This window comes from Streptomyces sp. NPDC102514, from assembly GCF_055584525.1.
The window spans coordinates 273286-330956 of sequence record NZ_JBVJLW010000014.1 but is presented as its reverse complement, the minus strand read 5'-3'; the positions used below and the strand labels follow the sequence as shown (position 1 = coordinate 330956).

The following is a 57671-nucleotide window of genomic DNA, read 5'->3' as shown; positions in this document are numbered from 1 at the left end:
CGCCCGCGGAGTGCCGATCGCCGACAACGAGACCCGGCTCGTGGTCTCCGCGTCCCGCACCGACCTGATGAAGATGAAGGACGACGGCGACGCCGTCCTCACCAAGCTCGCGGACGTCCTCGGCATGAAGGCCGCGGACATACTGGACAAGGTCCGGCTGTGCGACGCGAAGACGCCCCAGCCGTGCTGGAACGGCTCGCCCTACCAGCCGATCCCCATCACCGACGAGGCCACGCCCAAGCAGGCCCTGCAGATCCGCGAGCGCGCCGAGGACTTCCCCGGCATCACCGCGGAACCGCAGGCCGTACGCCGCTACGCAGCCCCCGGCAAGGCCAACACCGCCCAGGTCCTCGGCTATCTCTCGCCCGTCACCGACGAGGAGATCACCAAGGCCGAGGACAGCGACTCGCCGTATCTGCGCTCCGACCAGGTCGGCCGCTCCGGCCTGGAGCGCCAGTACGACAAGCAGCTGCGCGGCAAGGCCGGCGTCACCCGCTACGAGGTCGACAACCTCGGCCGGGTCATCGGCCAGGCCGAGAGCGACGAGGCCCAGCCCGGCGCGAACGTCGTCACCAGCATCGACTCCCGCGTCCAGCGCGTCGCCGAGTACGAACTGAACGAGGCGATGAAGGTCGCCCGTACGGAGTTCGACAAGAACACCGGTGAGAACTACAAGGCAGACTCCGGGGCGGTCGTCGTCATGGAGGCCAAGACCGGCCGGGTCGTGTCCATGGCGTCCAACCCGTCCTACGACCCGAACGCCTGGGTCGGCGGGATCTCCGGCAAGGACTACACGCAGCTCACCGGCAAGGACTCCAACTACCCGCTCCTGAACCGCGCGATCCAGGGCCAGTCGGCGCCCGGCTCGATCTTCAAGGTCGTCCCGACCGCCGCCGCCATAAACGCCGGCTACTCCTTCGACGGCCCCTACCAGTGCGGCGCCTCGTACTCCATCGGCGGCCAGGTCTTCAAGAACTTCGAGTCCAAGGGGTACGGCCCGATCAGCCTCGGCCGCGCCCTGGAGGTGTCCTGCGACACCGTCTTCTACAGCCTGTCCCACGAGGAGTGGAAGAAGGACGGCGGCATCAAGCCGAAGAAGAACGCCAAGGACTGGTTCTACAAGACGGCCCACCAGTTCGGCCTCGGCAAGGAGACCGGCATCGACCTGCCGAACGAGGTCACCGGCCGCGTCCCCGACCGCAAGTGGAAGTCGGACTACTGGAAGGCCAACAAGGACGCCTGGTGCAAGTACGGCAAGAAGGGCGGCTCGTACGCGCAGCAGATCGCGTACGAGAACTGCCTCGAAGGCAACCGGATGCGCGCCGGTGACTCCGTCAACTACTCGATCGGCCAGGGCGACACCCTTGTCACGCCGATACAGATGGCGGCGATCTACGGGGCCATCTCCAACGGCGGCACGCTGTACGACCCGACCGTCGGCAAGGCGATCGTCAGCCCGGACGGCAAGACCGTCCAGGAGATCGAGCCGAAGTCGCACGGCAAGCTGCCGATGACGCAGAAGACCCGTGACGAGATAGACGGTGCCCTCGCGGGAGTCGCGACCCGCGGTACGGCTGCCTGGCGGTTCGGCGGCTGGCCGCAGGACGAGATCCCGATGCACGCCAAGACGGGTACGGCCGAGGTCTACGGCAAGCAGACGACCTCGTGGTTCGCCACGTACACCAAGGACTACACGGTCATCATGACCATCTCCCAGGGTGGTACGGGTTCCGGCGCCTCGGGCCCCGCCGTGCGCAAGATCTACAACGCGCTGTACGGGGTCTCCGAGGAAGGCAAGATCGACAAGAAGAAGGCGCTGCTCTACCAGCCGCAGAAGAACCTGCCGAAGGTCGAGAAGGACGGGTCGATCGACTCCCCGAAGGCCGAGGTCTACCCGCCGAAGGCGGAGGAGCAGGCCACCGGGGAAGGGCAGCAGCAGGTGGCGGGCGACAACCCGGCCGCGACCGTGCCGAACCAGAACACCGGTACCAACCGGGACACCCGCAGGCGCTCCGCGCGCCGCTCGAAGAAGAGGCGGAGGTCGCTCGTATGACCGGCGGGAACGGTTTCTCCGTCTCCGGATACGGGCCGGAGCGAGCCAGCTGGACGCGGGTGTTCGCCCGTGACTCGCTGGCCCGCAGGCTCGACTGGCCGATACTGTTCGCGGCCATCGCGCTCTCCTTCATCGGCGCGGCCCTCGTCTACTCGGCGACCCGCAACCGCACCGAGCTGAACCAGGGCGACCCGTACTACTTCCTGTTCCGGCATCTGCTCAACACGGGCATCGGGTTCGCCCTGATGATCGGCACGGTCTGGCTCGGCCACCGCACCCTGCGCACGGCCGTACCGGTCCTCTACGGGCTCTCGCTCCTCCTGGTCCTGCTGGTGCTGACGCCGCTCGGCGCGACCATCAACGGCGCCCACGCGTGGATCGTCATCGGCGGCGGCTTCTCGCTCCAGCCCTCCGAGTTCGTGAAGATCACGATCATCCTGGGCATGGCCATGCTGCTCGCGGCCCGGGTCGACGCGGGCGACAAACCGCACCCCGACCACCGCACGGTCGTGCAGGCGCTCGGCCTGGCCCTCGTCCCGATACTGATCGTCCTGCTCATGCCCGACCTCGGTTCGGTCATGGTCATGGTGATCATCGTGCTCGGTGTGCTGCTCGCGTCTGGCGCCTCCAACCGCTGGATCTTCGGCCTCATCGGCGCCGGTGCGCTCGGGGCGATCGCGGTCTGGCAGCTCAAGATCCTCGACGACTACCAGATCGCCCGCTTCGCCGCCTTCGCCAACCCCGCGCTGGACCCGGCGGGCGTCGGCTACAACACCAACCAGGCGCGTATCGCGATCGGCTCCGGCGGGCTGTTCGGCACCGGGCTCGGCAAGGGCTCGCAGACCACCGGGCAGTTCGTGCCCGAGCAGCAGACCGACTTCGTCTTCACGGTCGCGGGCGAGGAACTCGGCTTCGTCGGGGCCGGGCTCATCCTGGTCCTGCTGGGCGTCGTGCTGTGGCGGGCCTGCCGGATCGCCCGCGAGACGACGGAGCTGTACGGGACGATCGTGGCCGCGGGGATCATCGCGTGGTTCGCGTTCCAGGCGTTCGAGAACGTCGGGATGACACTCGGGATCATGCCGGTGGCGGGGCTGCCGTTGCCCTTCGTCTCGTACGGAGGGTCGTCGATGTTCGCCGTGTGGGTGGCGGTGGGGCTGTTGCAGTCGATCAGGGTGCAGCGGCCCATGTCGGCGTAGCCGTTCCACGGGTGCGTTCCACTGGGTTTGGCGTTGCCCGGAAGGGTGCGGTTGTTCTTCGGGTGCCGGTTCGTCGTGGCCGGCCGCGCAGTTCCCCGCGCCCCTTACGGGGTCGGCCCTTACGGGGCACCCGCCCCTTACGGGGAATGGGGTGCTGCAACTAAATTCAGGTCATGGCGGACACCAAGCGTGAGATCGAGCGTAAGTACGAAGCCGATGAGAATGCCGGACTGTCGGATCTGCCGGATCTGACGCGGGTGCCGGGTGTCTCGGCCGTCATCGACAAGGGCGTCGCCGAACTCGACGCCACCTACTACGACACGGCCGACCAGCGCCTCGCCGCCGCGTCCCTCACCCTGCGCCGCCGCACCGGCGGCGACGACGCGGGCTGGCACCTGAAACTCCCCGTCTCCGACGGCGTACGGGACGAGATCCACGCCCCGCTGTCCGACACCCTGCCCCGCGCCCTCGCCGGACTGGTCCGCTCCCGGGTGCGCGACGCCGAACTGGTCCCCGTCGTACGGCTGCTGTCCGCCCGGGACGTCCGCCACCTCGTCGACGAGTCCGGGGGCCTGCTCGCCGAGGTCAGCGTCGACCGCGTACGGGCCGAACGGCTCAGCGGCGGCGACGGCACCGCCCGGTGGACCGAGATCGAGGTCGAGCTGGCGGACGACGGCGACCCCGCCTTCCTGGACAAGGTCGAGAAGAAACTGCGCAAGGCCGGCGTCTCCCGCTCCACGTCGGCGTCCAAGCTGGTCAGGGCGCTGGGGGAGACCGGCCGCAAGGCGCGCAAGGAACCCGTCGTGGCGGCGGCACCCGTCACCGCCGGCGACCACGTCCTCGCGTACGTCCGTGCCCAGCGCGACGCGATCGTCGAACTGGACCCCGCCGTCCGCCGGGACGTCTTCGACGCCGTGCACAGCATGCGGGTCGCCACCCGCAGGCTCCGCAGCACGTTCCGCTCGTACGGCAACGTCCTGGACCGGGGCGTCACCGACCCGATCCGCGACGAACTGAAGTGGCTGGCGGGGGAACTGGGCGTCGACCGCGACCAGGAGGTCCTGACCGAGCGGCTGACGACGGCCCTCGGCGCCCTGCCGCGCACCCTGCTCGCCGGGCCCGTCCGCGGCCGGCTGCGCACCTGGGCGCACGCCCGCCGGTCCGGTTCCCGGCGCCGCCTGATCGCCGTGCTCGACGGCGGCCGGTATCTGAACCTCCTCGTCTCCCTCGACGCGCTGCTCGCCACCCCGCCGCTGCGGGCCGCCGCCGCGGACACCACGGGCAAGGCCGTCACGAAGGCCGTGCGCAAGGACTTCGACAAGCTGTCCGGCCTGGTCGGGCAGGCCGTCGACCTGCCGTCGGGGGAGAGCCGCGACCTCGCGATCCACGAGGCCCGCAAGAAGACCAAACGCACGCGTTACGCGGCCGAACTCGCCGCCCCCGTCCTCGGAAAGCCCGCGAAGAGCCTGGTGAGCGACATGAAGTCCCTCCAGGGCCTGCTCGGCGAACACCAGGACAGCGTGATGGCGAGGCTGGCCCTGCGGGACCTGGCGACCCAGGCCCACGCTGCAGCCGAGAACGCCTTCACGTACGGGGTCCTGTACGGCCACGAGGAACGCGTCGCCGAGTCGGTGGAGACGGCTCTGCCGGAGGCGTGGGAGGCGATCAGGAACGGGACGACGATCTAGGCGACGATCTTTTCGGGGCGCCCTCCAGGGCGCCCCGAAGGGGCGCGGGGAACTGCGCGACCAGCCACGACGGATCCGCGGTCGCGCGACGGCGGCAGGCGCCCACGGACCCGGCGGAGCGCGAACGCGGACGGGGCGTGCGCCCAGGCACGTTACGCTGGAAAGTCATCCCCTGTCGGCTCGCAAAGGTTCGTGAGATGTCTGCCGAAACCGCTGTGTCGGTCTTTCCACAGCTCGAAGCTCTGCTCCCGCATGTGCAGAAGCCGATCCAGTACGTCGGCGGAGAGCTCAACTCCACGGTCAAGCCCTGGGAGGACTGCGACGTCCGCTGGGCGCTCATGTACCCGGACGCGTACGAGGTCGGACTGCCCAACCAGGGCGTCATGATCCTCTACGAGGTCCTGAACGAGCGCGCTGGCGTCCTCGCCGAGCGCACGTACAGCGTCTGGCCGGACCTTGAGGAGCTGATGCGCGAGCATGGCGTCCCGCAGTTCACGGTGGACGGCCACCGGCCCGTGAAGGCCTTCGACGTGTTCGGGCTGAGCTTCTCCACGGAGCTGGGCTACACGAACATGCTGACCGCGCTCGACCTCGCGGGCATCCCGCTGGAGTCGAAGGACCGCGGTCTCGACGACCCGATCGTGCTGGCTGGCGGTCACGCCGCGTTCAACCCCGAGCCGATCGCCGACTTCATCGACGCGGCGATCATCGGCGACGGCGAGCAGGCCGTGCTGGACATGACCGAGATCATCCGTGCCTGGAAGGCCGAGGGCCGGCCCGGTGGCCGCGAGGAGGTCCTGTTCCGCCTCGCGAGGACGGGCGGGGTGTACATCCCGGCGTTCTACGACGTCGAGTACCTCCCCGACGGCCGTATCGGCCGCATGGTCCCCAACAAGTCGGGCGTCCCGTGGCGCGTGTCCAAGCACACGGTCATGGACCTGGACGAGTGGCCGTACCCGAAGCAGCCCCTCGTGCCGCTCGCCGAGACCGTCCACGAGCGCATGTCGGTGGAGATCTTCCGCGGCTGCACCCGCGGCTGCCGCTTCTGCCAGGCGGGCATGATCACCCGCCCCGTCCGTGAGCGTTCCATCACGGGCATCGGCGAGATGGTCGACAAGGGCCTCAAGGCGACGGGCTTCGAGGAGGTGGGCCTGCTCTCCCTGTCCTCGGCGGACCACTCGGAGATCGGCGACATCGCCAAGGGCCTCGCGGACCGGTACGAGGAGGACAAGGTCGGGCTCTCCCTGCCCTCCACCCGGGTCGACGCGTTCAACGTCGACCTGGCGAACGAGCTGACCCGCAACGGCCGCCGCTCCGGGCTGACCTTCGCCCCCGAGGGCGGCTCCGAGCGCATGCGCAAGGTCATCAACAAGATGGTCTCGGAGGAGGACCTGATCCGGACCGTCTCGACGGCGTACGGCAACGGCTGGCGCCAGGTCAAGCTGTACTTCATGTGCGGCCTGCCCACCGAGACCGACGAGGACGTCCTCCAGATCGCGGACATGGCGATGAACGTGATCGCCGAGGGCCGCAAGGTCTCCGGCCAGAACGACATCCGCTGCACGGTCTCCATCGGCGGCTTCGTCCCCAAGCCGCACACGCCGTTCCAGTGGGCCCCGCAGCTGTCGGCACAGGAGACGGACGCCCGGCTCGGCAAGCTCCGTGACCGGATCCGCGGCGACAAGAAGTACGGCCGCTCCATCGGTTTCCGCTACCACGACGGCAAGCCCGGCATCGTCGAGGGCCTGCTCTCCCGCGGCGACCGCCGCATCGGCTCGGTCATCCGCGCCGTCTACGAGGACGGCGGACGCTTCGACGGCTGGCGCGAGTACTTCTCGTACGACCGCTGGATGCGGTGCGCCGACAAGACGCTCCCCGCCTTCGGTGTGGACGTCGACTGGTACACCACCCGCGAGCGCACCTACGAGGAGGTCCTGCCCTGGGACCACCTCGACTCGGGCCTCGACAAGGAATGGCTCTGGCAGGACTGGCAGGACGCGCTCGACGAGACCGAGGTCGACGACTGCCGCTGGACGCCGTGCTTCGACTGCGGGGTGTGCCCGCAGCTGGACCTCGACATCCAGGTCGGGCCGACCGGCAAGAAGCTGCTGCCGCTGACGGTGAAGAACGCCGCGCCCGCCGCGGCCGGCGGTCACAGCCACTGACACGGGTTTTACGGCGGGGACGGTGCGATCCGGGGCGAGCGCGGAGGAAAGTGCCGTTCCCGGACCGTTCGTGCATCCATCCGGACGGTTGACGCGTCCGTGTGGGTATGGACCTGGAGAAGTCGCCGCAGCCCGCGCCGCCCGTGATGCCCGCGCGGCAGCGGGACGCCGCTCCTGAGGGATGTCTCGCCGTCGCCATCCGCATCCCGGTGCGGATCGTGGTGTTCGTGCTGATCGTGCCCGTGCGGATGGCCTGGGACGCGCTCGTCGTCTGCGGCCGGCTCCTCGACGACACACTGCTGCGGCCGCTCGGCCGCGCGCTCATGTGGGTGCTCGCGCCGGTCGGCCGGGCCCTCGTGCGGCTGCTGGACGGCGTCGCGATCGTCCTCGCCCGGCTGTTCACCGGCATCGGGTACGCGCTGAAGTGGCTGTGCCTACTGGTGTTCGTCTGGCCGTGGGTGGGCCTGTGGCGTTACGTGGCCGTGCCGGTGGGCCGGGCGCTCGCGTGGCTCGGGCACGTGCTGCTGGTCGTCCCCGCCCGGTGGCTGTACGAGCGGCTGCTGACGCCTCTGGGGCACGGCATCGTGTGGACGCTGCGGGGCTTCGGGGCCGGCTGCGCCTGGTTGTGGCGGACGGCGGTGCTCACTCCGACGGGCTGGCTGTACCGGGCCCTGCTCGCGCCGACCGGGCGCGGTGTCGCGTGGGTCGTCGCGGGGCTGTGGTCCGGGGTGGTGTGGGTCTCGCGGGGACTGTGGGCGGGAGTTGTATGGGTCTCCCGCGGTGTGTGGGCGGGCATCACATGGGTCGGCGGGGGACTGTGGGCCGCCATGACATGGGTGGGCCGAGGGCTGTGGGCCGCCATGACATGGGTCGGCCGAGGGCTGTGGGCCGTGGTGGTCTGGCTCGGCAAGGTCGTCGGGACCCTCCTGCGGTGGACCCTCGTCGTACCCGCCGTCGCCCTGTGGCGCTGGGTCCTCGCACCGGTCGGACGAGGCATCGCCGTCATCGCGCGGGAGATCGGCGAGGCCCTGGGACACGCCTGGCGCGTCGCCGGATACGTGTCCCTCGCCGTCGGCCGCTTCCTCGGACGACTCTTCCGGTGGATCTTCGTCGAGCCGGTGCGGTGGGCGTACCGGAGCGTGTTCACTCCGATGGGGCACTTCGTACGGGACGTCTTCTGGAAGCCCGCGGCGGAGGCCGCGCGGAGCGTGGGCCGCGTCACCCGGCAGGCCCTGGCGAGCGCCCGGGAGACGGCACGGCAGACCAGGGCCGCCGACATCAGGCGCGCACTGTTCGGCGCACCGCGCGAGTCCGAGCCCGTACCCCTGGCCGGACCCCGCGCGGAGCCGGAGCAGGTACGCCTGGTCAAGCCCGGCGGGCCCCTGTGGAGCACGCCCGGCCCCTCCCGAAGGGAACGCACGGGCGCCGACACACGTACTCTAGGTAGTAGTACGACCGCACTCACGAAGGACTGAACGACACTGGGCAAGCGACAGCCCGAAGGCCCGCCGCCCGCACCCGCGGTGCAGCGCATCCGACTGCGCTACACCAAGCGCGGCCGCCTCCGGTTCACCAGCCACCGTGACTTCCAGCGTGCCTTCGAGCGCGCGTTGCGCCGAGCCGAGGTGCCCATGGCGTACTCGGCGGGGTTCACGCCGCACCCGAAGGTGTCGTACGCCAATGCCGCACCCACCGGCACGGGCAGTGAGGCGGAATATCTGGAGATCGCGCTCACCGACGCGCGCGATCCCGAAAAGCTGCGCGCACTCCTCGACGAGTCGATGCCCGCGGGGCTCGACATCATCGACGCCGTGGAGGCCCGTACGTCGGGTCTCGCCGACCGGCTCACCGCGTCCGTGTGGGAGATGCGCCTCGACGGCGTGTCCCACGAGGACGCGCTGCGCGCGGTCGACGCCTTCACCGCGGCCGAGACCGTCGAGGTGCAGCGCAAGGCGAAGAACGGCATGCGCACCTTCGACGCCCGCGGCGCCGTCGCGAGTCTGGAGGCGCACAGTGCACAGCCGACGGCACACGGTCCACAGGCTGATAGGCCGACCGACCAGGCCTGTGCGATACTGCGGCTGGTTGTTCGGCACGTGACGCCTGCCGTTCGACCTGACGACGTCCTGTCCGGTCTCCGAGCTGTGGCCGACCTGGCGCCGCCGGTCCCCGCAGCGGTGACCAGGCTGGCGCAGGGGCTTTTCGATGAAGAGACCGGCACGGTGACCGACCCGCTCGCGCCCGACCGCGAGGCAGCAGCACCTTCTCCGGGAATCTCCGGGGACAGCGCGACTGCCGCCGCGAAGGCGCTGGCGTAAGGAAGGTCCCGCGCAGGGACGTACGTCGAAGCGCCGCCCTCGTATCCGGGAGCCACCTGGTTCGGGCAGCGCACCGACCAGAAGACTTTCGCCAGGCCGTACGCACTCATGGCATACGGAACCGGCGAGACAGGACACAGAGAGCTCCCGTGCGGCGCCCGCGCCCCGGACGGCGGCACCGCGCAACGCGCGAGCCGCGGACGTCACCGGATCCGCGGCGCCCGGGAGCCTGACGGGAGATCCACCCGCATGCTTGAGCCGACCGACCCCACCGAGCCTTCCACGGGCTCCGACAACAGCACCCCGAGCGACACGCTGCCGCCACGCCGGCGCCGTCGTGCCGCTTCGCGCCCCGCCGGCCCGCCGTCGGCGGACGCCGAGAGCACGGCCGTGGCGGAGACCACGGCGCCGGCCATACCGGCTGTGACCTCCGCGGACCTCGCGACGGAGGAGGCGGCCACGACCGCCGCTCCCAGGAAGCGGGCCGCGGCGAAGACACCCGCGGCCGCCGCGGACGAACCGACGGAGGCACCGGCCGACGAGGCCGCCCCCGCTCCCCGTGCGCGCCGTCGTGCCACCCGAGGCGCATCCGCCCCGGCGGGAGCCCCGCAGGCCGCCGAGGCCACGACTGCCGAGACCGCCGCGCCGGCCGTGACGGCGGAGCCCGAGGCGCCCGCCGGGACCGAGGCCGACGCAGCGCCCGCCCCGCGTGCGCGCCGTCGTGCCACGCGCCGGGCCACCGCGCCCACGGGTGCGCCGCAGGCTGCTGAGGCCGCCGAGACGGCCGTAACCGTCGAGGTACCGGCTGCTGCTCCGGTTGCCGAGGAGACACCGGCTGCCGAGGCCGAGGCGGCGCCCGCCCCGCGTGCGCGCCGTCGTGCCACGCGCCGGGCCACTGCTCCCACGGGTGCGCCGCAGGTGGCTGAGGCCGCCGAGACGGCCGTAACCGCCGAGGTACCTGCTGCTGCCCCAGCCGTCGAAGAGACGCCGGTCGTCGAGGAGACACCGGCTGTCGAGGCCGAGGCAGAAGCGGCGCCCGCGCCGCGTGCGCGCCGTCGTGCGACCCGCCGCGCCACCGCGCCCGCCGGTGCGCCGCAGGCGGAGAGCGTGACGCCCGAGCAGGCGCCCGCCGAGGCCGCCGCCGAGCCCACTCGTCGCGTCGCCCGGCAGAAGGCCGAGCGCGCCGAGACCCCCACCGCGACCGAGCCCACCGAGGCCGTTGCTCGCGACGAGCGCAGGGAGGCCCCCGTGGCCGCTGCCAAGAACGACCGGTCCGCCGAGACCGAGACCCCCGACGACGCCGACGACGCCACCCCGCGCCGCGCCCGTCGCCGGGCCACCCGCAAGGCGGCCGGAGGCTTCTCCGCGCCCGCGCCCCGCAGGACCGCCGAGGAGGGTTCGGCCCGGCGCCCCGCGCGCCCCGCCGTCGCCGTCTTCCAGGCGCCTGTCTTCACCGAGCCGATGTTCCAGACGCCGGAGCGTGCCGCAGCCGCCGCCGCGGCCGAGGCCGCCGAAGAGGTGGAGGAGGTCGCGGAGCCGGTCCAGCAGCAGGCCGCCCCCGTGGCCGCCGCCGAGGAGGAGACGGGCGGTTCGCGCCGTCGCCGCCGCCGTGGCAAGGCCGAGGAGCCCGCCGCCCCCGCCGAGCGTGCCCCGGTGGAGCGTGCCCCCGAGGCCGAGGAGCCGGCCGACGAGGAGCCCGTCGAGGAGGAGTCCGCCGAGGACGCCGCCGACGGTGACGACAGCGAGGAGACCGGTTCGCGCCGCCGTCGCCGCCGCGGTGGCCGTCGCCGCCGCCGGGGCGAGTCCGCCGACGCGGACGACGACTTCGCTGCCGAGCAGAACGAGCGGGGTGAGCGCGGCGAGCAGGCCGCCCGGACCTCCGACGACACCGAGGACAGCGCCGAGCAGGGCGAAGAGGACTCCGCCGACGCGGACGACGACCACGACGACGGCGGCGGCTCCAGCAGCAGCCGTCGCCGCCGGCGCCGTCGCCGTCGCGCCGGTGACTCCTCCGGCGAGGCCGAGTCCGGCGAGAGCGACCCCGAGCGCACGGTCGTCAAGGTCCGCGAGCCCCGCAAGAAGGACGAGCACCCCAGCGACGAGGTCCAGTCCATCAAGGGCTCGACCCGCCTGGAGGCCAAGAAGCAGCGCCGCCGTGAAGGGCGCGAGCAGGGCCGCCGCCGCGTCCCGATCATCACCGAGGCCGAGTTCCTGGCCCGCCGCGAGGCCGTCGAGCGCGTGATGGTCGTCCGCCAGAGCGGCGAGCGCACGCAGATCGGTGTCCTTGAGGACGACGTGCTCGTGGAGCACTACGTCAACAAGGAGCAGTCGACGTCGTACGTCGGCAACGTCTACCTGGGCAAGGTCCAGAACGTGCTGCCGTCGATGGAGGCCGCCTTCATCGACATCGGCAAGGGCCGCAACGCGGTCCTGTACGCCGGTGAGGTCAACTTCGAGGCGCTGGGCATGGCCAACGGCCCCCGCCGCATCGAGAGCGCCCTGAAGTCCGGTCAGTCGGTCCTCGTGCAGGTCACCAAGGACCCGATCGGCCACAAGGGCGCCCGCCTCACCAGCCAGGTCTCGCTGCCCGGCCGCTACCTGGTCTACGTGCCCGAGGGCTCCATGACCGGTATCAGCCGCAAGCTGCCCGACACCGAGCGCGCCCGGCTGAAGACCATCCTCAAGAAGATCGTCCCCGAGGACGCGGGCGTCATCGTGCGCACCGCCGCCGAGGGCGCGAGCGAGGACGAGCTGCGCCGTGACGTCGAGCGGCTGCAGGCGCAGTGGGAGGACATCGAGAAGAAGGCGAAGAGCGGCAACGCCCCGACCCTGCTCTACGGCGAGCCGGACATGACCGTCCGGGTCGTCCGCGACATCTTCAACGAGGACTTCTCCAAGGTCATCGTCAGCGGCGACGAGGCGTGGGACACCATCCACGGTTACGTGGCCCATGTGGCGCCCGACCTGGCGAACCGCCTGTCGCGGTGGACCTCCGAGGTCGACGTCTTCGCGACGTACCGGATCGACGAGCAGCTCGCCAAGGCCCTGGACCGCAAGGTCTGGCTGCCCAGCGGTGGTTCGCTGGTCATCGACAAGACCGAGGCGATGATCGTCATCGACGTCAACACCGGCAAGTTCACCGGTCAGGGCGGCAACCTCGAAGAGACGGTCACCAGGAACAACCTGGAGGCGGCCGAGGAGATCGTGCGCCAGCTGCGGCTGCGCGACCTCGGCGGCATCGTCGTCATCGACTTCATCGACATGGTCCTTGAGTCCAACCGGGACCTGGTGCTCAGGCGCCTCCTGGAGTGCCTGGGCCGCGACCGTACGAAGCACCAGGTGGCCGAGGTCACCTCGCTGGGCCTCGTCCAGATGACCCGCAAGCGGGTCGGGCAGGGCCTGCTGGAGTCGTTCTCGGAGACCTGCGTCCACTGCAACGGCCGCGGCGTGATCGTGCACATGGAGCAGCCGACCTCCGCCGGAGGCGGCGGCAAGCGCAAGAAGCGCGGTCGTGGCGGTGCCGAGCAGACCCACGAGCACGAGCACACGTACGAGACGGAGACGGCCGAGGCCGCCGAGCCGGACGAGACGGTTGCCGAGGTCGCCGCGGAGGCTGCCGAGCCCGTCGCGCTTCCCGAGCCCGAGTTCGTACCGGACGAGGACCTCTACAGCAGTGCCGCCGAGGCGGAGGCCGCGGCGACCCGTGGTGGGCGTTCGCGTCGCCGGTCGGGCCGTCGTGCGTCGGCCCCGGCGGGTGCGCCGAGGTCCGAGTCCCGCAGGTCCGAGCGGGCCGAGCGGGCGGAACGTGCCGAGCAGGCCGAGCGCCGGGACGAGGTTCCGACCGCGCAGTCCGTGACGCCGGAGGAAGAGGCCGAGCGTCCGGTCCGGCAGGAGCCGGCCGAGGTCGCGCAGACGGCGCCCGTCGCCGCCGAGGACCCGGTGGTCGAGGCTCCGGCCGCCGCCGAGGCCCCGGCCGTCGACGACGCGGCTCCCAAGGGCCGTACGCGCCGTCGGGCGACCCGCAAGGTGTCCGCGCCCGCCGGTTCGCCCACGGCGGCCGAGGAGACCGTGGTGACGGTCTCCGAGCCGGTGGCCGCGCCCGTCGCGCCCGCCGAGCCCGTGGAGCAGGCCGCCGAGGCCGTCTCCGCGGAGGAGCAGCCCGTCGCGGACAGTGCCGCCCCGGCCCGTCCGAGGCGTCGTGCGGTCCGCAAGGCCACCGCGCCGACCTCGTCCGCCGAGACCGCCGTCACGGTCGTCCCGGCGGCGCAGCCGGACGCCGCGGCGCAGGCCGTCGAGGCGCCGGTCGAGGCCCCCGCGGAACCGTCCGCCGAGGACGGCGACGACGCCGTGGCGCCGGCCAAGAAGACGGCCCGCAAGGCGGCCAAGAAGGCGCCCGCGAAGAAGGCCGCCGCGAAGAAGACGACGACGGCGGCCAAGAAGACGGTCGCCAAGAAGACCACGGCCAAGAAGGCGACGAAGACCGCCAAGACGGCCGCGAAGTCGACGTCCAAGAAGACCGCGGCGGCGGAGCAGCAGACTCCGTCCACCGTCACGGCCTCCACCGACGAGGACTGACGAGGGCACAGGACGGCGGAGGCGCGAGCCTCGGCACGACGCCCCCCGACCGGCGCTCACCGCGCCGGCCGGGGGGCGTCGTCGTGTCCGGCGCGAGTGCGGCCGTGGTCGGCGTGGGCGCCGACGCCGTCACTCGTACGACCCGCGCGGTTACCCGAACTGTCGTCCCGGGCGCCCGGTTTGACGTACCGTGGCGCGTTTTGGGGAGCATCACGGACATCACATTCACCCCCCGCCCCTTGGCTGGTGACCCCTCACCTGTAAAACTCGGGCGGTCATTGATTACACATACACGGGTGTACGTCGGGGAGGACGTTCACACGTGTCAGGGGGAGGGGATCCCATGGTGTGCGTGCGCCTGCAGGGCACGGGGCGGCACCGCGCTGTGAAGCCGGTCAAGGGAAGCCGTCAGGCGCTCGCGCTGGCGACCGTGCTGTCCGCGGCGGGTGTCCAGGCCGGTATGACGGCGGGTACGGCGCAGGCCGTCGACAACCCGGCGTGGACCGAGGGGCCGGTCTTCAACGACCCGCTCGGCACCACCGACCAGCAGTACGCGATCCGCACCCGGCTCGTCGAGCTGACGAACTCCGCGCTGCCCGGCTCCACGATCAAGGTCGCGGTCTACCACGTCTGGGAGGCCGGCGTCGTCGACGCGCTCGTCGCCGCCAAGAACCGCGGTGTGCACGTACAGGTGCTGCTCGACGAGTCCAGCATCAGCGACCGCCCGACGAACACCGCCTACGGGACGCTCGCCTCGGGTCTCGGCACGGACCGTACGCAGGTCTCGTACGTCTCGACGTGTCCGGAGAACAAGTCGTGCCTCGGCGACCCGAAGTTCGGGCAGTCGATCATGCACAACAAGTTCTGGCTGTTCTCGGCGGTCGAGGGCGCCACGAACGTGGTCGTCGAGACCACCTCGAACTCCACGCCGTCCGCGCACACGCGCTTCTTCAACGACGCGCTGCTGCTGCCGAACAACCCGACGATGTACGACGCGTACGCGGACTACTTCGACACGATGGTCGCGCAGGACTGGGAGTCCTGGAACTACCGCACGGTGAGCAACGGCCTCTACAAGGCGTACTTCTTCCCGCGGGCGGGCAACACACGGGCCACCGACTCGGTGTACTCGATCCTCAACAACGTCACCTGCAAGTACAAGGACACCGCGGGCGTCACGCAGTCGACCAAGGTCCGGGTGGCGATCTTCAAGATCACGCGGCTGGCCATCGCGGAGAAGCTGGTCGACCTGAAGAAGGCGGGCTGCTCCGTGAGCATCGTCTACGCGGAGTCGGACAGCGCCAAGAGCAGCGGCGGCACCAAGGGCACCTGGGAGAAGCTGCACACCACCGGGGGCCCGACCGTACGCTGCTACAACGACGACCGTGACCCGCTGAACCCCGGCAAGAAGCTGGTCACGCCGTACATCATCCACTCCAAGTACATCCTGGTGGACGGGATGTACGACGGCGTGAAGAACAAGGTCAGCTTCACCGGCTCAGGCAACTACACGGGCCCCGCGCTGCGCGAGAACGACGAGTCGATCGTGAAGGTCGACGACGACGCCGTGCACGACATGTACAAGATCCACTTCGACCGGGTGACCAAGGTTGCCTACCCGGGCACCGCGGACACCACGGATCTGTGCAAGGGCGTGAAGCCGCTGCCCGCGGACGGCGAGCCCACGTAGGTTGCCTGGTCAGGGGGTGGTCCGGACCCGGTTTGACCCCCAGGTCGGGGCCCCGTAACCTTGACCCTCGGTGTGTTTATTGATGCACCGCATTCCCGTAAACCTCTTCCTCCTGGTGGCTCGCGCCCCGGGAGAGGCTGCCTGCTTCGCTTTTTTCGGTGGCTGGACTGCGGGGATTCCGATTTCGAGTGAGAGAGAGATCCGCGTGTACGCCATCGTGCGCAGCGGTGGTCGCCAGCACAAGGTTGCTGTCGGCGACATCGTTGAGGTTGACAAGATTTCCACTGCCAAGGTCGGCGACACGGTCGAGCTCTCGACCCTGCTCGTTGTCGACGGCGACGCTGTCACCAGCGACCCGTGGGTCCTGGCCGGCATCAAGGTCCAGGCCGAGATCGTGGATCACCACAAGGGTGTGAAGATCGACATCCTTCGCTACAAGAACAAGACCGGCTACCGCCGTCGTCAGGGCCACCGCCAGCAGTACACGGCGATCAAGGTCACTGAGATCCCCGCGGCTGCGAAGTAAGGGACTGAGGAGAGATGGCACACAAGAAGGGCGCATCGTCCACCCGGAACGGTCGCGACTCAAACGCTCAGCGGCTCGGTGTGAAGCGCTTCGGCGGTCAGACCGTCAACGCCGGTGAGATCCTGGTCCGCCAGCGTGGCACCCACTTCCACCCCGGCGTGAAGGTCGGCCGTGGCAAGGACGACACGCTGTTCGCGCTGGCCGCCGGTGCGGTCGAGTTCGGCACGCACCGCGGCCGCAAGGTCGTGAACATCGTTCCGGTCGCCTGACCGGATCTTTCGCGAGGCGGACCTCACTTCCCGTACGGGAAGCGGGTCCGCCTTTCGCGTGTTTTAACTGGTGGAGAGGTGTCCGTCGGACGGACACCGCCATCGAGTAGTGATCATCGGGCGGCGACGACCGCGCGGTGCTCATCGATGAGAGATTTTCCGTACGTAACTGGAGGCACATCCCATGACCACCTTCGTGGACCGCGTCGAGCTGCACGTCGCCGCGGGTAGCGGAGGCCACGGCTGTGCCTCCGTGCACCGGGAGAAGTTCAAGCCCCTCGGTGGCCCGGACGGCGGCAACGGCGGCCGTGGCGGTGACGTGATCCTGGTCGTCGACCAGTCCGTCACCACGCTCCTCGACTACCACCACTCCCCGCACCGCAAGGCCACCAGCGGCCGGCCCGGTGAGGGCGGCAACCGCTCCGGCAAGGACGGCCAGGACCTGATCCTGCCGGTGCCGGACGGCACGGTCATCCAGGACAAGGACGGCAACGTCCTCGCGGACCTGGTGGGCCACGGCACGACCTACGTGGCCGCCGAGGGCGGCAGGGGCGGCCTCGGCAACGCGGCACTGTCCTCGGCCCGCCGCAAGGCGCCCGGCTTCGCCCTGCTGGGTGTTCCCGGCGACCTCCAGGACATCGTCCTGGAGCTGAAGACGGTCGCCGACGTGGCGCTCGTCGGCTACCCGAGCGCGGGCAAGTCCTCGCTGATCTCGGTGCTGTCGGCGGCCAAGCCCAAGATCGCCGACTACCCCTTCACGACCCTCGTCCCCAACCTCGGTGTGGTGACGGCCGGCTCGATGGTCTACACGATCGCCGACGTGCCCGGACTCATCCCCGGAGCCAGCCAGGGCAAGGGCCTGGGGCTTGAGTTCCTGCGGCACGTGGAGCGCTGCGAGGTACTGGTCCACGTGCTGGACACGGCGACCCTGGAGTCGGACCGCGACCCCGTCTCCGACCTCGACATCATCGAGGAGGAGCTGAACCAGTACGGCGGGCTGGGCAACCGGCCGCGCCTCGTCGTCCTCAACAAGATCGACGTGCCCGACGGCAAGGACCTGGCCGAGATGGTGCGCCCCGACCTGGAGGCCCGCGGCTACCAGGTCTTCGCGATCTCCGCCGTCGCCCACATGGGCCTCAAGGAGCTTTCCTTCGCGCTCGCCGAGCTGGTCGGGAAGGCGCGTGCGGCGAAGCCCAAGGAAGAGGCGACGCGGATCGTCATCCGGCCGAAGGCCGTCGACGACGCCGGCTTCACCGTGGTCCGCGAGGACGACGGCCTCTACCGCGTGCGCGGCGAGAAGCCCGAGCGGTGGATCCGCCAGACCGACTTCAGCAACGACGAGGCCGTCGGGTACCTCGCCGACCGGCTCAGCCGCCTCGGCGTCGAGGCGTCGCTGATGAAGGCGGGAGCCAACTCGGGTGACGGCGTTGCCATCGGTCCCGAGGAGAACGCCGTCGTCTTCGACTGGGAGCCGTCGGTGCTGGCCGGTGCGGAGATGCTCGGGCGCCGTGGTGAGGACCACCGCTTCGAGCCGCCGCGGCCGGCTGCGCAGCGGCGTCGGGACAAGCAGGCGGAGCGGGACGAGTCGGACCGGGAATTCGACGACTTCAACCCGTTCTAACGGGTCTGCCCTCCGGGCCGGGGGTGCGCGGATACACCTGCGGCCCGGTGGGGGTGATCCGCGCCGTTCCTCGCGCCCCTTGGGTGGGTGGGGGTTGAGGTTTGTGTGTTCGCCTTGGGCCGGTGGGGGCTGGTCGCGCCGTTCCCCGCGCCCCTTGGGTGGGTGGGGGCTGGGGTTTGTGTGTTTGCCTCGGGACGGTGGGGGTGGCCCGCGCCGTTCCTCGCGCCCCTTAGGTGGGTGGGGGTGCTGTGGTGTTTTGGCTGCGGGGGGTTCGGTTGAGCGTGGTGTGCCCCGGGCGCCTGTTTTTAGGGGCGCGGGGAACTGCGCGAGTCACCCCCACCGGCCTCAGCTTTTTAAGGGGCGCGAGGAACGGCGCGGGTCACCCCCACCGGGCCCGCGGTGGAGGCAGCCACCTCAGCTGTCCAAGGGGCGCGGGGAACGGCGCGACAAGCCCCCACCGGGCCGCAGGTGACAGCGTGGCCGTGTGGGCAGCGCAAAGGCGTGGGGCCCGGAGACTTCTCCGGGCCCCACGCCTTTGTCGAGCCGCTACGCGTTGACCGCGTCCTCCGCCTCGCTCGCGTCCTGCGCCCCCTCCTCCGCCGCGTCCTCGGACGCGGACCGCGGGGAAGGGATCTCGGCCGCGAGGCGCGACTCCATGCGTACCCGCCGCTCGTCGGCCTTCGTGCACAGGTCGTCGATCGCCCCGTTGAAGCGGGCCATCGACGGCGGGTCGGACGGGCCGAGCAGGTGCTCCTTCAGTGCGGCACGGGCCGCCGTGAACTGGTCCTTCTCGGGACGGCGTACCGACTCCAGGAGCGCCGCCACACCCTCCGCGCCCGGCGCCAGCACCACACCCGCCGACACCGTCGGGAACCCCGTGCGGAACGCCGCCTCGGTCATCCCCGACGTGTTCGCCACCGCGTACGGCTTCTCGCTCGACAGCCAGTCGGAGACGACCGACGAGACGTCGCTGACCAGCAGGTCCGCCTGGTTGAAGCACGCGAAGATACCCGGCCGCGCGTCCGTGATGATCTGGTGCTCCCACTCCGGGAAGGACGCCCAGTACGCCTTCTCCCAGGCCAGCGTGGCCTCGGCGATGGCGGCCTCACGGTCGCCCCGGGGCGCGCCCTGGAGCAGCATGCGCTCCATTTCGTCGGCGCTGTTGCGGAAGTCGGTGGACGTCAGCTTGTCCAACTCGGCCGTGCGGCGCGTCAGTTCGGCCGCGGCACCGGCGTCGGGACGGGCGCCGGAGCGCAGCGCGGCGGCCTCGCGGATCATCGCCTTGATGCGTTCGTTCGCGGCGCCCGCGCGCAGGTCGACGGAGCCGGTCATCGGGTGCGGCTTGTAGAGGAGCCGTACCCCGTCGTCGGCCAGGAGCTGCCGGACGATGTTCTCGCCGGCCAGGACCACGGACGTGTTGCCGGGGTTGCCGTCCCAGCCCTCCCACGTGGGGGCGTACAGCACGGTCGTGAACGCGCCCGTCGGCGCCCCCGAGTAGGGGCGGATCGGCGCGAGCTGCGGCCGGCCGACCTCCACGATGTCCTTGTCCTCGACGCCGACCTCGGCCAGCGCGTACCGCTCGCGGGCCGCGGGCCCGGCCACCCACACCTCGTCGTACGCCTTCGCGTACGGGTTGCAGGAGGAGAGCTTGTCGCTCTCGCCGTGGTTGATGAAGGCGTGCTTGACCGTGGGGATGCGCAGGACCTGCGAGGTCTTCGCGGCGTTCGCCGGGTGCAGCATCATCTTCAGCGTCGAGTTCTCCAGCGAGAACATCGTCGAGACCTTCGGGAAGCAGATCACCGGCACGTCGGTGGCGTCGATCTTCTGCACCATGAACCGCTCGCGCAGCACGATCAACGGCTTCGCGTCGACCGCGGAGACCGTGGAGAGCCACATGTTCGCCTGGTACGCGGAGGTCGTGCCGCCGGAGAAGTACATGGCGACCGTCGGCCGGTAGTCGGCCAGCCACGCGTCCAGCCACTCCATGACCTTCTGCTCGCTCAGGGCGCGCTTCTTCGGCAGCAGCCAGGTGGCCAGCCACGCCGTGCCGCCGCCGATCAGCACGAGGGCGACGCCGAGGCCGATGGCGCCCCACAGGGCGTCCTCGGTGGCCGCGGTGACCATCAGGCCGATCGTGGTCGGGACGGAGAAGGTGAGCAGCCGGTGACCGGGGCGCCGGGCCAGGATGCGCGGCGGCGCGGTGGTCAGGCGCAGCGCGGACGCGTCGATGTTCCGGGTGACGATCGGCAGCGTACGGGTGCGGCGGACCATGACGGCGGCGGCCTGGCAGGCGAAGTGCAGGGCGTAGAAGGCGCACAGCCCGACCATCAGCGGCGCCTGCTCGTGCGTCGGGCTGATGCCGTCGATCCGCAGGAGCCCCACCAGGATGATCATGTCGCGCAGCAGCTGCCGGACCGTGGCGTCGAAGCGGACCTTGCCGAGCAGCGAGAGCAGCCCGGGATCCCGGTACTGCAGGAACACGTCGAGGGCGAGGCCGGCGGCGCTCGCGGCGACGAACACCGGGACGTTCGGCAGCAGAGCGGAGACGATCTGAGCCGTGAAGAGCGCGAACATCGAGAGCAGCGCGGAGAGCTGCACGATGCGGCGGGTGGCGAGTCCGGCGGAGGGCACGGAATGGGCTCCTGCGAGGGGTGCGGCGGATGGGGGAGGCGTGGAGGTCGGGCCTCGCCGTACCTCCCTGAAGCTCGTACGGGAGAGGCCGATCCCTGACCGTATGACCTCTGCGGGTCGCCTAGCAATCTTGCGTGAGAACTATCACCGGATTTGGGTTTAAAACGACGAGAAGCTGTGACGCTCCCTTCCCGCCCTCAGCGCGCGCCCCCGCCGGCCCGCCTCCCCGCGTCCGCCCCTCGAAACGCGGGGGCGTCGGCCACCCCCCGTCCCGTAGATTGCACGAACCGGACAGGTCGCGGGTCGGGCCATGGGAACGTTGGGAACATCGGGGTGCAGCGTGTCAGCGGCTAGGCGGGCGGCAAGCAGGCAGGGCGTCGTGGACGCCCGCAGGATCGTCGTCAAGGTGGGTTCCTCGTCCCTGACCACCGCGGCCGGAGGCCTCGACGCCGACCGCGTGGACGCCCTCGTCGACGTACTCGCCAAGAGCCGCGGCGGCGGCGAGCACGAGGTCGTCCTCGTCTCGTCCGGCGCCATCGCCGCCGGTCTCGCCCCGCTGGGCCTGCGCCGCCGCCCCAAGGACCTGGCCCGCCAGCAGGCCGCCGCCAGCGTCGGCCAGGGCCTCCTGGTCGCCCGCTACACCGCCTCCTTCGCCCGGTACGGCGTCCGGGTCGGCCAGGTGCTGCTCACCTCGGACGACATGAGCCGCCGCGCCCACCACCGCAACGCCTCCCGTACCCTCGACAAGCTCCTCGCGATGGGCGCCCTGCCGGTCGTCAACGAGAACGACACCGTCGCCACGGACGAGATCCGCTTCGGCGACAACGACCGCCTCGCGGCCCTCGTCGCCCATCTCGTCCGCGCGGACCTGCTCGTCCTGCTCTCCGACGTGGACGGCGTGTACGACGGCGACCCCAGCCGACCCGGTACGTCGCGGATAGCGGAGGTACGCACTCCGGCCGACCTCGCCCACGTCGACATCGGCAGTACGGGCAAGGCGGGCGTCGGTACCGGAGGCATGGTCACCAAGGTCGAGGCGGCCCGGATCGCCGCCGCGGCCGGCATCCCGGTGGTGCTGACGAGCGCGGTGCACGCCGCCGACGCCCTCGCCGGACGGGACACCGGCACGTACTTCCACGCCACCGGCCGCCGCTCCGCCGACCGGCTGCTGTGGCTCCAGCACGCGTCGACCCCGCAGGGCGCCCTCGTCCTGGACGACGGTGCCGTGCGCGCGGTCGTCGAGCGGCGCACGTCCCTGCTGCCCGCGGGCATCGCGGCCGTCGAGGGCGACTTCACCGCCGGTGACCCCGTCGAACTGCGCGACGGCACGGGGCGGGCGGTCGCCCGGGGCCTGGTCAACTTCGACGCCAAGGAGATCCCGCAGCTGATCGGGCGCTCCACGCACGACCTGGCCCGCGAGCTGGGCCCCGCGTACGAGCGCGAGGTCGTGCACCGGGACGACCTGGTGCTGCTGAATCCGTGAACGGGACGCCCTGAAGGGGTCCGCGGGGGCCCGGAGGGGCCCGGAGCGGTGTCCACCGGACGTCCACCGGCGTACGCCCGGCGCTCCGCCCGTCAACAGGGCCCCGGCCGAAAAGGGTGGGGAACGGTGGACAAAGCCCCTGCCCGGAGGTGGACCTTCGGTAAAAGTGCCACGCGGCGCCTTCCCACCTGCTCAACTTTGTCTCAGGGAGACCCCCTCAGTCCGATCAGTCGACAGTCCGAGCGGACCCACTGCGTGAAGGAGGCCGTCGTGAGACGAGTGCGCCCTGGGGCGGCGGCGTCCCGCAGTCTTGGCGGCTCGCGCGCGGCCGGCGAGGAGCGTGCGCTCACCAGCGTCGCCGCCGGTGAGATGTACGAGGCGGAGGAGCCGCAGGACCTGCCGAGGCTGTGGCACGTCACGCTCAGCGTCTCGGGCGGCGAGGCCCCGCTCAAAGAGGTCAGGCGCGGCCTGGAACAGCTCGCCCACGACCACCCCTTTCTGCTGACCAGCCGGTACGCCAACGACCATGCGGAGATCCGCTACTGGGAGGAGGCCCGCGACCTGCACGACGCGGCCGCGGTCGCGCTGCGGCTGTGGGGCGAGCACCGCCAGACCGCGAAGCTGCCTCCGTGGGAGATCGTCGGCCTGGAGGTCATCGACCGCGAGACCTACCACCAGCGGATCGCGGAGGGCTACGGGCCGCTGCCGGCCACCCCGGTGGGCGTCCACCCGTTCTGACCGCGGTGGCCCCTGCCCCCGAGGCCGCTGCCTCCGTGGTCCTTGGGGCACACGCTTTCTACGGCCATTTCAGGACCTGTCTCGCGGTGTGGGACAACGGCTGAACAGCTCTCGCGGGCGCACTACCCTGCGGGTTATGACCACGCTCTCGCCGTACGACTCGATGTCCCCGGTCACCCAGGCCGCCTACCGGGCCAAGAACGCTGCCGCCGACCTCGCCCCGCTGCCGCGCGCCGAGAAGGACGACGCGCTGCTCGCGATCGCGGACGCCCTTGAGGTCCGTACGAGCGAGATCGTCGAGGCCAACGCCAAGGACGTCGAGCGCGCCCGCGAGGCCGGCACCAGCGAGACCGTCATCGACCGGCTGACGCTCACCCCCGAGCGGATCCGCGCGATCGCCTCCGACGTACGCGACGTGGTGGCGCTGCCCGACCCGGTCGGCGAGGTCGTCCGCGGCTCGACCCTGCCGAACGGCATCGACCTGCGCCAGGTCCGTGTCCCGCTCGGCGTCGTCGGCATCATCTACGAGGCCCGCCCGAACGTGACGGTCGACGCCGCCGCCCTGTGCCTGAAGTCCGGCAACGCGGTGCTGCTGCGCGGCTCGTCCTCGGCGTACGAGTCCAACTCCGCCCTCGTCCGCGTCCTGCGCGACGCCGTCGGCGGCTCGGGCCTGCCCGCCGACGCCGTCCAGCTCGTACCGGGCGACAACCGCGAGTCCGTACGGGAGTTGATGCGCGCCCGGGGCCTCGTCGACGTACTCATCCCGCGCGGCGGCGCCTCGTTGATCCGCACGGTCGTCCAGGAGTCCACCGTCCCGGTCATCGAGACCGGCACCGGCAACTGTCATGTCTACGTCGACGCGCACGCCGACCTCGACATGGCGATCGACATCCTGATCAACTCCAAGGCGCAGCGGCCCAGCGTCTGCAACGCCGCCGAGACGCTCCTCGTCCACCAGGACATCGCGCCCAGGTTCCTGCCGCTCGCCCTCGACGCCCTCGCGGAGGCCGGCGTCACCGTGCACGGTGACGAGCGCGTCCTCGCGTACGGCGAGGACTCCAAGGCCACCGTCGTCGAGGCGACGACCGAGGACTGGGAGACCGAGTACTTGTCGTACGACATCGCGGCGGCCGTCGTCGACTCGCTGGAGCGGGCCGTCGACCACATCCGGCTGTGGACCTCCGGGCACACCGAGGCGATCGTCACCACCTCGCAGCAGGCGGCCCGCCGCTTCACCCAGCTGGTCGATTCGACGACGGTGGCCGTGAACGCGTCCACGCGCTTCACCGACGGCGGCCAGTTCGGCTTCGGCGCCGAGATCGGCATCTCCACGCAGAAGCTGCACGCGCGGGGGCCCATGGGGCTGCCGGAACTGACGAGCACCAAGTACATCGTCACGGGCGACGGGCACATCCGGCGCTGACCGCGTCCGGCGCCGGGCACCCCGGGCCGCCCCGGCGCCGGCCGTCTCGCCAGGCGGGAGAATTTCCTTACGGTCTGCCCAAATTGACCACCCCGGTCTACTCTGGATCCGTGCCGGAGGACGTGGGGGGCACGCCGTTCCCTGACGGCTGGGAGCCCGACGACGACCGCGACCGCGGGGGTGCGGACGAAGAGTTCGCCTCCGTGGTCTTCGACGAGGCCTTCGTGCGGGCGGCGACCGTGCACGAGCCGACCGCCGTGGAGCGCCTCCTGGCCGCCGCGCAGGCGAGAGCGGAGGCCTCCGAGGCCGAGGCCCGCCGGGCGCGCACCCGGGGCCTGCGAGGGGACGACGAGCTCTACGAGGACGGGTTCGGCCCCGACGGACCGGGCGATTTCGGCCACGACCCCGATCTGGACGACCTCGACGACCGTGACGTCCTGCACGGCCGCTACGGCCACCCCGGCACCTACGGCAAGCAGGCCCGCTGGCACCGCCCCGTGGCCTGGATGCTCGCCCTCGTCATGGGCATCGGCATGGTCGCGCTGGCGTTCGCGGCGGTCTACCGGGGCGCCTCGTCGAGCAGCGGGGACCAGGTCCCGCCGCCCGCCTCCACCGGCCTCGAACAGGGCGGCGGTGTGGGCCCCTCGGCCTCCGCCGACTACTCGCCGCCGGCCGCCTCGGCGGTGCCTCGCACGCCCTGACGGTTCTGGCCGGGACAAGGGCCGGAACAGGTTTGAAACGGCTCTCCCGCAGCGTGCCGGGCTGCTCCGGGAGCTGATGGCGAATGTGGTGAGAACCTGTCAGAACTTGTCGTGTAGCAGGGCGTTTACCTGAGGTCCAGGAGACCTACTCTGAAAGTATGGGCAGTCCTGGAGACCCACCGGAGGGGACATCCGAGGGTGTACCCGGCGGTGGCGAGGAGGAGTACCGGTCCGTCGTCTTCGACGAATCGTTCGTCCGCGCTGCCCGCCTCCAGGAGTTCTCCGCGCAGGAGCGGATCGGCGACCACACCCCGGCCGTCCGCCGCCGCCCCCCGATGCGACGGGGTCTCTCCCGGCAGGCCCTGGTCCTCGTCGTCCTGATCGCCGTGGCGTTCGGCACGGCGATCTACATGGGCGTACGCCATCCGTACCAGACCCCCGTCGCGAAGCATCCCGAACCACTGCGCATGACGGTGATCCCGCTCGCGCCCCAGAGCCGCGTGCCCGGTTCGGCCGATGTCGAGGACCTGTACGCGCACAGCCCCGCCGACCAGTTCCGCATAGGCGCCGACGGCATCACGCTGCCCGCCTCGCGGCGCACCGCGCACTTCTCCGACAGCCAGATCGTCACCGCGCTGACCACGGCGAAGGACTACCTCGTCGAGTCCGCGCTCGACCCGGACGTCCTCACCGGCGGCGCCAGCCGGTCGGTGCGGATCCTGCTCGACCCGCAGCAGCTCGACCAGTTCGACCAGAGCTTCCGCAGCCCCACCGCGGACGGGCGGCACGCGCCCACCGGGTGGCTGGTGCGCTTCGACCCGGCGCAGGCCGAGCTGGCCGACACGAAGATCCGGGTGCAGGGCACGCTGGCCGCGGCGGAGACGGACTCCGACACGCTTGAGGTCAGCGCCGACCACACGTTCGTGTACGCGCTGCGGCCCACCGGGTCCGACGAGAAGGCCGCGGCCTCGCTGTTCACCGTCCGGCGTGAGCTGCACTTCCGGTTCGACCGGGACGATCTGCGGATGCACCAGGCCGAACTGCTCGTCTCCTACGTCCAGGCCGGGCCGCTGGCCTGTGCGGAGGACGCGACGAACCAGTTGCATCCGCTGCTGGCGGGGGAGACGGCCAAGGCCGGTGGGCCCGCCGGGACGGATCCGTTCGCCACGGGGAGTGCCACGTCGTTGTGCGGGTCGTTGGCGGCCAGCGCACAACCCAAGCTGTGAGCTCCGCTGATCGGGGTGCGTGGTGATCCGCGGGCCCGGTGGGGGCTTGTCGCGCCGTTCCTCGCGCCCCTCAGGGGGTGGGGGCGCGGCGGTGTTGTGACCTGTCGGCCCGGTGGGGGCTTGTCGCGCCGTTCCCCGCGCCCCTGACGGGCGGGGCGGCGGGGTGGCGTTTTGACCTGCGGGTTCGGTGGGGGCTTGGCGCGCCGTTCCTCGCGCCCCTGAGGGGGCAGCCCTCAAGGCTGCCCCCTCAGGGGCGCCGGGTCGTCAGGGGGTGTCGGTCGGCGGGGTGTCCTCCGGGTCGTCCGTGCGTGGGCGGTCCTTCGTGGTGCTGCTCGTGCTGCTGCCGGTCGCGAAGCCGCCGAAGCCGCGTCGTACCCGGCCGCCGAGGTCGCCCGCGCCGCCCGCGATGTCGCTGACCAGCTTCATCAGCGGGTCCTTGGAGTTCTTCACGTCCGTGGCGTAGCTGGCCGCCGACTGGCGGAAGGAGTCCGTGACCGACGTGTCGCCGTCCTCGTCGCGCCGCGGGTAGTGGCCGTCCATGATCCGCTGGTGGTCGCGGGACTCCGCCCACTTCTTCAGCTCGGCCGCCCGGACCGTGGTGAAGGGGTGGGAGCGGGGCATCACGTTCAGGATCTTCAGCACGGAGTCGCGGAGGTCGCCGCCGGCCTCGTACTCCTCGGCCTGGGCGAGGAACGCGTCCACGTTCATCTCGTGCAGGTGGTTGCCGCCCGCGATCTTCATCAGGCCGCGCATCGAGGCCTGCAGGTCCTGGCCGACCAGCAGTCCCGCCCGGTCGGCGGACAGCTCGGACTTGCGGAACCACTCGCGCAGGGCGGTCACGATCGCCATGATCGCGAGGTTGCCGAGGGGGATCCACGCCACGCGCAGGGCGAGGCTGGTGAGGAAGAGCAGGATCGTGCGGTAGACGGAGTGGCCGGACAGCGCGTGGCCCACCTCGTGGCCGATGACCGCCCGCATCTCCTCCTCGTCGAGCAGCTCGACGAGTCCGGTGGTGACGACGATGATCGGCTCGTCCAGGCCGATGCACATCGCGTTCGGCTGGGGGTCCTGGTTCACGTACATCGGCGGGACCTTGTCGAGGTCCAGGATGTAGCACGCGTCGCGCAGCATCACGTTCAGGTGGGCGAACTGGGCGTCCGAGACACGCACCGAGTCCGACAGGAACAGCAGCCGCAGGCTGCGCTCCGGGAGCAGGCCGCTGAGCGCCTTGAAGACCGTGTCGAAGCCGGTGAGCTTGCGCAGGGCGACCAGGGCCGAGCGGTCCGCGGGGTGCTCGTACGCCCGGGAGGAGATCCCCTCGAAGCGCCTGCGCTGCCTGCTCGGTACGTTCTCGTGGCTTTCTTCTGGCATGTGGTCCCCCATGCGTTTGGTTGCCTTCTGTGCCCCCAAGGCGGGGACCAGCCTAGGCGGAGATACCTTGGACGGGCAGTACAGCGAAGGAGCAGTACGTCAAGGAGTAGTACGTCATGGAGCATTCCCCCGGATCGTGGCTCGTCGAGGCCGCGAGTGCCGCCCAGGAGCAAGGGGCGGGCAATCTCCTCCGCATCGTGCTGATCGTGATGGTCGTCGGATGTGGGCTGGCCGCCTGGTTCCTTTTGCGCGGCTACAAACGGGACGACTGAGACCCCGCGGAAGGTTCCCGGCCCGCCGGAGCCGAACTCCCCAACGGCGGAGTCGGAGTGATGGCGCGGAGGCCCGCCGCTTACGATGTGCGGAAGTCTTTATCCCGCTCTCCCCCACTCTCGACTGCGCTCGGGCGGGGGGACCCCCATGGATAGGTCCTGCTGAAGATGAGCTTCCACAGCACCGCTGCCCAGTTGGTCACACTTGCCGCCGAGGGCGAGGAGCACGGCGGCAACCACGAGAGCCTGAACCCCCTGTTCGTCGGCGGTGGAGCCTTTCTCGCCCTCCTGCTACTGCTGTGGATCACCACCCGCTTCAACCGGGACCGCTGACGGCCGCGCGACAGAGCCCGTCGTCCGGGCCGGTAGGGTCTGCACGCATGGGAGAGCAGGACATGCCTACCGGTCCGGCGGGCGTCGTGGCACACGACGCACGGCGTGGCACGGGTAACGGACCGTCGAACCCGGGCAAGCGCCGCCTCGGTGTCATGGGCGGAACGTTCGACCCGATCCACCACGGACACCTCGTGGCCGCCAGTGAGGTCGCCGCGCGGTTCCACCTCGACGAGGTGGTGTTCGTACCGACCGGACAGCCGTGGCAGAAGACCGACCGCAAGGTCTCGCCGGCCGAGGACCGCTATCTGATGACGGTCATCTCGACGGCCGAGAACCCGCAGTTCTCCGTGAGCCGCATCGACATCGACCGCGGCGGTCCCACCTACACCACGGACACGCTGCGCGACCTGCGCATGCTCAACCCCGACACGGATCTGTTCTTCATCACCGGCGCCGACGCGCTCGGCCAGATCCTCACCTGGCGCGACCACGACGAACTGTTCTCCCTCGCGCACTTCATCGGGGTCACCCGGCCCGGCCACATACTGACCGACACCGGTCTGCCCGAGGGCGGTGTCTCGCTCGTCGAGGTTCCCGCGCTCGCCATCTCGTCCACGGACTGCCGGGTCCGGGTCGCGAAGGGTGACCCGGTCTGGTACCTGGTGCCGGACGGTGTCGTGCGCTACATCGACAAGCGTGAGCTGTACCGCGGCGAGTGAGCCGAGAGGGGCACCGGTGAACGACCGATACGACGCTGGGTACGGAGGCGACCAGTACGAACTCGTCGGCTACGACGAGTTCGGGCAGCCCGTGTACCGGCAGGTACCGCAGCCGGGGCAGTCTCCGCAGCACCCTCAGTACTCTCCGCAACAGGACGAGTACGGCTCGTACGACCCCTACGGCGGACAGGCGCAGGGACAGACGCAGGGACAGGTTCCGGGGCAGGCGCCCGCGCAGGGTTACGGGCAGGACTACAGCCAGGACTACGGGCAGCAGCAGGGTTACGGGCAGGGCTACGGCTACGACCCGTACGCGACGGGCCAGCAGGCGGGTCAGCAGGCCGGTCAGCAGACAGGGCATCACGCAGGGCAGCAGGCGGCGCCCGTGGTGTCGTACGACACCGGTCAGCAGCAACCTGTGGCGCCCCATGACACAGGCCGGCAGCAGCCCCAGGTGGCCGAGCAGACCGCCTACATCCCGCAGCAGGCGGGCCCCGCGAAGGACGCGGCCCCCGCACCCGCACCCGTACCGCCGGAGGGCGACGAGGGGGCGGGCGAACCCGACTACCGCACCGAGCAGTTCGCGTTCGTCGAGGAGCAGCCCGAGCAGTCCGAGGACGTCATCGACTGGCTCAAGTTCACCGAGAACCGCACCGAGCGGCGCGAGGAGGCCAAACGCCGCGCGCGCGGCCGGGTGGTCGCCCTCGTCGTCGTCCTCGCGATGGTCGTGGTGGGCGGGGCGGGCTACCTCTGGTTCGCCGGGAAGCTGCCCGGGTCGTCGTCGGAGGCGAAGGGCGGCACGACCACCGCCGCGGGTGCCCAGAAGCGTGACGTGATCGTCGTCCATCTGCACAACACCAAGGGCAGCGGCACCTCGACGGCCCTCCTCGTCAACAACACCACCACGAAGCAGGGCACCACGGTCCTGCTGCCCAACTCCCTCGCCCTGACGGACGACGACGGCGGCGCGACCACCCTCTCCAAGTCGGTCGACGACGACGGTTCCTCGGGGACGCGCGACGAGCTCGACACCGTGCTCGGCACGGACATCGAGGGCACCTGGCGCCTGGACACCCCGTACCTGAACAACCTGGTCGAGCTCGTCGGCAACATCGACATCGACACCGACGCGGACGTGCCGGACCCCGAGGCGAAGAAGAAGGGCGAGGCACCCCTCGTCAAGAAGGGCGAGCAGCAGACGCTCAGCGGCAAGATGGCCGTCGCGTACGCCACGTACCGCGCCTCCGGGGAGTCGCAGAACGCGCAGCTGCAGCGGTTCGGGCAGGTCATGCAGGGCGTGCTGCGCAAGCTGTCGTCCGACGAGCAGGCCGCCACGACCACCGTGCAGACGCTCGCGCAGATCCTCGACCCCTCGCTCACCGACAAGGACCTGGGCGCGTTCCTCGCCAAGCTCGCGGACCGCGCCAAGGAGGGTGACTTCAAGACCGCACTGCTGCCCGTCCAGACGGACGGCCGGCTCAGCACGCAGGCGAGCGACAGCGTGGTCAAGGACGTCCTCGGCGGTGCTGCCAGGAGCCCCGAGGAGGGCGCCGCCGTCCAGGTGGGCATCCGCAACGCCACGGCCGACAAGGACGCCACCGAGAAGGCCAGGGTCGTGCTGCTCAACGGCGGCTACACCTTCGTCGACGGCGGTACGGCCGACGTCGCGCAGGCGGTGTCCGAGATCACATACGCCGACGCCGCCAAGAAGGAGGACGCGACGGAGGTCGCCAAGACACTCGGCCTGCCGACGACCTCCGTGAAGAAGGGCAAGGTCACCTCGAACGCGGACGTCTCGGTGGTGCTCGGCCAGGACTACAAGGTGGGCGAATAGTCCCCGTCCCCACGGGCTCGCGGGCCCGTGGGGACGGGTTCCCCGGGCCCGCGGGAAGATCCATTCGACGCGTGGGGTGCCGTCGGCGGTCCGTGAGACCCTTGGGGTATGACCCCCCGGGGTTCCTGACCGCCTACGGAAAGCCTTGTAGTGACCGCCACTGACCGTTCTGTCGAGCTCATCACCACCGCCGCGCAGGCGGCCGCCGACAAGCTCGCGCACGACATCATCGCGTACGACGTCAGCGACGTGCTGTCGATCACGGACGCCTTCCTGCTGGCCTCCGCGCCCAACGACCGCCAGGTCAAGTCGATCGTCGACGAGATCGAGGAGCGCCTGAACAAGGAGCTCGGCACGAAGCCGGTGCGCCGTGAGGGCGACCGCGACGCCCGCTGGATCCTGCTGGACTACGTCGACATCGTCGTGCACGTCCAGCACAGCGAGGAGCGCGTGTTCTACGCGCTGGAGCGGCTCTGGAAGGACTGTCCCGAGCTGGACCTGCCCGCCGACGCCAAGGCCACGCGGGGCAAGGCCGCCGAGCACGCCCAGCTCCAGGACGCGGAGGACGCCGCAGAGCTGCGCGGAGAACTTCGATGACCGCCGGCACGGAACGTGCGGCGACGGACGACGAGCCGCTGTCCGACGACAAGCCGCTGTCCGACGCCGGACGCAAGGCGGGCCGGGGCCGCCGCGTCATCCTGTGGCGCCACGGCCAGACGCTGTGGAACGTGGAGCGCCGCTTCCAGGGCACCACGGACGTCGAGCTGACCGAGACCGGCGTGGGCCAGGCCCGCCGCGCCGCCCGGCTGCTCGCGTCCCTGAAGCCCGACGCGATCGTCGCCTCGGACCTGAAGCGGGCGGCGAACACCGCGGCCGAGCTGTCCGCGCTCACCGGCCTCGACGTGACGCACGACGAGGGCCTGCGCGAGACCTACGCGGGCCTCTGGCAGGGCCTGACGCACGAGGAGATCATCGCGCGGTACGGCGACCAGTACGCGGGCTGGAAGCGCGGCGAGCCGGTCCGCAGGGGCGGCGGCGAACTGGAGACCGAGGTCGCCGACCGGGCGGCCCCCGTGGTGCTCCGGCACGCCGAGAAGCTGCCCGACGACGGCACCCTCGTGGTCGTCAGCCACGGCGGCACCATCCGTACCACCATCGGCCGCCTCCTCGGTCTGGAGTCGCAGCACTGGGAAAGCCTCGGCGGCCTCTCCAACTGCTGCTGGTCCGTCCTCGGCGAGGGCGCCCGCGGCTGGCGCCTCCTGGAGCACAATGCGGGGACCCTGCCGGAGCCGGTACTGGGCGACGACGACTAGATCCTCCGGCCGGCACGCGTGGGCCCGCCCGCGCAGGCCGGAGGATCTTGTCCCGGTGCCCCTCGGCACCGGATTTCACTTTCCGGCTGGTCGCAGGCTAAAGTTTCTCTTGTTCCGCCGCCGGGAAAGCGGCCGGGACACCGCAAGGGGCTATAGCTCAGTTGGTAGAGCGCCTGCATGGCATGCAGGAGGTCAGGAGTTCAATTCTCCTTAGCTCCACAGGTAGATGATCCCGTCCCCGTCAGGGGGCGGGATCTTTCGTTGACCTGTCTTCGCAGCGTGTTGAGTCACTTGGGCCTCCCCGGGCGTATACCTCTTCGAACGCACTGCTCGTCGTTTGCGCTGGCCGCGCCCACTGCGGCAGGTGCCGTGTCCGGACTGGTACGAAGGCGTCGCTGACCGTATTGCTCCGGCCGTGGCAGAATCAAACGGCCGGAAGGGGGCGCGACCCGACGGGAGGGAGTGGCGATGCCTGCGAGCATCCTCGGGAAGGTCGACGACCTTTCCGAATCCGAGGTGGTACGGGACCCGATCACGCGCCTCGACCGCCCTTCCTGCGCTTCGGCCCACGTTGCCCAAGTCCTCGGCGACAACGGAGGAGTTCCCTACGTGTGCACGGCCTGCGGCCACAGCTGGAGCTGATCGATGGGTGCGCACAGGCGAAAGTGCGATTGGTGCGGCAGTGGCACGCCGATCGTCCGCGACATGGAACCGGTCAACCACGACTACCAGTACTGGTGCGAGGAATGCGCACGGGCGCTGATCATAAAAGGCGACCCCATCGAGACGTACCGCGAGCTGGAGGGCGAGCCGATCTACGGCCGGCTCCTCGACGAGCACTGCACGCTCAAGCGCTTCTACTCGTTCGCCACTGCCTGATCCGGTCGGGGCGTCCCCGGCCCGGGCCGCGGCCGGGAAACGATTTGGTGGTGCGCGGAGGGACCGGTAATGTTGGCGTCGCCGCCGGGGAGACCCGGTGGGACACCGCAAGGGGCTATAGCTCAGTTGGTAGAGCGCCTGCATGGCATGCAGGAGGTCAGGAGTTCAATTCTCCTTAGCTCCACAGCAGATGAAGCGGGCCATCCGATCAGGATGGCCCGCTTCTTTGTGTAGTGATGCCTCCGCGGACCGGCGTACAGAGGTCTGCGGGTGCGGCGGCCCGGGCTGCCGGGCCGCCGGTGGGTCAGGTCGTCAGCGACCGCGGCCCAGTGCGCGACGGCCGCCCCCGCCGCCCTCGCGTACCGCGGGCAGGTTCTGCCGGGGGGCCGCTCCGCGGGTGTCCTCCTCCAGGCGCAGGGCGAGTGCCGGGCAGCGTCGTACGGCCCGCAGCGCCTTCGCCTCCGCGTACCGGGGCACGCCCGCCTGTGCGACCGTCGGGAAGCCGTCGGCGCCCAGCTGGAAGACCTCCGGGAGGATGTCCGCGCACAGGCCGTGCCCGCGGCAGAGCGTCCAGTCGACGTAGATCTTCTGGCGGCTGGCGCCCTGCTCCTCCTCGGGCTGCGCGGCGCCCGGGATGCCGGTGGGCAGCTGGCCGCCCTCGAAGAGCGGCAGAACGCCCTCCACGGGCCGTCCGCAGCCGTTGCCGAGGACATGGGCGGCCAGGTCGTCCGTGAAGGCCTTGATGGTCGACTCCAGGAACATCGCGGAGCCGTCCGGATGGGAGCAGGCGCCGCGCCGCTTCACGGCGTTGGCGACCTGCTTGAGCGCCTCCAGGGCGGCCGGACCGCCGCCGTTGAGGATGTCTTCCATGCCGCGGGCCGCCGCCGGCAGTCCGAGGTAGCAGGGGCCGCACTGGCCGGCGCTCTCCTCGGCCAGCCACTGGGCCACGCGCAGCGACTCGCCCAGCGGGCAGGTCGACTGGCTGATCGGGAGGATCGCGCCGGCGCCGAGGGCACCGCCCACCGCGGCCAGCGAGTCGCGCGAGACGATCGCCTCGTTGACCGTCGCGGAGTCCAGCCACTTGCCGTGGTAACCGCCGGTCAGCACACCCTGCGGGACGGGCGGGGCACCGGCCAGCTGCAGGATGTAGCGCAGCGGAACACCGGTCGGGGCCTCGATCACCATGGGCCGGGCGACCGCTCCGGAGACGGTGAGCATGACGGTGCCCGGCTCGTCGTACAGGCCGGTGTTGCCGTAGCGCTCCGCGCCGATGCGGGCACCGATCGCCAGCTGGGCGAACGTCTCGGCGTTCGACAGCAGCGTGGGAGCGCCGCCGACGCCGTTCTGCGAGGCGCTGGTCTTGCGGCCCGGCGGGATCGCGGGGCCGCCGTCGATGGAGCGGACCAGCGAGGCCGCCGCTCCGGTCACCATCCGCACCGGGTTGCGCTGCACCCGCGCGCGGATGGTCGCGTTGCGCCGGTTGGTCAGCCCGCGCTCGGCGAGCGCCGCCTCCATCGACCGCTGGCAGGATTCACGTGTCACTCCGATGACCAGCGTGCGGGCGCCCAGGGCCTCCGCGACCAGCAGGGCACCGTCCAGGATCAGATGCGGGGCACGGTTGATCATCACCGTGTCCTTGCGGCAGGCGGGCTCGTCCTCGCTGCCGTTGACGACGACCACAGGGCGTACGCCCCGGCGGATCGCCGCCTCGGCGACCGACCGGAGCTTCTTGTGGAACGGGAAGCCCGCGCCGCCACGGCCCTTCAGGTTGATCCGTTCGGAGAGCTGCGCGAGCTGCTCCCCGCCCATGGGCTCAAGCGGCCCGTGCACCTTCAGGTGCATGGGCAGGTCGAGTCTCTCGACGAGATCGAAACCGGAGGTGAGCTGGGGAAGGCCCACCACTCGGACTTCGGGGACGTCGGGAAGGGCCTCGTTCACTAAAAGCCTCCGGAAGGCGCGTTCCAGGGTTCGCCGTTGCTCGGTGCCTCGTAGGAACCGGGCAGCGTTTCAGTGGCGGGACCGCTGTTGTACGTGTCATTCGGGTTGTACGTACCGAGGGGGTCGTTCGTCTCACCGGTGTTGTACAAGTCACTTCCGCCGTACGAGGCGCCCGGCGGGGGAGTGTCGTACGACACGGGAGTGAACGTGCCCGTGTCGTAGTTGGGCCCGTCGGTGCGCGGCGGGGCCTGGTAGAGCGGCGGCGAGGGGGCCGGCCAGCGGGGACCGCCGCTGTCGTCGGTGCGGGGCATCGCCTGCGTGGGCTGCATGTCCATCGGGACCTGCATGGGCCGGGTCGGGTCGACGGCCAGCGGGTCCTGCGCGCGCGGGCTGGACGTGGCCCGGTAGGCGGCCGCGAAGCCGCCGGTGTCGGTGAGCGACCCGGTGTCGGTGAACGAGCTGGTGTCCGGGAAGCCGGCGCGCTGGGGAGAGGCGTTCCGCTGCTGGGGGACCGGCTGGTCGGGGAAGCCGGGCCGGCCGCCGCCGCGCGGAGCCTCGCGCGAGGGCTCCTGGGCACGGCGTGCCGGGGGCTCCTCGCGGAAGCCCCTGTTGTTGCCGTTGTCGAGCAGGGCCAGGACGCGCTTGGCGAACTTGCGCTTGAACGACAGGGGGGCCGCGCGAAGGGCCAGCGCCCCCATCACGGCGACCAGGGCGAGGCTGTAGAGGATCACGAAGACCGGCTTCGCCTCGCGGCCCGCGAACAGGCCGTGGACCAGGGCCGCGCACCAGGCGGGGTAGGCCAGCATGTGCACCGCGCGCCAGCGGGCGGCGACCTCCGCGGGGGACGCGAACCTGCTGCGCAGCGCGCCGGTGAGAGCGGTGAAGACCATCAGGAGGCCGGCCAGGGAGCCGAATCCGATGAGCTGGCCGGTGCCGGTGACACCCAGGCCGAAGGGGACGAAGACCGCGATCGCGTCGACGTGGTCGAGGAAGAGCTTGACCGTGACGTGCAGCACCAGGAAGCCGACCGAACTGACCGCGGTCGTCCGGTGTACGGCCTGGGCTATCAGGCGCTGGCGGGTGTTGAGGAAGACCCGGTCGGTGGCGACCAGTCCCCAGAGGACCGAGCAGGTCAGGGCGACGAGGGACAGCACGCCCGCGCCGAAGTTGATGAAGTCGCGGAACGCGTCACCTCCGACCACGACGCTGACGGGTATGAGCAGCAGAACGGCAGCCATCACTCCGCCCTGGACCGAGCGACTCGGCCGGGAGAGCGTGCTGTTGTTGCGGCGAGAGTTCATGGGGCAACTCCGAACAGTTCGGGAAAGCGGTCCCGCTGCCGCACTCTAGGTCGACGCATACCGAGGAGTACGAGGTTTGAGTTATATCGCTGTTATCAAAGGGCGGCGAGGGAGTTGTGATGTCCCTTAGCGGCCCTTACGCGAAGTAACCTTTGACCTTTGTCCAGCGTTTGCCGGTGCGGCGCGGGGAGCGACACTCAGTGCCGGAGCGTAGCCGAAAGCGCGTCGCGCCCCGCTCGGCCGCTGCGGTACCCTGACGCCATGCGTGCCGTACGCCTTCTGCTTAGTGAGCCGCGCTGATCACACCCGGTCGTCGGAAATCCGCGACCGGCATCGGCGCGGCGCCCCCTCCTGTGTGAGGGGTTTTTTCATTTCCTGAGCCGCTGGCAGAGACGATCGATGGAGCTTTGAGGATCATGAGCGAGACGAACACCGCTGCCTCCGAGGTGGCAGCGCCGCACCGCTACACGGCCGCCATGGCCGAGCAGATCGAGGCACGCTGGCAGGACGTATGGGACGCCGAGAACACGTACGCGGCACCCAACCCGAAGGGTGATCTGGCCGGCGACCCCGAGCTGGCGGCCAGGCCCAAGAAGTTCATCATGGACATGTTCCCGTACCCCTCCGGTTCGGGCCTGCACGTCGGCCACCCGCTGGGCTACATCGCCACCGATGTCTACGCCCGCTACCAGCGCATGACCGGCCACAACGTCCTGCACACGCTGGGCTTCGACGCCTTCGGCCTGCCCGCCGAGCAGTACGCCGTGCAGACCGGCACACACCCGCGGGTGTCCACCGAGGCCAACATGGCGAACATGAAGGTCCAGCTGCGCCGCCTGGGCCTGGGCCACGACCAGCGCCGGTCCTTCGCGACGATCGACCCCGAGTACTACAAGTGGACCCAGTGGATCTTCCTGCAGATCTTCAACTCCTGGTACGACACCGAGGCCGGCCGGGCCCGTCCGATCGCCGAACTGGTGGCGAAGTTCGAGAGCGGTGAACGCGCGCTGCCCGGCGCACGTATCTGGAGTGAGCTGTCTCATGCCGAGAGGGCCGACGTCCTGGGCGACCACCGCCTGGCGTACGCCTCCGAGGCGCCCGTCAACTGGTGTCCCGGCCTGGGCACCGTCCTGGCGAACGAGGAGGTGACCGCGGACGGCCGTTCCGAACGCGGCAACTTCCCCGTCTTCAAGGCCAAGCTGCGCCAGTGGAACATGCGCATCACCGCGTACGCCGACCGGCTGCTGGACGACCTGGACGCGCTGGACTGGCCCGAGGCCATCAAGCTGCAGCAGCGCAACTGGATCGGCCGCTCCGAGGGCGCACGCGTCGACTTCCCCATCGACGGCGACGCCATCTCCGTCTTCACCACCCGCCCGGACACCCTGTTCGGCGCGACCTACATGGTGCTGGCCCCCGAGCACCCGCTGGTCGAGAAGTTCACCCCGGCCGCCTGGCCCGAGGGCACCCACGACGTCTGGACGGGCGGCCACGCCACTCCGTCCGAGGCCGTCGCCGCCTACCGCGCGCAGGCCGCCTCCAAGTCGGACGTCGAGCGGCAGGCCGAGGCCAAGGACAAGACGGGCGTCTTCATCGGCTCGTACGCGACCAACCCGGTCAACGGCGAGCAGGTCCCCGTCTTCATCGCCGACTACGTACTGATGGGCTACGGCACCGGCGCGATCATGGCGGTCCCCGCGGGCGACCAGCGCGACTTCGAGTTCGCGCGCGCCTTCGAGCTGCCGATCCGCTGCGTGGTCGAGCCCACCGACGGCCGGGGCACCGACACGTCGACGTGGGAGGACGCCTTCGGCTCGTACGACGCGAAGATCATCAACTCCGCGAACGGCGACATCTCGCTGGACGGCCTGGGCGTCACCGAGGCCAAGGCGCGCATCACCGAGTGGCTGGAGGGCAAGGACGTCGGCCGCGGCACCGTCAACTTCAGGCTGCGTGACTGGCTGTTCAGCCGCCAGCGCTACTGGGGCGAGCCCTTCCCGATCGTCTACGACGAGGACGGCATCGCCCACCCGCTGCCCGAGTCGATGCTGCCCCTGGAACTGCCGGAGGTCGAGGACTACTCGCCGCGCACCTTCGACCCCGACGACGCGAACACGTCCCCGGAGACCCCGCTGTCCCGCAACGAGGACTGGGTCAACGTCGAGCTGGACCTGGGTGACGGCCGCGGCACGCGCGCGTACCGCCGCGAGACCAACACCATGCCCAACTGGGCCGGTTCCTGCTGGTACGAGCTGCGCTACCTGGACCCGCACAACTCCGAGAAGCTGGTCGACCCGGAGGTCGAGCAGTACTGGATGGGCCCGCGCGAGGGCCAGCCGCACGGCGGCGTCGACCTGTACGTCGGCGGCGCCGAGCACGCCGTGCTGCACCTGCTGTACGCGCGCTTCTGGTCCAAGGTGCTGTTCGACCTGGGGCACGTCTCCTCCGCGGAGCCGTTCCACAAGCTGTACAACCAGGGCATGATCCAGGCCTTCGTGTACCGCGACAGCCGTGGCATCGCCGTACCGGCCGCCGAGGTGGAGGAGCGCGACGGCGCCTACTACTTCGAGGGCGAGAAGGTCTCCCGGCTGCTGGGCAAGATGGGCAAGTCCCTGAAGAACGCGGTCACTCCGGACGAGATCTGCGCCGAGTACGGGGCGGACACCCTGCGCCTGTACGAGATGGCGATGGGTCCCCTGGACGTGTCGCGGCCGTGGGACACGCGCGCGGTGGTGGGCCAGTTCAGGCTGCTGCAGCGGCTGTGGCGCAACGTGATCGACGAGACCACCGGTGACGTCACTGTCGTCGACGTCCCGGACGCCGACATCGACGCGGACACGCTGCGCGTCCTGCACAAGGCGATCGACGGCGTGCGCCAGGACCTGGAGGGCCTGCGCTTCAACACCGCCATCGCCAAGGTCACCGAGCTGAACAACCACCTGACGAAGGCGGGCGGCCCCATCCCGCGGAGCGTGGCCGATTCGCTGGTGCTGCTGGTCGCGCCGCTGGCCCCGCACATCGCCGAGGAACTGTGGCGCAAGCTGGGCCACACCGACTCGGTCGTCCACCGGGACTTCCCGGTCGCCGACCCGGCGTACGCCGTCGACGAGAGCGTGACCTGCGTCGTGCAGATCAAGGGCAAGGTCAAGGCACGCCTGGAGGTCTCCCCGTCGATCTCGGACGAGGAGCTGGAGAAGGTGGCGCTGGCCGACGACAAGGTGGTCGCGGCGCTGGACGGGGCGGGCATCCGCAAGGTGATCGTGCGGGCGCCGAAGCTGGTGAACATCGTTCCGGCGTAGGTGACGGAACGTCGTTCCGCGGTGTTCCGGGGTATTTCGGCGTAGGTGACGTCCGGGCGGCGGCCGGTGGTGTGCGGCTCGGGGTCTCCCCCTACGGGCAGGTTGGGGGTTCCGCTGGAACCCTCGGCCTGCTTTTTCCGTTTACGGTGAAAGAGCCCACAAGTGCGTGGAAGAGCCCGCATGCACTGGACGCAGCACCCGAGAGGACCGTCATGGAAGCCGTGGTTGCCATCGTGGCGCTGATCTTCTTGCTGTTCGTGACACTGGGCATCTACGCCACGGTGAAGGTGGTCGGCGCCGCGAAGCGCGGCGTGGACCGCACCGTCGCACAGGCCCGCCGCACGGTGGAGGACTCCACGCTCAAGGCGAAGACCTTCGCCCAGCCGGGTTCCCTCGGGCAGCTCGCCCAACTGCGTCTCTCCCTGCGCACATCGATGCGGGCCACCCAGGAAGCGCTGCAGGCGGGCGTGAGCGAGGACGAGTCGCTGAAGGAGTCACTCGCGCTCTTCGACCGGCTCAGCGCGCACGGCCATGAGCTGGACGGCGAGTTGAAGCGGCTGGAGCGCGAACCGGACAGGGCGCGCCTCGCCGAGCGGCTGCCCGCGCTGCGGGAGCGCACCGAGCAGATAACGAAATCGGCCGACGCACTGCGCTGGGCGGCGCGCGACCGCGCCCAGCGGTTCGGTGGCGACGACCTGGAGTCGCTGAGCACGCAGATCGACATGGAGGCGGGCGCGCTACGGCACTGGACGACGGAACCGTCGCCCACGCGGACGACGGGTCCGGCGGCCGGATCCGGCTCGTCGGCCACCTCGTCGACGGGCTCTTCGGCCGGTTCGTCCGCCGGTTCGTCGACCGGTTCCCCGACCGGCCCGTCTCCCCGGCCGGCGACGGAGCCCGCGTCCGCGCCGCCGTGGCCGGAGGCACCGAGCGCCGCCGCCGACCAGCAGACCTGGCCGGACAACGCAGAAGCGCGCAGGGCCGAGGAGCCCACCCGGGCCGCGATCGACGCACCCAGGCAGCGGGCCGCCTACCCTTGGGAGAAGAAGCCCCGCCCGGAGAGCACGACTTGATACCGCCGGTCCGGCAGCGGGCGGCAGGGGCCGGGCTGCCTTCCACGTCCACTGACAGGTAATCTCCAGCTCATGTCCCGCCATGTCGCGATCGTCACCGATTCAACGGCCTACCTGCCGCCGCGGACGATGGAGCGCCACGGCATCACCGCGGTGCCCCTGACCGTGGTCCTCGGCGACCAGGCGCTCGAAGAGGGCACCGAGATCTCGGCCCGCTCCCTGGCCCTGGCCCTGCAGAAGCGGCGGTCCGTCACGACCTCCCGGCCCAGCCCCGAGGTCTTCGCCGAGACCTACCGCCGCGTCGCCGAGTCCGGCGCCACCGGCATCGTCTCGCTGCACCTGTCCTCCGAGTTCTCGGGCACCTACGACGCCGCGGTCCTCGCCGCACGCGAGGCGCCCGTGCCCGTGCGGGTGGTGGACACCGGGATGGTGGCCATGGCCCTCGGCTTCTGCGCCCTGGCCGCCGCCGAGTCCGCGGAGGCGGGCGGCACGGTCGACGAAGCGGTCACGGCCGCGGAGAAACGGGCTGCGGGAACGTACGCGTACTTCTACGTCGACACCCTCGACTATCTCCGCCGGGGCGGCCGGATCGGGGCGGCGCAGGCGCTGCTCGGCTCCGCGCTGGCCGTCAAACCACTGCTGGAACTGGACGGCGGGCGCATCGAGCTGCGGGAGAAGGTGCGCACCGCCACCAAGGCGATCGCCCGTCTCGAAGAGATCGTGGCCGACCGGGCCGGGAGCGCCCAGGTCGACATCGCCGTCCACCATCTCGCCGCCCCCGACCGCGCCTCGGCGCTCGCGGAACGGCTGAGGGTACGGGTTCCCGGGCTGGCCGACCTGCATGTGAGCGAGGTCGGAGCGGTGATCGGGGCGCACACGGGGCCGGGGCTGCTGGGGGCGGTCGTCTCGCCCCGGTGAGCGGCGGTCCGACGGCCCGCAGTGGCTGCGTGGACCCTGGCGAGTGACGGAGTTATCCACAACTGGGCGGTAATCCCCGGGAATTCATCAAGATCATCGGGGATGTGGCTTCGTGCCTGATTCTCGTGCCATGCCACTTCGATCTGTTTCACGGACCACGACATCCGCCAGTGGACCGGGCCGCGGCCCGGCCTCCGACGTCCGTACGCGACACCGCCGCCGGCCCCACCGAGGCAGGTCCCTGCGCCGGGAAGCCTCGGCGCAGACGCTGCGCCTGCGCGCGGAGACACTCTTCCCGCCCGAACGGGGGCGGGTGCGCGGGGAGTTGCGGCACGGGCCGCCGGGGGAGTGGAGGGACGGGGTCCCTCGGGGGCACGAGGAGTCCCCACCGTCGGTTGGGCGACATGACACTTCGCCGGGTGTGGGGTTGCGGCAGGGGCCGTCGGCGGAGTGGAGTGGCGGCGCCCTTCAGGGGCGCGAGGAACTGCGTGACCAGCCCCCACCGTCCGGCAGTCGACGTCACTCCCCCTCGGGGGTGGGGCGGAGTCCCGAGGTCGGGGTGCTTGGGGACGGCGACGGGGGCGCCGACGAGACCCGGCCCGTCCCCGCGTGGCGGGCGCGGGCCGGGCTCGCCGTCCGGGAGCGGATGCCGCTGTGGCTCCAGTCCAGGTGCGGCCTGGAACGCAGGAGCGTGGCCGCGCTCGCCGTGGTGCTGGTCGTCGCCGCGGCCCTGGCCGCACAGCACTTCTGGTCGGGGCGGACCCAGCCGGTGCGGGCCCCGGAGATCGTACGGGCCGCGGTTCCCTACGGGGAGGAGGCGAACGCGGCCGGGCAGAAGGCTCCGGCCGGAACCTCCGCCACCGTGCCCGCGGGCGCGGTTCCGACCGCACTCGTGGTGGACGTCAGCGGCAAGGTGCGTGAGCCGGGTATCCATCGGCTGCCGGCCGGTTCCCGGGTCGCCGACGCGCTGAAGGCCGCGGGCGGAGTGCGTCCGGGCACGAACACCGAGGGCCTCAACCGCGCACGGTTCCTGGTGGACGGTGAGCAGGTGGTGGTCGGGACACCGTCGGCGGTGGGGCCGGGAGCGCCGGGGGTACCGGGGGTGTCAGGGGCGCTGGGAGGTGCGGGTGCTTCGGGGGGTTCGGGTGTCGTGGGGCCCGGTGGGGCCGCCCCGGCCCCCGTCACTCCGGTCGCCCTCAACACGGCCACCCTGGAACAGCTGGACACGCTGCCCGGCGTCGGCCCCGTGCTGGCGCAGCACATCATCGACTACCGCGGTCGGCACGGCGGCTTCCGTTCGGTCGACGAGCTCCGCGAGGTGAACGGAATCGGCGACCGCCGCTTCGCCGATCTGCGGAATCTCGTACGGCCATGAGGGGCCTGAACCCGACGAGCAGGCCGCCCGTGCACGCGGTCTCCGGCAGTCCGCTCGGTGCCGCGCACCCCCGGCAGGAGGGCCCGACGGATCTGCGGCTGGTCCCACCAGCGCTGGCGGCGTGGGCGACGGCGGCGGTGACGTTGGACGCACCGCCGGGGTGGGTCGCTGGTCTGGTCGTCCTCTGCGTGGCGGTGGCCGGGCTGCTCCTGCACGCGGGACGCGACCGGCTGCGGGGCGCACCACCGCTCCGGTTGCTGCGGTCGCCCTGGTCGAAGGCCTCCGTCGCGGCCGTGCTGCTCTGTGTCGCGGCTGCGGCGGCCTCGGGTGGGCTGCACGGCGCCGATCTGCGCAGGGGCCCGATCCCGGAGGCCGCGCGGCAGTACGACCGGGTGACCGCCGAGGTGGAGGTCACCTCGGACCCACGGCTCACCCGTCCCCGGATCAAGGGGAACCACGCCGCCCCGACCGCGATCCTGCTTAACGCGGAAGTCAGGCACGTCGAGAGGCCGGACGGAACGCAGGCGCGGACCCGTACGCCGGTGCTGCTGATCGTGGACGCGGGGAGGGGAACGGGGGCGACGCACGGATCGGGGTCTGAGCCTGGGGTGAGGCCGGGACTCAGGGCGGAGTCGGGGCCGGGGGTGGGCCGGGAGAGGGCCGGTTCGCGCTGGCTCTCCCTTCTCCCCTCCACCCGGCTCAGGGTGACCGCGCAGGTCGCGCCCGCGCTCGGTGGCGGAGACCGGATCGCGGCGGTGCTCCGGGTACGCGGCAGCGGGCCACCGGTGGTGGTCGGGCGGCCGACTGCCACACAGCGGTTCGCCGGGGAGCTGCGGGGCAGGTTGCGGGCGGCGACCGACGGGCTGGATCCGGACGCGCGGGCGCTGCTGCCAGGACTGGTGGTCGGGGACACCTCCCGGATCACACCGGAGCTGGACGACGCGTTCAGGGCGACCGATCTCACACACATCCTCGCCGTCAGCGGGGCCAACTTCACGATCGTGCTCGCCCTGCTCATCGGGCCGTCGGGCCGGGCCCAGCGGATCGAGCGCCGGGGGCTGGCGCCCCGGCTCGGTCTGCCGTTGCGGGCGACCGCTCTGTGCGGGGGTGCGCTCACGCTCGGCTTCGTGATCGTGTGCCGGCCGGACCCGAGTGTGCTGAGGGCCGCCGCCTGCGGATCGATCGCGCTGCTGGCCATCGCCACCGGGCGCCGCAGATCACTGATTCCGGCGCTGGCCACGGCGGTGCTCGTGCTGGTGCTGTACGACCCGTGGCTGGCCCGGAGTTACGGCTTCCTGCTCTCCGTGCTCGCCACCGGCGCGCTGCTCACGCTGGCTCCGCGATGGAGTGCGGCGCTCCGCGGGCGCGGGGTGCCGCCGAGGTGGGCCGAGGCGTTGGCGGCCGCGGGCGCCGCGCAGGCGGTATGTGCGCCGGTCGTCGCCGTTCTTTCGGCGCGGGTCAGTCTGGTGGCGGTGCCGTGCAACCTGCTCGTGGAGTTCGCGGTCGCGCCGGCCACGGTGCTGGGCTTCGCGACGCTGACCACGGCTCCCTGGGCGATGCCGGTCGCGAGAGTGCTGGCCTGGTGCGCGAGTTGGCCCGCCGGCTGGATCGCGGACATCGCCCGGGCGGGTGCGGCCCTGCCGGGCGGAGGCATGGACTGGCCGGGAAGCTGGACCGGGGCGCTGCTGCTCGCCGGTGCGATCGCCGCCGTCGTGTGTGTCGGGCGCAGGCTGCTGCGGCATCCCTGGCTGAGCGGTGCCTGCGGAGTGTTGCTCCTGCTCGTGCTGGTGCAGCCGCCGCCTCTCACCCGGGTGATCACAGGGTGGCCGCCGCCGGAGTGGCGGTTCGCGATGTGCGACGTGGGCCAAGGCGACGCGACGGTGCTCGCGGCGGGCGACGGCAGTGGGGTGGTGGTGGACGCGGGACCCGACCCGATACTCGTCGACCGGTGTCTGAAGGCACTCGGCATCACCCGGGTCCCCCTCGTCGTGCTGACCCACTTCCACGCGGACCATGTGGCGGGGCTGCCGGGTGTGCTGCGCGGGCGTTCGGTGGGCGCGATCGAGACGACGGGCCTGGAGGAGCCACTGGACCAGGCCGATTTCGTGCACCGGCAGGCTGCGGTCCGGCACATCCCGGTGACGCGGGCGGTGGCGGGCGAGCGGCGTCGTACGGGCGGGCTCGACTGGCAGGTGCTGTGGCCGCCACCGAGCCCCACGCCGGGGGCCGCACCGGTGCAGGGACCGATGCCGGAGCCGGTGCCGGAGGGGCCGAACGACGCGAGTGTCACCCTGCTCGTGAGGTCGGCCGGGCTGACCATGCTGATGCTCGGAGACCTCGAACCACCCGCTCAGCAGGCCCTGTTGAGATCACCGGCCGGGACCGCTCTGAAAGCCGTGGATGTTCTCAAAGTCGCCCATCATGGTTCGGCCTACCAGGATCCGGACCTCATACGACGGGCGGCGCCACGCCTCGCGCTCATCTCGTGCGGCGCCGACAACCCCTACGGACATCCGGCACCGAGCACGATGGCAGCACTGGAAGCAGGGGGCGCGCAGGTGCTGCGCACCGATGTGGACGGGGCGGTAACCGTGGGAGGAGGAGACGATCACCTGCTGATCACGCGAGACTGAGGGTATGAAACCCGCACAGGTCGATGCCTACCTCCGCCGGATCGGTGTCACCCACCCCGCCTGGCCCACCGCCGACGTACTCCGTGAACTGCAGTTGCGACACCTGCTGACCGTGCCGTTCGAGAACCTGTCGATCCACCTCGGTGAGGAGATCGTCCTGGAGGAGAAACCGCTCCTGGACAAGCTGGTGGGCGCCCGCAGGGGGGGCTTCTGCTACGAACTGAACGGGGCGTTCGGCGCGCTGCTCAAGGCGCTGGGCTTCGATGTGACGCTGCTCGCGGGGCGGGTCTACGGGGACGGGGAGCGGCTCGGGATTCCGTACGACCATCTGGCGCTGCGGGTGCGGACGGTGGACGGGGGCGACTGGCTGGCCGACGTCGGGTTCGGGGCGCACAGCCACTACCCGCTGGCCTTCGGGGAGCGGGGGGAGCAGACGGATCCGGCGGGTGCGTTCCGGGTGATCGTGGCCGGGGCGGATCCGGCCGGGGTGCGGGGCAGCGCCGGGGAGTTCGGGGATCTGGAGGTGGTGCGGGACGGCAGGTCCCAGTACCGGCTGGAGACACGGCCACGGGTGCTCGGGGACTTCGTGGCCGGGGCCTGGTGGCACAGCACCTCGCCGGCGTCGCACTTCGCCCGGTCACTGGTCTGCTCGCGGGTCACGGAGGACGGCGGGCGGGTCACGCTCAGCGGGCGCACGCTCACGGTCACGGACCCCGACGGCGGGAAGACGACGGTGGAGCTGGTCTCGGACGAGGAGGTGCTGGAGGCGTACAGGAAGAGGTTCGGGATCGTGCTGGAGCGGGTCCCGGTTGTCCGGAAGAGCGGCGACTGAGGGGAAAAACGTAAGCGGAACGGCTAATTCGGGCTACTCGTGTGTAGTACCAGCACATGCGCTGGTTCCCTGCGATGTAGTCGTCTGTTGCCTCGAAAGTCGCATCGGTGGTCGAATACCTCTCCGACAACAAGTGTTTTCACAGCGTGTGTTGACGCGAGGGTGGGTCGCAGATGGCCGGCAGCTGGTTGGGGAACCGTTCGAACCGGGCACAGGCGGGCAATCTCGCCTCGGTGCCGTTGCCGGAGGGGGCCGGTGTGCTCGGCTGCCGGGTGCTGGATCCGGTGAACCAGCCGGTGCCGGACGCGGAGTTCCTGGTCACGGATGCCGCGGGGCGCAGAGTGGTCGGCGGGGAGCTGGATCCGTTCGGGTCGTTTCTGGTGACGGTCCCGGCCGGTGAGTACCGCCTCGCGGTGTCGGCCGAGGGGCACGCCCCGTACCGGGCGAATGTCACGGTGCCGGCGAACGAGGTGGCCGCGCTCGGCGACGTGACGCTGAACACCGCGCAACCACCCGCGTTACCGGCGCCGGGGGACTGGGAGATCGAGCCGACCCACTCCTCGATCGGCTTCACGGCCCGGCACATCGGGATGGCTCGGGTGCGGGGGAGGTTCAACACCTTCGCGGGGATCGTGCGGGTGGCCGAGAACGTGGAGCAGTCGGCGATGCACGTGGTGATCGACGCGGGGTCGATCGACACGAACGTCAGGACGCGGGACGGGCATCTGAAGTCGGCGGACTTCCTGGACGTGGACCGGTTTCCGACGGTGGAGTTCTACAGCGACCGGTTCACGCACCGGGGCGGCAGCCGGTGGGGGGTCACCGGAGCGCTGTCATTGCACGGGGTGACGCGGACGGTCACGCTCGACACGGAGTATCTGGGGGTGGGCAACGGCACGGAGGGCGAGGTGCGGGCGGCCTGCCGCGCCGGCGCCGAGTTGCGGCGCGACGACTTCACGATGAGCTGGCAGTCGATGCTCGCGCGGGGCATCGCCATGGTCGGGACGAGCATCACGATCGACCTGGACATACAGATCGTCCCCAAGGGCTGAGCCGGGACCAGGGGCGGGCCCTTCGGCTGTTGGTCGCCGGTCGTCGGCCGCTGGTCGCCGGTCGACGGGTGCCCCCGGTGCGAGGCGTTGTGCCGGTGCCGGAAAATGGCCGGGTGAGCGACGTGAGACATGTACTGGTGCTGCCCGACCGCGATGCCGCGCAGGAGGCGGCGGAGGCGCTCGGTGAGCAGTTCGCACTGGACGAGGAGCCCCAGCTCGTCCGGGACGCCCTGGCCGGTGAGGACGATGCCGAGGACGCGCAGTGGCTGCTCGTGCTGCGCGACGAGAACGGGCGGCTGGACGCCCGGGAGCTGGACGAGTTCGTGAGGGAGTGGGACGGCTGGCGCGAGGAACCGTAGGAGCGCCGTAGGAGTGCCGCAGGGGCGGCACACGCTTCGGTGGTCGCGGGCCCGTCGTTGTCGGTGGTGCGTGGGATGCTTGGCCGCGATGGCCAGGAACTCTGCACAAGACAATCCGCTCGCTCCCGTCACGATCGCCGTGGGGCAGGAGGACCTCCTGCTCGACCGTGCCGTGCAGGAGGTGGTGGCCGCCGCGCGCGCCGCCGACGCGGACACCGACGTACGGGACCTCACGTCGGACCAGTTGCAGCCGGGCACGCTCGCCGAGCTGACGAGCCCGTCGCTCTTCGCCGAGCGCAAGGTCGTCGTGGTGCGGAACGCGCAGGATCTGTCGGCGGACACGATCAAGGACGTGAAGGCGTACCTGGGCGGTCCGGCCGAGGAGATCACGCTCGTGCTGCTGCACGCGGGGGGCGCCAAGGGCAAGGGGCTGCTCGACGCGGCGCGCAAGGCGGGGGCGCGGGAGATCGCGTGCCCCAAGATGACGAAGCCGGCGGACCGGCTGTCGTTCGTGCGCGCGGAGTTCCGGGCGCTGGGGCGGTCGGCGACGCCCGAGGCGTGCCAGGCGCTCGTCGACTCGATCGGCAGCGATCTGCGGGAGCTGGCCTCCGCGACGACGCAGTTGGTCGCGGATGTCGAGGGGACCATCGACGAGGCTGTCGTCGGGCGGTACTACACCGGCCGGGCGGAGGCCTCCAGCTTCACGGTGGCGGACCGGGCGGTCGAGGGGCGGGCGGCGGAGGCGCTGGAGGCGCTGCGGTGGTCGTTGTCGACCGGGGTCGCGCCCGTGCTGATCACCAGCGCGCTGGCGCAGGGGGTGCGGGCCATCGGGAAGCTCTCCTCCGCGCGGGGTGGGCGGCCGGCCGATCTGGCGCGGGAGCTGGGGATGCCGCCGTGGAAGATCGATCGGGTTCGGCAGCAGATGCGGGGGTGGACGCCGGACGGTGTCGCTGTCGCGTTGTCGGCGGTTGCTGAGGCGGATGCGGGGGTGAAGGGGGGTGGGGATGATCCCGAGTACGCGCTGGAGAAGGCGGTCGTCACGATCGCCCGGGCCGCGCGGATGCGGCGGGGTTAGCTTCTGTCCCTCTGAGGGCTGCGGCCCCCAGACTCCCGTCGGCGTGAATTTACGGCTGCGGCCCCGGTGGGGGCTGGTCGCGCAGTTCCCCGCGCCCCTGGGGGACGGGGCTGTGCCCCCAGACCCCCGGTCGGTCTGAATCTATGGCTGTGGGCCCGGTGGGGGCCGGTCGCGCAGTTCCCCGCGCCCCCAAAGGCGAATGGCAGGGGCGCGGGGAACTGCGCGATCAGCCACGACGGCGCCGGGCGGGCTGAAAAGGCTACGGGCCCCGGTTCTCGCCCTTTCAGGGCAAGGGCCGGGGCCCGGTTCATGCTGGGGACTCGTACCCGCGTGGCGAACGCAGTCGCGTACGAGTCGGGGTGCCGGTCGGGAGCGGATGAGAGAGGGCCCGCTCAGGTCCTTCCGGCGTTCGAATCACTTCGAATCAAGTGAGTGCGGGGCCGTGGCCCAGTACTCGGCAGAGGTTCAGCCCTTGAGGGAGGCGACCTTCGAAGCAAGCGCCGACTTCTTGTTGGCGGCCTGGTTCTTGTGGATGACGCCCTTGGAGACGGCCTTGTCCAGCTTGCGCGAGGCTTCGCGCTGCGCGGCCGTGGCCTTCTCGACGTCACCCGCGGCAGCGGCCTCGCGGGCCTTGCGGATCGCGGTCTTCAGCGAAGACTTGACGGCCTTGTTGCGCAGCCGGGCCTTCTCGTTGGTCTTGATCCGCTTGATCTGGGACTTGATGTTCGCCACGAATGAGCCTTCTCAGGTTCAGGCGCACGAGACGGGGCGTCTCACGACGGTGAGTCTCATGCGCCGGTGATTTCTCTTCTGAATTTCCTGCGTTTCCTGCGTGTCCCCTGCAGAGAGGGCAGGAGACACAGCTGCCCAGATTAGCAGTCGCCCCGCGGACGGCCCAAACCGGTCGCACCTCGCCGCCCGTGGGACCATGGAGCCTACGTATCGATCCGACCCGAGGCGACAGGCGCCTCAAGAGACAGGACCCTGCGTGCCCGCGATCCCTAACAATGTGCCCGAGCCGAGCCGTACCGCCCCGGCTCAGATCCGCAATTTCTGCATCATCGCGCACATCGACCACGGCAAGTCCACGCTCGCCGACCGGATGCTCCAGCTGACCGGGGTGGTCGACCAGCGGCAGATGCGTGCTCAGTACCTCGACCGCATGGACATCGAGCGCGAGCGCGGCATCACCATCAAGTCCCAGGCGGTGCGGCTGCCCTGGGCGCCGACCGAGGATCCGGGCAACACCCACATCCTCAACATGATCGACACCCCCGGGCACGTCGACTTCACGTACGAGGTCTCGCGGTCGCTCGCGGCCTGTGAGGGCACCGTCCTGCTCGTGGACGCGGCCCAGGGCATCGAGGCCCAGACCCTCGCGAACCTCTACCTGGCGATGGAGAACGACCTCACCATCGTCCCGGTGCTGAACAAGATCGACCTGCCGGCCGCGCAGCCCGAGAAGTTCTCCGAGGAGCTGGCCAATCTCATCGGCTGCCAGCCGGAGGACGTGCTGAAGGTCTCGGCGAAGACCGGCGTCGGCGTGGACGCGCTCCTGGACCGGGTGGTCCGGGACGTGCCCGCCCCGGTCGGTGTCGCGGACGCGCCCGCCCGCGCGATGATCTTCGACTCGGTCTACGACTCGTACCGGGGCGTGGTCACCTACGTCCGTGTCATCGACGGCCAGCTCAACAAGCGCGAGCGCATCAAGATGATGTCGACCGGCGCCACGCACGAGCTGCTGGAGATCGGTGTCTCGTCCCCCGAGATGACGCCGTCCGACGGCATCGGCGTCGGCGAGGTGGGCTACATCATCACCGGCGTGAAGGACGTCCGTCAGTCCAAGGTCGGTGACACGATCACCAGCAAGGACAAGGGCGCCACCGAGGCCCTCGGCGGGTACAAGGACCCGAAGCCGATGGTCTTCTCCGGTCTGTACCCGCTGGACGGGTCCGACTACCCCGACCTGCGTGAGGCGCTGGACAAGCTCCAGCTCAACGACGCGGCCCTGGTCTACGAGCCGGAGACCTCCGCGGCGCTGGGGTTCGGTTTCCGTGTCGGTTTTCTGGGTTTGCTGCACCTCGACGTCATCCGTGAGCGCCTGGAGCGCGAGTTCAACCTCGAACTCATCGCCACCGCGCCCAACGTGGTCTACCGCGTGATCATGGAGGACGGGAAGGAGCACACGGTCACCAACCCGAGCGAGTTCCCCGAGGGCAAGATCGACAAGGTCTTCGAGCCGGTCGTCCGGGCCACGATCCTCGCCCCCAGCGAGTTCATCGGTTCGATCATGGAGCTGTGCCAGACCCGCCGCGGCACCCTCCTCGGGATGGACTACCTCTCCGAGGACCGCGTCGAGATCCGCTACACGCTGCCCCTCGCCGAGATCGTCTTCGACTTCTTCGACAACCTGAAGTCCAAGACCCGCGGCTACGCCTCGCTGGACTACGAGCCCACCGGCGAGCAGGACGCCTCGCTGGTCAAGGTCGACATCCTGCTCCACGGCGACCGCGTCGACGCCTTCTCGGCCGTCACACACAAGGACGCGGCGTACGCGTACGGGGTGCGGCTCGTCGCCAAGCTGCGCGAGCTCATCCCGCGCCAGGCCTTCGAGATCCCCATCCAGGCGGCCATCGGCTCCCGGGTCATCGCCCGTGAGACCATCCGCGCCATCCGCAAGGACGTCCTCGCCAAGTGTTACGGCGGTGACATCTCCCGTAAGCGGAAGCTCCTTGAGAAGCAGAAGGAGGGCAAGAAGCGGATGAAGATGGTGGGCTCTGTGGAGGTTCCGCAAGAGGCCTTCATCGCCGTGCTGTCCAGTGATGAGAACGCCGGCAGCGGCAAGGGCAAGAAGTAGCCGCCAGCAACCATCGGGCCAGGCCCGAAAACATGGGCCCGTCGTGCTGTCGCGCGGCGGGCCCGCGTCGTCCACGGACTGCCGTATTCCGCCCACGCTCTGTAGGAAGTGACAGGCCGCCGCCTCTTACGCACCGGGCGGACGGGCTTTAGTCTGATCACCACTCGACGTTACTCGCGAGTTAAACAACGACCGCTACTGAGCTAACCGCTACGAGCCAGTCACGCACTGTCGCGGGCCCCGGAGGATGTCGTGAGCGACACACAGACCCTGATCGAGAACCGTCCGCCGTCCGTGGCGGCCCTCTTCCTGGAGCGCGTGACGGCCACGCCGGACGCCGAGGCGTACCGCTACCCGGTACCGGCGGCCTCGGGCGAGGGGCCGGACGAGTGGAGGTCGCTGAGCTGGGCGCAGGCGGCCGAGCGGGTCTACGCGATCGCGGCCGGCCTGATCGAGCTGGGCGTGCGGCCGGAGCAGCGCGTCGCGCTCGCCTCCTCCACCCGCGTCGAGTGGATCCTCGTCGACCTCGGCATCATGTGTGCCGGCGCGGCGACGACGACCGTGTATCCGTCGACCAAGTCCGACGAGTCGGCGTTCATCCTCTCCGACTCCGAGAGCCGGGTGCTGGTCGCGGAGGACGCCGAGCAGCTCGCCAAGGCGCGTGAGAAGCGCGCCGAGCTGCCCGAGCTCAGCCATGTCATCGTGATCGACTCCGCGGGCGTCGAGTCCGCCGCCGACGAGGGCGACTGGGTGATCGGCCTCGCCGAGCTGGAGAATCGCGGCGCCGCGTACCTGGAGAAGAACCCCGACCTGATCAAGGAGAAGGTCGGGGCGATCACCAAGGACCAGCTCGCCACCCTCATCTACACCTCCGGCACCACCGGCCGCCCCAAGGGCGTACGGCTGCCGCACGACAACTGGTCGTACATGGCGAAGGCCATCGCCGCGACCGGTCTCGTCGGCAAGGACGACGTCCAGTACCTGTGGCTGCCGCTCGCGCATGTCTTCGGCAAGGTGCTCACGTCCGGCCAGATCGAGGTCGGGCACGTCACCGCCGTCGACGGCCGCGTGGACAAGATCATCGAGAATCTGCCGGTCGTGCAGCCGACGTACATGGCCGCCGTGCCGCGGATCTTCGAGAAGGTCTACAACGGGGTCGCGGCCAAGGCGCGGGCCGGCGGTGGCGCCAAGTACAAGATCTTCCAGTGGGCGGCCGAGGTCTCCCGCGCGTACGCGAAGGCCACGCAGGACAACTTCCGCCGTACCGGTGTCGCCTCCGCGCCCTTCGGCCTCTCGGCCAAGCACAAGGTCGCGGACACGCTCGTCTTCGCCAAGATCCGTGAGGCCTTCGGCGGCAACCTCCGCGCCTGCGTCTCCGGCAGCGCCGCCCTCGCACCCGACATCGGCTACTTCTTCGCGGGCGCCGGCATCCACATCCTGGAGGGTTACGGGCTCACGGAGTCGTCCGCGGCCTCCTTCGTGAACCCCGGTGAGGCGTACCGCACGGGCACGGTCGGCAAGCCCCTGCCCGGCACCGAGGTCCGCATCGCCGACGACGGCGAGATCCTGCTGCGCGGCCCCGGCATCATGGAGGGCTACCAGGGGCTGCCGGAGAAGACCGCCGAGGTCCTGGAGTCCGACGGCTGGTTCCACACCGGTGACATCGGTGAGCTGTCCCCGGACGGCTATCTGCGTATCACCGACCGCAAGAAGGACCTGATCAAGACGTCCGGCGGCAAGTACATCGCGCCCGCCGAGGTCGAGGGCCAGTTCAAGGCCGTCTGCCCGTACGTCTCCAACATCCTCGTGCACGGAGCCGACCGTAACTTCTGCACCGCGCTCATCGCCCTCGACGAGCCGTCGATCCTCGCCTGGGCCGCGGACAACGGCCTCGGCGGCAAGTCGTACGCCGACGTGGTCGCCGCGCCCGCGACGGTCGAGCTGATCGACGAGCACGTCAGGACGCTGAACGAAGGTCTTCAGCGCTGGCAGACCATCAAGAAGTTCAAGCTCCTCCCGCGCGACCTCGACATCGAGCACGGCGAACTGACCCCGAGCCTCAAGCTGAAGCGCCCGGTCGTCGAGCGCGAGTACAAGTACCTGATCGACGAGATGTACGCGGGTGCGCGGGAGGCGTAGCCGTCAAGGTGGTTCTCCGGGGCGGGGCGGGGTCACAGACCCCGCCCCCTCCGCATCTCGCGCAGCAGGTCCTCCATGTGGCGTATGTGCCGACGCAGTTCGGCCGTGTCCGTGAGGCCGCCGGCCGACATGCTGGTCTCGATCGCGTGCAGCCGCCGGGCGAGTTCGTCGAACTGTTCCTGCTCGTGGGCGAGCATCCGCTCCAACTGCTGGTTCTTGCGGTGCAGATCGAGGAAGACGGTGACCTTGGCGCGCAGCACCCAGGGGTCGAACGGCTTGGTGAGATAGTCGGCGGCTCCGGTGGCGTACCCGCGGAACGCGTAGCCCGCGTCGGAGTCCGTGCCGGTCAGGAAGATGATCGGCACGTCCTTCGTCTGGTCGAGCCGCTTGATGTTCGCGGCGGTTTCGAACCCGTCCATGCCCGGCATCCGGATGTCGAGGAGGACGACTGCGAACCGCTGCCGCAGCAGGGCCTTCATCGCCTCCTCGCCCGAACGGGCGCGTACGAGCGGTTCGTTGAGGGACCCCAGGACGGCCTCCAGCGCGATCAGATTGTCCTCCATGTCGTCCACGAGGAGAATGCTGGCGCGCTCGTCGGTCGATGCCTCAGTGCTCATGGTGATCGATTGCCTGCCTCATTCGGTTTAGGCGGGACTGCGGGTTCCTCCGATGGGCCGGTTCCCGCGGCGGTGGTTGTGGCGGAGTCGCCCCGCTCCTGATCGTCCGCGCCCTCGGGGTCCAGGAGGGCACAGACGACGGTCAGCAGCTGGTCGACGTCCACCGGCTTGGGTACGTAGTCGTTCGCACCGCGCGCGATGGACTTCTCACGGTCGCCCGGCATCGCCTTGGCGGTGAGGGCGACGATGGGAAGTCCGGCCCAGCGCGGGGTGCGGCGGATGACGAAGATGGTCTCGTAACCATCCATCTCCGGCATCATGATGTCCATCAGGACGAGTGCTACATCGGGATTGCGCTCCAGGGTCTCGATGCCCTCGCGGCCGTTCTCCGCGTACAGGACGGGCATGCCGACCCGGCCCAGTACGTGGGTCAGCGCGAAGACGTTACGGATGTCGTCGTCCACGATCAGTACGCGCCGCCCCGGCAGGACCTGGCCCGCCCGGCCCGTCTTCCATGCCTCCAGTTTGGTGGGCGCGGGCCAGCTGTCGTCCTGGTCGTGGACGGCGAAGGGTTCGACGGACAACTGCTCGGGCAGGACGAGGTCCTGGTCCTCGGCGCCGGGCCCGGCCGGCAGATGCCCGGGGCTGACGACCGGCACGTACAGGGTGAAGGTGGAACCCTGGCCCGGCACGCTCTCGGCGATGATGCGGCCGCCCAGCAGACCGGCGATCTCCCGGCTGATGGACAGCCCGAGGCCCGTGCCCCCGTACTTGCGGTTCGTCGTGCCGTCTGCCTGCTGGAACGCCTCGAAGATCACGGGAAGTTTCTCCGCCGCGATGCCGATACCGGTGTCGGAGACCGCGAACGCGACGACGTTGTCGCTGCTCTCCCGGGTGAAGTGGGGCTCGGGGTTCTCGACGCGGCTGACGCGCAGTTCGACCCGGCCGGACGCGGTGAACTTGATCGCGTTCGACAACAGATTGCGCAGGATCTGCTGCAGCCGCTGCTCGTCCGAGAACATCTCGCGCGGTACGTCCTCGCCGACCTCCACCTCGAAGGTGAGACCCCGGTCGAGGGTGAGCGGGCGGAACGTGGCGTGCACGTAGTCGAGCAGCTTGATCAGCGGCAGCTTCTTGGGACGTACGTCCATCCGGCCGGCCTCGATCTTCGAGAGGTCGAGGATGTCGTTGATGAGCTGGAGGAGGTCCGAGCCGGAGCGGTGGATCGTCGCCGCGAACTGCACCTCCTGGTCGGAGAGATGGCCGTCAGGGTTGTCGGAGAGCAGCCGGGCGAGGATCAGCAGCGAGTTGAGCGGGGTCCGCAGCTCGTGCGACATGTTCGCCAGGAACTCCGACTTGTACTGCGAGGAGGTGGCCAGCAGCGCCGCCTTCTCCTCCAGTTCGGCGTTCGAGCGGCGCAACTCCGCCTGCTGCGACTGGAGTTCGTCGGAGCGGTCCTGAAGCTGGATGGCCAGCCGCTGGGACTCGCCGAGCAGCGACTCGGTACGGGAGTTGGCGATGATGGTGTTGATCGCGACGCCGATGGTGTTCACGAACTGGTCGAAGAACGCCAGGTGGACGTCGGAGAAGCGGGAGAACGAGGCGAGTTCGATGACACCGAGCAGCTTGTCCTCGAAGAGGATCGGGATGATGACGACACTCGCGGGCGCCGCCTCCCCGAGACCGCTGTTGATCTTGATGTAGTCCGGCGGGGCCTCCTCCATCAGGATCCGCTTCCTCTCCCGCGCGGCCTGCCGTACGAGCCCGTGCACCGGCATGCTGACCGTGTCGACCGTCGCGCTCTGCGCCGAGCCGTACCCGGCGATGAAGGCGAGCCCCTTGATGGGCACGGCCGTCTGCAGCGTCGCCTTGTCCTCCTCGGGGTCGGCCAGGAAGAAGGCGCCGAACTGCGCGTTCACCAGCGGGGTCAGCTCGCGCAGGATCAGGTCCGCGACCTCCATCAGGTCCCGGTGGCCCTGCATCAGGGCGGCGAGACGGGCGAGGTTCGACTCCAGCCAGTCCTTGGCGCGGGTGGTCTCGCGGAGGTTGGCCACCATGAGGTTGATGTTGTCCTTGAGCTCGTCGACCTCGCCCTGCGTCTCCACCGTGATGGAGCGGGACATGTCGCCCTGGGCCACCGCGGACGCCACCTCGGCGATCGCGCGGACCTGGGTGGTGAGGTTCGACGCCAGCTCGTTCACGTTCGTCGTCAGACGCTTCCAGGTGCCGTACACGCCCTCGACCCGCGCCTGACCGCCGAGCTGGCCCTCCGAGCCCACCTCGCGGGCCACGCGGGTGACCTCGGAGGAGAACGACGACAGCGTGTCCACCATCGTGTTGATGGTGGACTTCAGCTCCAGGATCTCGCCGCGCGCGTCGACGTCGATCTTCTTCGACAGGTCGCCCTGGGCCACCGCGGTCGCGACCTGCGCGATGTTGCGGACCTGTGAAGTCAGGTTGTCCGCCATGTAGTTGACGTTGTCCGTGAGATCACGCCACACACCGGAGACGCCGAGCACTTGGGCCCGGCCGCCGAGACGGCCGTCGGTGCCGACCTCGCGGGCCACCCTCGTCACCTCGTCGGCGAAGGCGCGCAGCTGCTCCACCATCGTGTTGACGGTGTCCTTCAGCTCCAGGATCTCGCCGCGCGCGTCGACGGTGATCTTCTTGGAGAGGTCGCCGTTGGCGACGGCCGTGGTCACCTGGGCGATGTTGCGCACCTGGGAGGTGAGGTTCAGGGCCATGAAGTTGACGTTGTCGGTGAGGTCCTTCCAGACGCCTGATACGCCACGCACCTGGGCCTGACCGCCGAGGTTGCCCTCGGTGCCGACCTCGCGGGCGACGCGGGTGACCTCGTCGGCGAAGGCGGAGAGCTGGTCGACCATCGTGTTGATCGTCGACTTCAGCTCCAGGATCTCGCCCTTCGCCTCGACCGTGATCTTCTTGCCGAGGTCGCCCTGGGCCACCGCGGTGGACACGAGCGCGATGTTGCGGACCTGTGAAGTCAGGTTGTCCGCCATGAAGTTGACATTGTCGGTGAGGTCCTTCCAGACGCCGGAGACACCGCGGACCTGGGCCCGGCCGCCGAGGTTGCCCTCGGTGCCGACCTCGCGGGCGACGCGGGTGACCTCGTCGGCGAAGGCGGAGAGCTGGTCGACCATCGTGTTGATCGTCGA

At 70.5% G+C, this 57671-nt stretch carries 41 protein-coding genes and 2 tRNA genes (1 of these 43 running past the window's edge); 36 read left to right on the top strand and 7 right to left on the bottom strand.

What is annotated here, in order from left to right:
- The 11 genes from mrdA to obgE form a co-directional block, all read left to right on the top strand.
- Window positions 1-2053, top strand: the 3' portion of a protein-coding gene (gene mrdA / locus ACZ60E_RS32125; RefSeq protein WP_469444951.1) for a penicillin-binding protein 2. The gene continues 206 nt to the left of window position 1, outside the view; the window shows 2053 of its 2259 coding nt (coding positions 207-2259); its start codon lies beyond the left edge, outside the window; the stop codon is at window positions 2051-2053.
- Window positions 2050-3249 carry a rod shape-determining protein RodA gene (rodA, locus tag ACZ60E_RS32120; protein WP_384809203.1) on the top strand — a complete coding sequence of 400 codons (1200 nt, stop codon included), beginning with the start codon at window positions 2050-2052 and terminating at the stop codon, window positions 3247-3249. Before mrdA ends, rodA begins: the two co-directional genes overlap by 4 nt.
- Before the next feature lie 173 nt (window positions 3250-3422).
- Window positions 3423-4937, top strand: a complete 1515-nt coding sequence (locus ACZ60E_RS32115) for a CYTH and CHAD domain-containing protein (RefSeq protein WP_469444948.1) — start codon at window positions 3423-3425, stop codon at window positions 4935-4937.
- 197 nt (window positions 4938-5134) lie between these two features.
- Window positions 5135-7102, top strand: a complete 1968-nt coding sequence (locus tag ACZ60E_RS32110) for a TIGR03960 family B12-binding radical SAM protein (protein ID WP_469444946.1) — start codon at window positions 5135-5137, stop codon at window positions 7100-7102.
- Between the two features lie 107 nt (window positions 7103-7209).
- A complete protein-coding gene (locus tag ACZ60E_RS32105; RefSeq protein ID WP_469444945.1) occupies window positions 7210-8577 on the top strand; it encodes a hypothetical protein in 1368 nt (455 codons plus the stop codon).
- 48 nt (window positions 8578-8625) lie between these two features.
- Window positions 8626-9420, top strand: a complete 795-nt coding sequence (locus ACZ60E_RS32100; RefSeq protein WP_453793824.1) for a TIGR03936 family radical SAM-associated protein — start codon at window positions 8626-8628, stop codon at window positions 9418-9420.
- Between the two features lie 249 nt (window positions 9421-9669).
- Window positions 9670-13995 carry an Rne/Rng family ribonuclease gene (locus tag ACZ60E_RS32095; RefSeq protein WP_469444944.1) on the top strand — a complete coding sequence of 1442 codons (4326 nt, stop codon included), beginning with the start codon at window positions 9670-9672 and terminating at the stop codon, window positions 13993-13995.
- Window positions 13996-14338: 343 nt separating this feature from the next.
- Window positions 14339-15685, top strand: a complete 1347-nt coding sequence (locus tag ACZ60E_RS32090) for a phospholipase D-like domain-containing protein (RefSeq protein WP_469444943.1) — start codon at window positions 14339-14341, stop codon at window positions 15683-15685.
- A gap of 205 nt (window positions 15686-15890) precedes the next feature.
- Complete coding sequence (gene rplU, locus ACZ60E_RS32085) at window positions 15891-16211, top strand: 50S ribosomal protein L21 (protein ID WP_006374708.1); 321 nt, start codon at window positions 15891-15893, stop codon at window positions 16209-16211.
- Window positions 16212-16225: 14 nt separating this feature from the next.
- Window positions 16226-16480 (top strand): 50S ribosomal protein L27, encoded by a 255-nt coding sequence (gene rpmA / locus ACZ60E_RS32080; protein ID WP_107016287.1) that lies wholly within the window; start codon window positions 16226-16228, stop codon window positions 16478-16480.
- 184 nt (window positions 16481-16664) lie between these two features.
- Complete coding sequence (gene obgE, locus ACZ60E_RS32075; RefSeq protein WP_469444941.1) at window positions 16665-18101, top strand: GTPase ObgE; 1437 nt, start codon at window positions 16665-16667, stop codon at window positions 18099-18101.
- 546 nt (window positions 18102-18647) lie between these two features.
- Here obgE and ACZ60E_RS32070 read toward each other — a convergent pair.
- Window positions 18648-20732, bottom strand: a complete 2085-nt coding sequence (locus tag ACZ60E_RS32070) for a hypothetical protein (protein WP_469444940.1) — start codon at window positions 20730-20732, stop codon at window positions 18648-18650.
- Between the two features lie 310 nt (window positions 20733-21042).
- Between ACZ60E_RS32070 and proB the strand changes: the two genes are divergently transcribed.
- From proB to ACZ60E_RS32045, 5 genes are all read left to right on the top strand, one after another.
- Window positions 21043-22215, top strand: coding sequence for a glutamate 5-kinase (gene proB / locus ACZ60E_RS32065; protein WP_384809246.1), 1173 nt, complete (start codon window positions 21043-21045; stop codon window positions 22213-22215).
- Window positions 22216-22494: 279 nt separating this feature from the next.
- Window positions 22495-22953, top strand: coding sequence for a hypothetical protein (locus ACZ60E_RS32060; RefSeq protein WP_107016291.1), 459 nt, complete (start codon window positions 22495-22497; stop codon window positions 22951-22953).
- Between the two features lie 136 nt (window positions 22954-23089).
- Window positions 23090-24376 (top strand): glutamate-5-semialdehyde dehydrogenase, encoded by a 1287-nt coding sequence (locus ACZ60E_RS32055; protein ID WP_469444937.1) that lies wholly within the window; start codon window positions 23090-23092, stop codon window positions 24374-24376.
- 110 nt (window positions 24377-24486) lie between these two features.
- Window positions 24487-25077, top strand: a complete 591-nt coding sequence (locus ACZ60E_RS32050; RefSeq protein WP_453793827.1) for an SCO2584 family spore wall biosynthesis protein — start codon at window positions 24487-24489, stop codon at window positions 25075-25077.
- A 158-nt stretch (window positions 25078-25235) separates the two neighbouring features.
- Window positions 25236-26303: an SCO2583 family membrane protein gene (locus ACZ60E_RS32045; protein WP_384809252.1), complete on the top strand. Its 1068-nt coding sequence runs from the start codon at window positions 25236-25238 to the stop codon at window positions 26301-26303.
- 264 nt (window positions 26304-26567) lie between these two features.
- Here ACZ60E_RS32045 and ACZ60E_RS32040 read toward each other — a convergent pair whose 3' ends face one another.
- Entirely contained in the window at window positions 26568-27674 is a 1107-nt protein-coding gene (locus ACZ60E_RS32040; RefSeq protein WP_469444933.1) for a M48 family metallopeptidase, read from the bottom strand.
- Between the two features lie 116 nt (window positions 27675-27790).
- Here ACZ60E_RS32040 and ACZ60E_RS32035 point away from each other — a divergent pair, with 116 nt between their 5' ends.
- From ACZ60E_RS32035 to ACZ60E_RS31995, 9 genes are all read left to right on the top strand, one after another.
- Window positions 27791-27946: a hypothetical protein gene (locus tag ACZ60E_RS32035; protein WP_210882676.1), complete on the top strand. Its 156-nt coding sequence runs from the start codon at window positions 27791-27793 to the stop codon at window positions 27944-27946.
- Between the two features lie 168 nt (window positions 27947-28114).
- The gene (locus tag ACZ60E_RS32030) at window positions 28115-28279 is read left to right on the top strand and encodes a hypothetical protein (RefSeq protein WP_199854695.1); all 165 of its coding nucleotides are present in this window, start codon (window positions 28115-28117) and stop codon (window positions 28277-28279) included.
- 47 nt (window positions 28280-28326) lie between these two features.
- Window positions 28327-29001, top strand: a complete 675-nt coding sequence (nadD, locus tag ACZ60E_RS32025) for a nicotinate-nucleotide adenylyltransferase (protein WP_210882678.1) — start codon at window positions 28327-28329, stop codon at window positions 28999-29001.
- Window positions 29002-29017: 16 nt separating this feature from the next.
- Window positions 29018-30835, top strand: coding sequence for an LCP family protein (locus tag ACZ60E_RS32020; protein ID WP_384809256.1), 1818 nt, complete (start codon window positions 29018-29020; stop codon window positions 30833-30835).
- Window positions 30836-30985: 150 nt separating this feature from the next.
- Window positions 30986-31432: a ribosome silencing factor gene (rsfS, locus tag ACZ60E_RS32015; RefSeq protein WP_384809258.1), complete on the top strand. Its 447-nt coding sequence runs from the start codon at window positions 30986-30988 to the stop codon at window positions 31430-31432.
- Window positions 31429-32148 (top strand): histidine phosphatase family protein, encoded by a 720-nt coding sequence (locus ACZ60E_RS32010; RefSeq protein WP_384809260.1) that lies wholly within the window; start codon window positions 31429-31431, stop codon window positions 32146-32148. The genes rsfS and ACZ60E_RS32010 overlap by 4 nt, the downstream gene beginning before the upstream one ends.
- 146 nt (window positions 32149-32294) lie before the next feature.
- Window positions 32295-32367 (top strand) — tRNA-Ala (locus ACZ60E_RS32005).
- A 426-nt stretch (window positions 32368-32793) separates the two neighbouring features.
- Window positions 32794-33027 carry a hypothetical protein gene (locus tag ACZ60E_RS32000; protein ID WP_010986886.1) on the top strand — a complete coding sequence of 78 codons (234 nt, stop codon included), beginning with the start codon at window positions 32794-32796 and terminating at the stop codon, window positions 33025-33027.
- Window positions 33028-33138: 111 nt separating this feature from the next.
- Window positions 33139-33211, top strand: a tRNA-Ala gene (locus ACZ60E_RS31995).
- A 128-nt stretch (window positions 33212-33339) separates the two neighbouring features.
- Here the strand turns inward: ACZ60E_RS31995 and ACZ60E_RS31990 are convergent.
- Window positions 33340-34965 (bottom strand): NADH-ubiquinone oxidoreductase-F iron-sulfur binding region domain-containing protein, encoded by a 1626-nt coding sequence (locus tag ACZ60E_RS31990; protein WP_384809264.1) that lies wholly within the window; start codon window positions 34963-34965, stop codon window positions 33340-33342.
- Window positions 34965-36266, bottom strand: a complete 1302-nt coding sequence (locus ACZ60E_RS31985) for a cytochrome b/b6 domain-containing protein (protein WP_384809266.1) — start codon at window positions 36264-36266, stop codon at window positions 34965-34967. Before ACZ60E_RS31985 ends, ACZ60E_RS31990 begins: the two co-directional genes overlap by 1 nt.
- A gap of 416 nt (window positions 36267-36682) precedes the next feature.
- Between ACZ60E_RS31985 and leuS the strand changes: the two genes are divergently transcribed.
- The 9 genes from leuS to holA all read left to right on the top strand — a co-directional run bounded on the left by leuS (window position 36683) and on the right by holA (window position 48882).
- A complete protein-coding gene (gene leuS, locus ACZ60E_RS31980) occupies window positions 36683-39565 on the top strand; it encodes a leucine--tRNA ligase (protein ID WP_469444929.1) in 2883 nt (960 codons plus the stop codon).
- A gap of 212 nt (window positions 39566-39777) precedes the next feature.
- Window positions 39778-40638 carry a hypothetical protein gene (locus ACZ60E_RS31975; protein ID WP_469444928.1) on the top strand — a complete coding sequence of 287 codons (861 nt, stop codon included), beginning with the start codon at window positions 39778-39780 and terminating at the stop codon, window positions 40636-40638.
- A gap of 72 nt (window positions 40639-40710) precedes the next feature.
- Entirely contained in the window at window positions 40711-41556 is an 846-nt protein-coding gene (locus tag ACZ60E_RS31970) for a DegV family protein (RefSeq protein WP_384809272.1), read from the top strand.
- Between the two features lie 130 nt (window positions 41557-41686).
- The gene (locus tag ACZ60E_RS31965; protein ID WP_469444925.1) at window positions 41687-42931 is read left to right on the top strand and encodes a ComEA family DNA-binding protein; all 1245 of its coding nucleotides are present in this window, start codon (window positions 41687-41689) and stop codon (window positions 42929-42931) included.
- Window positions 42928-45564, top strand: coding sequence for a ComEC/Rec2 family competence protein (locus ACZ60E_RS31960; RefSeq protein WP_469444923.1), 2637 nt, complete (start codon window positions 42928-42930; stop codon window positions 45562-45564). Before ACZ60E_RS31965 ends, ACZ60E_RS31960 begins: the two co-directional genes overlap by 4 nt.
- 4 nt (window positions 45565-45568) lie before the next feature.
- Complete coding sequence (locus ACZ60E_RS31955; RefSeq protein WP_469444921.1) at window positions 45569-46396, top strand: arylamine N-acetyltransferase family protein; 828 nt, start codon at window positions 45569-45571, stop codon at window positions 46394-46396.
- 173 nt (window positions 46397-46569) lie between these two features.
- Window positions 46570-47448: a YceI family protein gene (locus ACZ60E_RS31950; RefSeq protein WP_385836608.1), complete on the top strand. Its 879-nt coding sequence runs from the start codon at window positions 46570-46572 to the stop codon at window positions 47446-47448.
- A gap of 113 nt (window positions 47449-47561) precedes the next feature.
- Window positions 47562-47807, top strand: coding sequence for a hypothetical protein (locus ACZ60E_RS31945; protein WP_107016307.1), 246 nt, complete (start codon window positions 47562-47564; stop codon window positions 47805-47807).
- Between the two features lie 88 nt (window positions 47808-47895).
- On the top strand, window positions 47896-48882 hold the full coding sequence (gene holA / locus ACZ60E_RS31940) for a DNA polymerase III subunit delta (protein WP_384809282.1): 987 nt from the start codon (window positions 47896-47898) through the stop codon (window positions 48880-48882).
- 465 nt (window positions 48883-49347) lie between these two features.
- On the opposite strand, the gene rpsT is transcribed toward holA, so the two are convergent.
- Entirely contained in the window at window positions 49348-49614 is a 267-nt protein-coding gene (rpsT, locus tag ACZ60E_RS31935) for a 30S ribosomal protein S20 (RefSeq protein ID WP_107016309.1), read from the bottom strand.
- Between the two features lie 256 nt (window positions 49615-49870).
- Between rpsT and lepA the strand changes: the two genes are divergently transcribed.
- Window positions 49871-51739 (top strand): translation elongation factor 4, encoded by a 1869-nt coding sequence (gene lepA / locus ACZ60E_RS31930; RefSeq protein ID WP_384816248.1) that lies wholly within the window; start codon window positions 49871-49873, stop codon window positions 51737-51739.
- 252 nt (window positions 51740-51991) lie between these two features.
- On the top strand, window positions 51992-53878 hold the full coding sequence (locus tag ACZ60E_RS31925) for an AMP-dependent synthetase/ligase (protein ID WP_469444917.1): 1887 nt from the start codon (window positions 51992-51994) through the stop codon (window positions 53876-53878).
- A 32-nt stretch (window positions 53879-53910) separates the two neighbouring features.
- Here ACZ60E_RS31925 and ACZ60E_RS31920 read toward each other — a convergent pair whose 3' ends face one another.
- Together ACZ60E_RS31920 and ACZ60E_RS31915 are read right to left on the bottom strand one after the other, a co-directional pair.
- Window positions 53911-54495: a response regulator gene (locus ACZ60E_RS31920; RefSeq protein ID WP_469444916.1), complete on the bottom strand. Its 585-nt coding sequence runs from the start codon at window positions 54493-54495 to the stop codon at window positions 53911-53913.
- A partial coding sequence (locus ACZ60E_RS31915) for a HAMP domain-containing protein (RefSeq protein WP_469444915.1) occupies window positions 54492-57671 on the bottom strand: 3180 nt, incomplete at its 5' end. The genes ACZ60E_RS31920 and ACZ60E_RS31915, both read right to left, overlap by 4 nt.

Bases quoted from the DNA above. Each gene is read 5' to 3' on its own strand.
- ACZ60E_RS32105 (WP_469444945.1), top strand. From the start codon at position 7,210: ATGGACCTGGAGAAGTCGCCGCAGCCCGCGCCGCCCGTGATGCCCGCG.
- ACZ60E_RS32045 (WP_384809252.1), top strand. From the start codon at position 25,236: ATGGGCAGTCCTGGAGACCCACCGGAGGGGACATCCGAGGGTGTACCC.
- ACZ60E_RS32040 (WP_469444933.1), bottom strand. From the start codon at position 27,674: ATGCCAGAAGAAAGCCACGAGAACGTACCGAGCAGGCAGCGCAGGCGC.
- nadD (WP_210882678.1), top strand. From the start codon at position 28,327: ATGGGAGAGCAGGACATGCCTACCGGTCCGGCGGGCGTCGTGGCACAC.
- ACZ60E_RS31970 (WP_384809272.1), top strand. From the start codon at position 40,711: ATGTCCCGCCATGTCGCGATCGTCACCGATTCAACGGCCTACCTGCCG.
- holA (WP_384809282.1), top strand. From the start codon at position 47,896: ATGGCCAGGAACTCTGCACAAGACAATCCGCTCGCTCCCGTCACGATC.
- ACZ60E_RS31975 (WP_469444928.1), top strand. From the start codon at position 39,778: ATGGAAGCCGTGGTTGCCATCGTGGCGCTGATCTTCTTGCTGTTCGTG.
- ACZ60E_RS32010 (WP_384809260.1), top strand. From the start codon at position 31,429: ATGACCGCCGGCACGGAACGTGCGGCGACGGACGACGAGCCGCTGTCC.
- ACZ60E_RS32030 (WP_199854695.1), top strand. From the start codon at position 28,115: ATGAGCTTCCACAGCACCGCTGCCCAGTTGGTCACACTTGCCGCCGAG.
- ACZ60E_RS31965 (WP_469444925.1), top strand. From the start codon at position 41,687: ATGCCACTTCGATCTGTTTCACGGACCACGACATCCGCCAGTGGACCG.
- ACZ60E_RS32000 (WP_010986886.1), top strand. From the start codon at position 32,794: ATGGGTGCGCACAGGCGAAAGTGCGATTGGTGCGGCAGTGGCACGCCG.
- ACZ60E_RS31920 (WP_469444916.1), bottom strand. From the start codon at position 54,495: ATGAGCACTGAGGCATCGACCGACGAGCGCGCCAGCATTCTCCTCGTG.
- ACZ60E_RS31955 (WP_469444921.1), top strand. From the start codon at position 45,569: ATGAAACCCGCACAGGTCGATGCCTACCTCCGCCGGATCGGTGTCACC.
- proB (WP_384809246.1), top strand. From the start codon at position 21,043: ATGGGAACGTTGGGAACATCGGGGTGCAGCGTGTCAGCGGCTAGGCGG.
- ACZ60E_RS32055 (WP_469444937.1), top strand. From the start codon at position 23,090: ATGACCACGCTCTCGCCGTACGACTCGATGTCCCCGGTCACCCAGGCC.
- ACZ60E_RS31960 (WP_469444923.1), top strand. From the start codon at position 42,928: ATGAGGGGCCTGAACCCGACGAGCAGGCCGCCCGTGCACGCGGTCTCC.
- ACZ60E_RS31985 (WP_384809266.1), bottom strand. From the start codon at position 36,266: ATGAACTCTCGCCGCAACAACAGCACGCTCTCCCGGCCGAGTCGCTCG.
- obgE (WP_469444941.1), top strand. From the start codon at position 16,665: ATGACCACCTTCGTGGACCGCGTCGAGCTGCACGTCGCCGCGGGTAGC.
- ACZ60E_RS32115 (WP_469444948.1), top strand. From the start codon at position 3,423: ATGGCGGACACCAAGCGTGAGATCGAGCGTAAGTACGAAGCCGATGAG.
- rpmA (WP_107016287.1), top strand. From the start codon at position 16,226: ATGGCACACAAGAAGGGCGCATCGTCCACCCGGAACGGTCGCGACTCA.
- ACZ60E_RS31950 (WP_385836608.1), top strand. From the start codon at position 46,570: ATGGCCGGCAGCTGGTTGGGGAACCGTTCGAACCGGGCACAGGCGGGC.
- ACZ60E_RS32095 (WP_469444944.1), top strand. From the start codon at position 9,670: ATGCTTGAGCCGACCGACCCCACCGAGCCTTCCACGGGCTCCGACAAC.
- ACZ60E_RS32110 (WP_469444946.1), top strand. From the start codon at position 5,135: ATGTCTGCCGAAACCGCTGTGTCGGTCTTTCCACAGCTCGAAGCTCTG.
- ACZ60E_RS32035 (WP_210882676.1), top strand. From the start codon at position 27,791: ATGGAGCATTCCCCCGGATCGTGGCTCGTCGAGGCCGCGAGTGCCGCC.
- rodA (WP_384809203.1), top strand. From the start codon at position 2,050: ATGACCGGCGGGAACGGTTTCTCCGTCTCCGGATACGGGCCGGAGCGA.
- leuS (WP_469444929.1), top strand. From the start codon at position 36,683: ATGAGCGAGACGAACACCGCTGCCTCCGAGGTGGCAGCGCCGCACCGC.
- ACZ60E_RS32090 (WP_469444943.1), top strand. From the start codon at position 14,339: ATGGTGTGCGTGCGCCTGCAGGGCACGGGGCGGCACCGCGCTGTGAAG.